Origin of the sequence: Streptomyces sp. NRRL F-5122 (assembly GCF_001507435.1) — a bacterium.
Lineage (GTDB): Bacteria > Actinomycetota > Actinomycetes > Streptomycetales > Streptomycetaceae > Streptomyces > Streptomyces lannensis.
In genome coordinates, this window is record NZ_LMWH01000229.1 from 1 (window position 1) to 55,121 (window position 55,121).

59 protein-coding genes (1 of these 59 running past the window's edge) are annotated in these 55,121 nt (G+C 70.6%); 36 read left to right on the forward strand and 23 right to left on the reverse strand.

Annotated elements, in window-relative coordinates:
* The coding region (locus ADL25_RS22875) for an alpha amylase C-terminal domain-containing protein (RefSeq protein WP_159044977.1) at window positions 1–204 on the forward strand (204 nt) is incomplete at its 5' end.
* Between the two features lie 287 nt (window positions 205–491).
* Entirely contained in the window at window positions 492–1,286 is a 795-nt protein-coding gene (locus ADL25_RS22880; RefSeq protein ID WP_059129671.1) for a SigB/SigF/SigG family RNA polymerase sigma factor, read from the forward strand.
* 239 nt (window positions 1,287–1,525) lie between these two features.
* Here the strand turns inward: ADL25_RS22880 and ADL25_RS22885 are convergent, their stop codons facing one another.
* On the reverse strand, window positions 1,526–1,882 hold the full coding sequence (locus tag ADL25_RS22885) for an ANTAR domain-containing protein (RefSeq protein ID WP_059129672.1): 357 nt from the start codon (window positions 1,880–1,882) through the stop codon (window positions 1,526–1,528).
* Between the two features lie 125 nt (window positions 1,883–2,007).
* Between ADL25_RS22885 and ADL25_RS22890 the strand changes: the two genes are divergently transcribed.
* From ADL25_RS22890 to ADL25_RS22910, 5 genes are all read left to right on the forward strand, one after another.
* Complete coding sequence (locus ADL25_RS22890; RefSeq protein ID WP_059129673.1) at window positions 2,008–2,667, forward strand: UdgX family uracil-DNA binding protein; 660 nt, start codon at window positions 2,008–2,010, stop codon at window positions 2,665–2,667.
* Window positions 2,668–2,750: 83 nt separating this feature from the next.
* The gene (locus tag ADL25_RS22895) at window positions 2,751–3,431 is read left to right on the forward strand and encodes an ABC transporter permease (protein WP_059129674.1); all 681 of its coding nucleotides are present in this window, start codon (window positions 2,751–2,753) and stop codon (window positions 3,429–3,431) included.
* Window positions 3,428–4,099 (forward strand): ABC transporter permease, encoded by a 672-nt coding sequence (locus tag ADL25_RS22900; RefSeq protein ID WP_059129675.1) that lies wholly within the window; start codon window positions 3,428–3,430, stop codon window positions 4,097–4,099. The genes ADL25_RS22895 and ADL25_RS22900 overlap by 4 nt, the downstream gene beginning before the upstream one ends.
* 23 nt (window positions 4,100–4,122) lie before the next feature.
* Window positions 4,123–5,031, forward strand: coding sequence for an ABC transporter substrate-binding protein (locus tag ADL25_RS22905; RefSeq protein ID WP_059129676.1), 909 nt, complete (start codon window positions 4,123–4,125; stop codon window positions 5,029–5,031).
* Window positions 5,032–5,132: 101 nt separating this feature from the next.
* A complete protein-coding gene (locus ADL25_RS22910) occupies window positions 5,133–5,666 on the forward strand; it encodes a MarR family winged helix-turn-helix transcriptional regulator (RefSeq protein ID WP_059129677.1) in 534 nt (177 codons plus the stop codon).
* A gap of 33 nt (window positions 5,667–5,699) precedes the next feature.
* On the opposite strand, the gene ADL25_RS22915 is transcribed toward ADL25_RS22910, so the two are convergent.
* Both ADL25_RS22915 and rox read right to left on the reverse strand, forming a co-directional pair.
* Window positions 5,700–6,446 carry a DUF4142 domain-containing protein gene (locus ADL25_RS22915; protein ID WP_181922960.1) on the reverse strand — a complete coding sequence of 249 codons (747 nt, stop codon included), beginning with the start codon at window positions 6,444–6,446 and terminating at the stop codon, window positions 5,700–5,702.
* Window positions 6,447–6,717: 271 nt separating this feature from the next.
* The gene (gene rox, locus ADL25_RS22920) at window positions 6,718–8,148 is read right to left on the reverse strand and encodes a rifampin monooxygenase (protein WP_059129678.1); all 1,431 of its coding nucleotides are present in this window, start codon (window positions 8,146–8,148) and stop codon (window positions 6,718–6,720) included.
* Window positions 8,149–8,499: 351 nt separating this feature from the next.
* On the opposite strand from rox, the gene ADL25_RS22925 reads away from it, so the two are divergent.
* Window positions 8,500–10,128, forward strand: coding sequence for an ISAzo13 family transposase (locus ADL25_RS22925; protein WP_059129679.1), 1,629 nt, complete (start codon window positions 8,500–8,502; stop codon window positions 10,126–10,128).
* Window positions 10,129–10,554: 426 nt separating this feature from the next.
* On the opposite strand, the gene ADL25_RS49075 is transcribed toward ADL25_RS22925, so the two are convergent.
* The gene (locus ADL25_RS49075; protein ID WP_059129680.1) at window positions 10,555–10,740 is read right to left on the reverse strand and encodes a DDE transposase family protein; all 186 of its coding nucleotides are present in this window, start codon (window positions 10,738–10,740) and stop codon (window positions 10,555–10,557) included.
* Between the two features lie 337 nt (window positions 10,741–11,077).
* Between ADL25_RS49075 and ADL25_RS49830 the strand changes: the two genes are divergently transcribed.
* On the forward strand, window positions 11,078–11,401 hold the full coding sequence (locus tag ADL25_RS49830; RefSeq protein ID WP_063805707.1) for a hypothetical protein: 324 nt from the start codon (window positions 11,078–11,080) through the stop codon (window positions 11,399–11,401).
* 51 nt (window positions 11,402–11,452) lie between these two features.
* On the forward strand, window positions 11,453–13,213 hold the full coding sequence (locus ADL25_RS22935) for a zinc ribbon domain-containing protein (RefSeq protein ID WP_199839199.1): 1,761 nt from the start codon (window positions 11,453–11,455) through the stop codon (window positions 13,211–13,213).
* A gap of 3 nt (window positions 13,214–13,216) precedes the next feature.
* Here the strand turns inward: ADL25_RS22935 and ADL25_RS22940 are convergent, their stop codons facing one another.
* From ADL25_RS22940 to rhaI, 8 genes are all read right to left on the reverse strand, one after another.
* Window positions 13,217–14,371: an ABC transporter ATP-binding protein gene (locus ADL25_RS22940; RefSeq protein ID WP_059129681.1), complete on the reverse strand. Its 1,155-nt coding sequence runs from the start codon at window positions 14,369–14,371 to the stop codon at window positions 13,217–13,219.
* A gap of 22 nt (window positions 14,372–14,393) precedes the next feature.
* Window positions 14,394–15,035: a LutC/YkgG family protein gene (locus ADL25_RS22945; protein ID WP_059129682.1), complete on the reverse strand. Its 642-nt coding sequence runs from the start codon at window positions 15,033–15,035 to the stop codon at window positions 14,394–14,396.
* The gene (locus tag ADL25_RS22950; RefSeq protein ID WP_059129683.1) at window positions 15,032–16,516 is read right to left on the reverse strand and encodes a LutB/LldF family L-lactate oxidation iron-sulfur protein; all 1,485 of its coding nucleotides are present in this window, start codon (window positions 16,514–16,516) and stop codon (window positions 15,032–15,034) included. The genes ADL25_RS22945 and ADL25_RS22950 overlap by 4 nt, the downstream gene beginning before the upstream one ends.
* A 31-nt stretch (window positions 16,517–16,547) precedes the next feature.
* Window positions 16,548–17,303 (reverse strand): (Fe-S)-binding protein, encoded by a 756-nt coding sequence (locus ADL25_RS22955; protein ID WP_059129684.1) that lies wholly within the window; start codon window positions 17,301–17,303, stop codon window positions 16,548–16,550.
* A gap of 72 nt (window positions 17,304–17,375) precedes the next feature.
* The gene (locus tag ADL25_RS22960; protein WP_063805711.1) at window positions 17,376–18,824 is read right to left on the reverse strand and encodes a rhamnulokinase; all 1,449 of its coding nucleotides are present in this window, start codon (window positions 18,822–18,824) and stop codon (window positions 17,376–17,378) included.
* On the reverse strand, window positions 18,821–20,860 hold the full coding sequence (locus tag ADL25_RS22965) for a bifunctional rhamnulose-1-phosphate aldolase/short-chain dehydrogenase (RefSeq protein WP_059129686.1): 2,040 nt from the start codon (window positions 20,858–20,860) through the stop codon (window positions 18,821–18,823). The genes ADL25_RS22960 and ADL25_RS22965 overlap by 4 nt, the downstream gene beginning before the upstream one ends.
* Before the next feature lie 279 nt (window positions 20,861–21,139).
* Window positions 21,140–21,541, reverse strand: a complete 402-nt coding sequence (locus ADL25_RS22970) for an MASE1 domain-containing protein (protein ID WP_059129687.1) — start codon at window positions 21,539–21,541, stop codon at window positions 21,140–21,142.
* Between the two features lie 109 nt (window positions 21,542–21,650).
* Entirely contained in the window at window positions 21,651–22,811 is a 1,161-nt protein-coding gene (gene rhaI, locus ADL25_RS22975) for an L-rhamnose isomerase (protein ID WP_059129688.1), read from the reverse strand.
* A gap of 261 nt (window positions 22,812–23,072) precedes the next feature.
* Between rhaI and ADL25_RS22980 the strand changes: the two genes are divergently transcribed.
* The 10 genes from ADL25_RS22980 to ADL25_RS23020 all read left to right on the forward strand — a co-directional run bounded on the left by ADL25_RS22980 (window position 23,073) and on the right by ADL25_RS23020 (window position 33,343).
* Window positions 23,073–24,590, forward strand: a complete 1,518-nt coding sequence (locus tag ADL25_RS22980) for a sugar ABC transporter ATP-binding protein (protein WP_059129689.1) — start codon at window positions 23,073–23,075, stop codon at window positions 24,588–24,590.
* Window positions 24,591–24,633: 43 nt separating this feature from the next.
* The gene (locus ADL25_RS22985) at window positions 24,634–25,674 is read left to right on the forward strand and encodes an ABC transporter permease (protein ID WP_059129690.1); all 1,041 of its coding nucleotides are present in this window, start codon (window positions 24,634–24,636) and stop codon (window positions 25,672–25,674) included.
* Complete coding sequence (locus ADL25_RS22990) at window positions 25,667–26,674, forward strand: ABC transporter permease (protein ID WP_059129691.1); 1,008 nt, start codon at window positions 25,667–25,669, stop codon at window positions 26,672–26,674. The genes ADL25_RS22985 and ADL25_RS22990 overlap by 8 nt, the downstream gene beginning before the upstream one ends.
* 12 nt (window positions 26,675–26,686) lie before the next feature.
* Complete coding sequence (gene rhaS, locus ADL25_RS22995) at window positions 26,687–27,772, forward strand: rhamnose ABC transporter substrate-binding protein (RefSeq protein ID WP_059129692.1); 1,086 nt, start codon at window positions 26,687–26,689, stop codon at window positions 27,770–27,772.
* A 17-nt stretch (window positions 27,773–27,789) separates the two neighbouring features.
* Complete coding sequence (locus tag ADL25_RS23000) at window positions 27,790–28,110, forward strand: L-rhamnose mutarotase (protein ID WP_059129693.1); 321 nt, start codon at window positions 27,790–27,792, stop codon at window positions 28,108–28,110.
* Window positions 28,111–28,367: 257 nt separating this feature from the next.
* Window positions 28,368–29,393: a LacI family DNA-binding transcriptional regulator gene (locus tag ADL25_RS23005; RefSeq protein WP_059129694.1), complete on the forward strand. Its 1,026-nt coding sequence runs from the start codon at window positions 28,368–28,370 to the stop codon at window positions 29,391–29,393.
* Between the two features lie 178 nt (window positions 29,394–29,571).
* Window positions 29,572–30,873, forward strand: coding sequence for an alpha/beta fold hydrolase (locus ADL25_RS23010; protein ID WP_059129753.1), 1,302 nt, complete (start codon window positions 29,572–29,574; stop codon window positions 30,871–30,873).
* A gap of 105 nt (window positions 30,874–30,978) precedes the next feature.
* Window positions 30,979–31,146, forward strand: coding sequence for a hypothetical protein (locus tag ADL25_RS50685; RefSeq protein WP_234381002.1), 168 nt, complete (start codon window positions 30,979–30,981; stop codon window positions 31,144–31,146).
* Between the two features lie 133 nt (window positions 31,147–31,279).
* Entirely contained in the window at window positions 31,280–32,167 is an 888-nt protein-coding gene (gene sigJ / locus ADL25_RS23015; protein WP_059129695.1) for an RNA polymerase sigma factor SigJ, read from the forward strand.
* A gap of 345 nt (window positions 32,168–32,512) precedes the next feature.
* Entirely contained in the window at window positions 32,513–33,343 is an 831-nt protein-coding gene (locus ADL25_RS23020; RefSeq protein ID WP_059129754.1) for a pentapeptide repeat-containing protein, read from the forward strand.
* Here ADL25_RS23020 and ADL25_RS23025 read toward each other — a convergent pair.
* Window positions 33,305–34,816 (reverse strand): cytochrome P450, encoded by a 1,512-nt coding sequence (locus tag ADL25_RS23025; protein ID WP_059129696.1) that lies wholly within the window; start codon window positions 34,814–34,816, stop codon window positions 33,305–33,307. The genes ADL25_RS23020 and ADL25_RS23025 overlap by 39 nt on opposite strands.
* 115 nt (window positions 34,817–34,931) lie before the next feature.
* Here ADL25_RS23025 and ADL25_RS23030 point away from each other — a divergent pair, with 115 nt between their 5' ends.
* Window positions 34,932–35,540: a TetR/AcrR family transcriptional regulator gene (locus tag ADL25_RS23030; RefSeq protein WP_059129697.1), complete on the forward strand. Its 609-nt coding sequence runs from the start codon at window positions 34,932–34,934 to the stop codon at window positions 35,538–35,540.
* A gap of 84 nt (window positions 35,541–35,624) precedes the next feature.
* The gene (locus ADL25_RS23035; RefSeq protein ID WP_059129698.1) at window positions 35,625–36,347 is read left to right on the forward strand and encodes a DUF2470 domain-containing protein; all 723 of its coding nucleotides are present in this window, start codon (window positions 35,625–35,627) and stop codon (window positions 36,345–36,347) included.
* Here the strand turns inward: ADL25_RS23035 and ADL25_RS23040 are convergent.
* From ADL25_RS23040 to ADL25_RS23055, 4 genes are all read right to left on the reverse strand, one after another.
* Window positions 36,315–37,532 (reverse strand): lactonase family protein, encoded by a 1,218-nt coding sequence (locus ADL25_RS23040; RefSeq protein ID WP_079050530.1) that lies wholly within the window; start codon window positions 37,530–37,532, stop codon window positions 36,315–36,317. The genes ADL25_RS23035 and ADL25_RS23040 overlap by 33 nt on opposite strands.
* A 108-nt stretch (window positions 37,533–37,640) precedes the next feature.
* On the reverse strand, window positions 37,641–38,684 hold the full coding sequence (locus ADL25_RS23045) for a hypothetical protein (RefSeq protein ID WP_059129699.1): 1,044 nt from the start codon (window positions 38,682–38,684) through the stop codon (window positions 37,641–37,643).
* Between the two features lie 33 nt (window positions 38,685–38,717).
* Window positions 38,718–39,995 carry an FUSC family protein gene (locus ADL25_RS23050; RefSeq protein WP_059129700.1) on the reverse strand — a complete coding sequence of 426 codons (1,278 nt, stop codon included), beginning with the start codon at window positions 39,993–39,995 and terminating at the stop codon, window positions 38,718–38,720.
* 127 nt (window positions 39,996–40,122) lie between these two features.
* A complete protein-coding gene (locus ADL25_RS23055) occupies window positions 40,123–40,617 on the reverse strand; it encodes an FBP domain-containing protein (RefSeq protein WP_059129701.1) in 495 nt (164 codons plus the stop codon).
* Between the two features lie 83 nt (window positions 40,618–40,700).
* On the opposite strand from ADL25_RS23055, the gene ADL25_RS23060 reads away from it, so the two are divergent.
* Both ADL25_RS23060 and ADL25_RS23065 read left to right on the forward strand, forming a co-directional pair.
* Window positions 40,701–41,627 (forward strand): DUF3626 domain-containing protein, encoded by a 927-nt coding sequence (locus ADL25_RS23060; protein WP_234381003.1) that lies wholly within the window; start codon window positions 40,701–40,703, stop codon window positions 41,625–41,627.
* 65 nt (window positions 41,628–41,692) lie between these two features.
* Complete coding sequence (locus ADL25_RS23065) at window positions 41,693–42,205, forward strand: GNAT family N-acetyltransferase (RefSeq protein WP_059129702.1); 513 nt, start codon at window positions 41,693–41,695, stop codon at window positions 42,203–42,205.
* Between the two features lie 28 nt (window positions 42,206–42,233).
* On the opposite strand, the gene ADL25_RS23070 is transcribed toward ADL25_RS23065, so the two are convergent.
* Complete coding sequence (locus tag ADL25_RS23070) at window positions 42,234–42,512, reverse strand: hypothetical protein (protein WP_059129703.1); 279 nt, start codon at window positions 42,510–42,512, stop codon at window positions 42,234–42,236.
* A gap of 380 nt (window positions 42,513–42,892) precedes the next feature.
* Here ADL25_RS23070 and ADL25_RS23075 point away from each other — a divergent pair, with 380 nt between their 5' ends.
* The 5 genes from ADL25_RS23075 to ADL25_RS51600 all read left to right on the forward strand — a co-directional run bounded on the left by ADL25_RS23075 (window position 42,893) and on the right by ADL25_RS51600 (window position 47,132).
* Window positions 42,893–44,182 carry an ROK family transcriptional regulator gene (locus ADL25_RS23075; RefSeq protein ID WP_059129704.1) on the forward strand — a complete coding sequence of 430 codons (1,290 nt, stop codon included), beginning with the start codon at window positions 42,893–42,895 and terminating at the stop codon, window positions 44,180–44,182.
* A 141-nt stretch (window positions 44,183–44,323) separates the two neighbouring features.
* Complete coding sequence (locus tag ADL25_RS23080; RefSeq protein WP_059129756.1) at window positions 44,324–44,575, forward strand: hypothetical protein; 252 nt, start codon at window positions 44,324–44,326, stop codon at window positions 44,573–44,575.
* 241 nt (window positions 44,576–44,816) lie between these two features.
* Complete coding sequence (locus tag ADL25_RS23085; protein WP_059129757.1) at window positions 44,817–46,313, forward strand: helix-turn-helix domain-containing protein; 1,497 nt, start codon at window positions 44,817–44,819, stop codon at window positions 46,311–46,313.
* A 17-nt stretch (window positions 46,314–46,330) separates the two neighbouring features.
* Window positions 46,331–46,903, forward strand: a complete 573-nt coding sequence (locus tag ADL25_RS23090) for a hypothetical protein (RefSeq protein ID WP_059129705.1) — start codon at window positions 46,331–46,333, stop codon at window positions 46,901–46,903.
* Between the two features lie 97 nt (window positions 46,904–47,000).
* Window positions 47,001–47,132 (forward strand): hypothetical protein, encoded by a 132-nt coding sequence (locus ADL25_RS51600; RefSeq protein WP_267889273.1) that lies wholly within the window; start codon window positions 47,001–47,003, stop codon window positions 47,130–47,132.
* Window positions 47,133–47,165: 33 nt separating this feature from the next.
* On the opposite strand, the gene ADL25_RS23095 is transcribed toward ADL25_RS51600, so the two are convergent.
* The 3 genes from ADL25_RS23095 to ADL25_RS23105 form a co-directional block, all read right to left on the reverse strand.
* On the reverse strand, window positions 47,166–48,134 hold the full coding sequence (locus ADL25_RS23095; protein WP_059129706.1) for an SDR family NAD(P)-dependent oxidoreductase: 969 nt from the start codon (window positions 48,132–48,134) through the stop codon (window positions 47,166–47,168).
* A gap of 319 nt (window positions 48,135–48,453) precedes the next feature.
* Entirely contained in the window at window positions 48,454–49,116 is a 663-nt protein-coding gene (locus ADL25_RS23100) for an HAD family hydrolase (protein ID WP_059129707.1), read from the reverse strand.
* 37 nt (window positions 49,117–49,153) lie between these two features.
* Window positions 49,154–50,191 (reverse strand): PHP domain-containing protein, encoded by a 1,038-nt coding sequence (locus tag ADL25_RS23105; RefSeq protein WP_059129708.1) that lies wholly within the window; start codon window positions 50,189–50,191, stop codon window positions 49,154–49,156.
* Between the two features lie 186 nt (window positions 50,192–50,377).
* On the opposite strand from ADL25_RS23105, the gene ADL25_RS23110 reads away from it, so the two are divergent.
* Window positions 50,378–50,614: a hypothetical protein gene (locus ADL25_RS23110; RefSeq protein WP_059129709.1), complete on the forward strand. Its 237-nt coding sequence runs from the start codon at window positions 50,378–50,380 to the stop codon at window positions 50,612–50,614.
* A gap of 167 nt (window positions 50,615–50,781) precedes the next feature.
* Here ADL25_RS23110 and ADL25_RS23115 read toward each other — a convergent pair whose 3' ends face one another.
* Together ADL25_RS23115 and ADL25_RS23120 are read right to left on the reverse strand one after the other, a co-directional pair.
* Window positions 50,782–52,023 carry an RICIN domain-containing protein gene (locus ADL25_RS23115; RefSeq protein WP_059129710.1) on the reverse strand — a complete coding sequence of 414 codons (1,242 nt, stop codon included), beginning with the start codon at window positions 52,021–52,023 and terminating at the stop codon, window positions 50,782–50,784.
* A 204-nt stretch (window positions 52,024–52,227) separates the two neighbouring features.
* Window positions 52,228–52,764: a VanZ family protein gene (locus tag ADL25_RS23120; RefSeq protein WP_059129711.1), complete on the reverse strand. Its 537-nt coding sequence runs from the start codon at window positions 52,762–52,764 to the stop codon at window positions 52,228–52,230.
* Between the two features lie 253 nt (window positions 52,765–53,017).
* Here ADL25_RS23120 and ADL25_RS23125 point away from each other — a divergent pair, with 253 nt between their 5' ends.
* The 6 genes in view from ADL25_RS23125 to ADL25_RS23150 are tightly spaced (each overlapping or abutting the next) and all read left to right on the forward strand, a layout consistent with a single transcriptional unit that may run on beyond the window.
* Window positions 53,018–53,200 (forward strand): hypothetical protein, encoded by a 183-nt coding sequence (locus tag ADL25_RS23125; RefSeq protein WP_059129712.1) that lies wholly within the window; start codon window positions 53,018–53,020, stop codon window positions 53,198–53,200.
* Entirely contained in the window at window positions 53,197–53,649 is a 453-nt protein-coding gene (locus ADL25_RS23130) for a monovalent cation/H+ antiporter complex subunit F (RefSeq protein ID WP_059129713.1), read from the forward strand. The genes ADL25_RS23125 and ADL25_RS23130 overlap by 4 nt, the downstream gene beginning before the upstream one ends.
* Window positions 53,642–53,905, forward strand: a complete 264-nt coding sequence (locus ADL25_RS23135; protein WP_059129714.1) for a Na(+)/H(+) antiporter subunit B — start codon at window positions 53,642–53,644, stop codon at window positions 53,903–53,905. Before ADL25_RS23130 ends, ADL25_RS23135 begins: the two co-directional genes overlap by 8 nt.
* On the forward strand, window positions 53,902–54,645 hold the full coding sequence (locus ADL25_RS23140; protein WP_059129715.1) for an MnhB domain-containing protein: 744 nt from the start codon (window positions 53,902–53,904) through the stop codon (window positions 54,643–54,645). The genes ADL25_RS23135 and ADL25_RS23140 overlap by 4 nt, the downstream gene beginning before the upstream one ends.
* The gene (locus ADL25_RS23145) at window positions 54,642–54,989 is read left to right on the forward strand and encodes a sodium:proton antiporter (RefSeq protein ID WP_059129716.1); all 348 of its coding nucleotides are present in this window, start codon (window positions 54,642–54,644) and stop codon (window positions 54,987–54,989) included. The genes ADL25_RS23140 and ADL25_RS23145 overlap by 4 nt, the downstream gene beginning before the upstream one ends.
* Window positions 54,989–55,121: the 5' end (the start) of a complex I subunit 5 family protein gene (locus ADL25_RS23150; RefSeq protein WP_059129717.1), read on the forward strand. It continues 1,628 nt past the right edge of the window; 133 of the gene's 1,761 nt are visible here — the first part of the coding sequence; it begins with the start codon at window positions 54,989–54,991; its stop codon lies beyond the right edge, outside the window. Before ADL25_RS23145 ends, ADL25_RS23150 begins: the two co-directional genes overlap by 1 nt.

Sequence of the window (55,121 nt, forward strand, 5' to 3'; positions counted from 1 at the left end):
TACCGCCTGGGCGTCCCCGACGACATCCCCGCCTGGCACGAACTGCTCAACACCGACCTGGCCAAGTACGGCGGCAGCGACATCCACAACCCCGACCCGATTCCTTCCGAACCCGGTCGCGGACACGGTGTGCGCCTCACCCTGCCTCCCCTCGCCACCGTCTGGTTGCGACCCGTCGTTCCATACATCGAAGGCGGGGCGTAGCCGCTCTCAGAACCGTGAATCCGCCATTCCCAGAGGAATTCCCAGACCGTTTTTCGTGAATCCTCTCCCCGGTGTCACGTGCCGGAATCGAATGAATGCCGAGAGTCATCCGGTGGTGGAATTGTTTGCCGGAATGGAATTCGGGAATGGCCTTATCAAGTGCTTCGGACAGGAGGCACGTTCGTGGGAGCCGGCCCCACCGGATCCCGGGTGTCCGTCCTGTTCGCGTGTGCGCGCCCTCCCACGGTGACTGTCCAGTCAGCCCCTTGAGGGAGTTGAAAAGCACCATGCGCATCACGGTCAAGACAAAGCAGCATCCGCACGACGACGCTCCCGATACGGCCGAGGCCTTCGCCCGCCTGCGGGCTCTGCCCGACGGCCCCGAACGGCACACACTGCGTGACGGGATCGTCCAGTCGTGGCTCCCCATGGCCGAGCGCATCGCACGCCGCTACCGAGGCCGGGGCGAGTCCATCGAGGACCTGTGCCAGGTCGCCGCGCTGGGCCTGGTCAAAGCGGTCGACCGTTACGACCCCGGTCGCGGGTACGCATTCGAGAGCTATGCCATCCCCACGATCACCGGGGAGATCAAGCGGCACTTCCGCGATCACATGTGGGTGCTGCACGTGCCTCGGCGCGTCCAGGACCTGCGCAATCGGGTACGTGTCGCGGTCAAGGAGATCTCGCAGGAGACGCCCGGTCACGGCCCGACCGTCGCCGAGATCGCCGAGCACGCCCACCTCAGTGAGGAGGACGTCCGGGTGGGTCTGGAGGCGATGGACAGCTTCACCGCCCTGTCCCTGGATGCGGAGGTGGCGGGGAGTGACGACGGCTACGCGCTGGGCGACGCCCTGGGCGAGTCCGATTCCGGATACGACCTCATCGTCGACCGCGAGGCCGTGAAACCGTGCCTGCAGTCCCTGCCGGAACGAGAGCGCACGATCCTCTATCTCCGCTACTTCCGTGGCATGACCCAGAGCCGGATAGCGAGCCAGCTCGGCATTTCCCAGATGCATGTCTCGCGTCTGCTCAGCGGGTGCTGCGCGCGGGTGCGTGAAGAAGCGCTTGCCGACAGATTCTGATGCCGAAACCCGCCCGCTCCGCCACCTCACCGGGTCCGGCCTGCATCCGGCCGCCCGGCCGCTCATCGACCGGACGGCCGTTTGCGGTGGGCTCACTGCCGAACCCTCCCGGGAACGGTTGGCCAGTGCGCCGACCCTTTCCGGACTATCCGCGAGGAGGTATTCGAAACACTCCTGCGCCGGACGGTGAGAAATCCCTGAGCTGCCGCCGTCGGGGACCCCCGTCGGGGCGGTCGGCCTCAGTGGCCCGGCGGGTCCTCCGGAAGCTGCGTCGGGCCGTACCGGTCGAGTGTCTCCTCGAGGAGAACGCGCAGATGTTCAGGCAGCTCTCCGTCGCGGCCCCAGACGAGTATCAGCTCCGCGACGTTGCGCAGCTTGATGTTCGCGTGCTGGGAGACCTCCCTGAGCACTTCCCACCCCTGGTCGGGGCTGACATGACCCAGGGCGACGAGCATGCCGATCGCCTGGTCCACGACCGCGTGCGAGGCCACGGCTTCCTTGAGCTGGTCGACCTCCTCCTCCAGCTGGAAGATCCGCTCCGAATCGGAAGCGGTGGTGTCCGGCTCCTCGTTCCCCGGACGGGGTGTCGTGGTCATCGTCCCCTCCGGGTGGCGAGGCTTCGGTGCTGTCTGGCTTACCCCCATCGTCGCCACTCGACCAGGTGTGTGCGAGCCGGGGAAGGGTACTGGGACGGCACGGCGGCCACGGAGGTGATGCTGTCGTGAGCCGTGCCGACGACGGGGCCGGCGCGTACGACGCCACCCCGTTCCTGCCGCGTGGCGGCGGGCTGGAGGCGTACCGGCGCGCCGCTGAAGGCTGTCGGGGATGCCCCCTGTACGAGAACGCCACGAGGACGGTGTTCGGCAAGGGTGACGCCTCGGCGCGGATCGTATTGGTGGGAGAGCAGCCGGGCGATCAGGAGGACCGGAAGGGTGAACCCTTCGTCGGCCCGGCCGGGCGTCTGCTGGACCGGGCGCTGGAGGAGGCGGGCATCGACCGGGGTGCCGCCTATGTCACCAACGCGGTCAAGCACTTCAAGTTCACCGTCACCGAACGCGGCAAGCGGCGTATCCACAAGGCACCCACCCTGCGGGAGGTGTCCGCCTGCCGGCCGTGGATGCACGCCGAGCTGGACCTCGTGCGACCCGAGGTCGTGGTGGCGCTGGGCGCGACCGCGGGCAAGGCGCTGATGGGCAGCTCCTTCCGGGTGACCAGGGACCGGGGGAGCGTGATGCCGATGCCCGGCTCCGACGACCAGCGGTGCGTCGTCGCGACCGTGCACCCCTCGGCGGTCCTGCGGGCCGACGACCGGGAATCCGCATACGCCGGACTGGTCTCCGACCTGAAGGTGGTGGCGAGGGTGCTCGACGGGCGGGCCTAGACCCGTACGGCAGGTGGCTGTGGGGGCCCCGGACGGCTCAGCACAACGAGCGTGACCGCTCGCTCCGCCGGTGCAATGGACGGGTGACCGCGCCTCCGGACGACTGCCTCGCGCGCAACGAGTGGATCTGCGGCGAGTATGTGCGCAGTCGCCGGCACATCCTGTTCGACGCGGTGCTGCAGCATGTGGAGCTGACCGGCGCATCCGTGCTCATCGCCCTGGTCGTCGCCGTGCCCCTGGCCGTGCTGGCGCGCCGCTGGGGGTGGGCCGCCGCCCCCGTCCTCGCCGTCACCACGGTCCTCTACACGATCCCGTCGCTGGCGATGTTCTCGCTGCTCCTTCCGTTCTACGGGCTCTCGGCGGCGCTGGTGGTCGCCGGTCTCGTCCTGTACTCGCTCACCCTGCTGGTGCGGAACATCCTCGCGGGGCTGCGTGCCGTACCCGAGGAGACCCGACAGGCCGCCCGCGGCATGGGATACGGTCCGCTGCGGCTGCTGCTCACCGTCGAACTGCCGCTGGCTCTGCCCGCTGCCATGGCCGGGTTGCGCATCGCCACCGTCTCGGCCGTCTCGCTGGTCACGGTCGGAGCGATCGTCGGATTCGGCGGGCTCGGGAACCTGATCTACGCGGGAATGAACACGTATTTCAAGGCGCAGGTGCTGACCGCGTCCGTGCTGTGCGTGGTGATCGCGGTGGCTGCCGATCTGCTGCTGCTCGCGGTGCAGCGCCTGATCACCCCCTGGACCAGGACGAGACGGGGATGAAGACCCTCGACGACACCTGGAACTGGCTCGCCGACTCCGCGCACTGGGCGGGCGACGACGGCATCTGGCACCGGTTGGCGCAACACCTCGTCCTGACCGTCGTGTGCCTGGTCGTCAGCTGCCTGATCGCGCTTCCGGTCGCGTTCGTCCTGGGGCATCTCGGCAAGGGCGGCGTGCTCGCGGTCAACATCTCCAACGTCGGCCGCGCGGTGCCCACGTTCGCCGTGCTGGTGCTCCTGCTGCTCACCCCGGTCGGGGCCTGGGGCGAGGGGCCGACCGTCGTCGCCCTCGTCCTGTTCGCCGTGCCGCCGCTGCTCACCAACGCGTACGTGGGCATGCGCGAGGTCGACCGGGATGTGGTGCGGGCCGCACGGGGAATGGGGATGACGGGCCGCCAGACGCTGTTCCGCGTCGAACTGCCCCTGTCGCTGCCGTTGGTCCTCAACGGGGTGCGGATCGCCGCCGTGCAGCTCGTCGCGACCGCCACGATCGCCGCCCTGGCGGGCGGCGGCGGGCTCGGACGCATCATCACCGCGGGGTTCAATCTGGCCAGTACGCCGCAGGTGGTCGCCGGTGCCCTGCTCGTGGCCGGCTTCGCGCTGATCGTCGAAGGGATCTTCGAGACCGTCGAGCGGCTGGCACTGCGCCGGACCAGGGGCGCACCGTGAGGTGGTGGGCCGCGGCCGTGGGAATGCTGCTGATCGCGGGTTGCACGACGGGACCCTCATTGGAGACACGGGGCCGGGTCACCGCGCCGCCCGGGGACAGCCGGCATCTGACCGTCGGCTCGGCGGGATTCACCGAGAGCGACCTGCTCGCCCACATGTACGCGACTCTGCTGAACCACGCCGGTTACCGCACGTCCATCCTCACCGTCGCCAACCGCGAACTGTACGAGCCCGCGCTGGAGTCGGGGCAGATCGACGTCGTACCGGAGTACGCGGCCACTTTCGCGGACTGGCTCAACACCAGGACCCATGGGGCGGACGCCCCGCCCGTCGGTTCGCCGGACCTCGCCGCCACCATGCGGTCCCTGCGGGAACTGGCCGCTCCGCGCGGACTCTCCGCGCTCGACCCCGGCCGTGCGGTCGCCCAGAACGCCTTCGCGGTGACACGCGCATTCGCCCGCCGGCACCAGCTGAGAACGCTCGGCGACCTCGGCAGATCCGGACTGAAGGTGCGGCTCGCGGCGGGCGACGAGTGCGTCCGCAGACCATACTGCGCACCGGGCCTGAAGAAGACGTACGGCATCAACATCACGGCCGTGGACCCCAAGGGCGTGGGGACGGTCCAGGCCAAGCGGGCCGTGCAGAGCGGGCGGGACCAGATGGTGCTGACCACCACGACGGCCGCGACCCTCGACGAGTTCGGACTCGTGCTGCTCGCCGACGACCGACATCTGCAGAACGCGGACTACGTCGTCCCGGTCGTCAACCGCGCCCGCGCGGGCACGGCACGTGTCTCCGAGGCGCTCGGCGCCCTGGCCCCCGTACTCACCACGCAGGACCTGGCGTCGATGAACCGGCAGGTGGACAGCTGGCGGCGGCTGCCCGAGGACGTGGCGCGCGATTATCTGCAGGACAAGGGCCTGCTGAAGTGACGCGCCGGTGCCGCCCGGCGGGTCGTGAGCAGGTCATGCGGAAGGAAAATCTGTTCCCATCGGGCGAGGGGGCGGTGCGCGCGGCGCGGTAGAAAGGAGCCATGCCGCAGAGCGAGACCCGAACGGGGGCCGTGGACGATGTCGACGCGGTCACCCGTGCGGTCCTGACCGCGTCCCGCCTCCTGGTCTCGGTCTCGGCCCGCTCCCTGGCCGAGGTCGAGGAGCGGGTCACACTCCCGCAGTTCCGCATGCTGGTCGTGCTGGCCACGCGGGGTGCCACCAAGCTGGTCGCGCTCGCCGACCTGCTCCAGGTGGCACCCTCGACGGCGATGCGTATGGTCGACCGCCTCATCGCCGCCGGTCTGGCCGACCGGCAGACCAACCCCGACAACCGCCGCGAGACGCTGCTGCGGCTCACCGACGAGGGGAGGAAGGCCGTCGAGGACGTCACCGCCAGGCGCCGTGCCGAGATCGCTGCGATCGTCGCGCAGCTCGCGCCGGGGCAACGGGCGGCGCTCATCGAGGCCTTGACCGTCTTCAACGAGGCCGGGGGAGAGCCGCCGGCTCCCGGCGCGGCCGACCCCGAGCCGCATCCGCTCGGCTGGGCGGACCCGTCGCCCGCGCACGACGCCTGACCCCGCTCGGGCGGGCGGCGCAGGGCTCCTCGTTCAGCCGACCGTCGGGCTGGGAGCGGGAGTGGGGGCGGCGGTGTTCACGTTCAGGTCGGGGCGGGGCGTGAGGACGACCATCGGTTCGCCCGCCTGGGGCGGGGGCGGCGTCATCTGGTCCTTGGGGAGCTTGGGCGGGGTGGTCTCCTGGAAGAGGACCTGATCGAAGTTGATCACACCGGTCTTCTCCATCATGGTGATGTGGTCGAGCACGGTGTCGTTGGCCAGGTCGGCGAGCTGACGTACCAGGGTGTTCTTCGTGGTCCCGCGGATCTTGGCGATGACCGGGAAGATCTGACCGTGGGTCACCCGCATGATGTTGGCGGCGGTGATGTCGAACTGCTTGCCGTTCTCCGCCGCCGAGGTCGCCACGAACTGCTGCTGTTGCGGGCTCGCCTGGTTCGGGAGGGTGATGCCCAGCTCGGGGGCGATCTTGCGGCACATCGCGTCGAGTCCGGCGTGCCCGACGATCAGGTGCTTGCCCGCCTCCTTCATCTCCGGAGACGCGCCCTTCTTCAGCGCGATCTCGCCCAGGGGGTACTCCCACAGTCCCGCGGCACGCACCTTGACCACGAAGTCGCGGTCCGCCTCGGTGAGCGGGCCGTAACGGGTGTTGGCGATGACGCGGTCCGGGGAGCTGGACGTCGTCTGGACACCGAGCATGGCGGGGTAGGCGAGGGCAGTGAGGGTCAGGCCCAGCGCACCGGCCACGAAGACGGTTCCGGCCATGTTGCGGGATATGGGCATGCTGTCTCCAGGAGCGAGCGGCTGTAATGCCAGTGAGTACGTAGCGGCCGCTCCGATCCATCATTGCCCAGGGTAAAAATTGCACGCTGCTATGTGTCATGCGTCACATGGCGTGCGGCGGCGCCTCGTTCCGGAGCCCGGCGGCCTCCGAGGGCCGACGGGAGTCCCGGTGCCGGGCCCGGCACGTCCAGGAGGCGGTTGAGCGCGTCGTGGACGCGAACTCCCTCCGACAGTGCGGCGACAGCCCGCGTCCACGGTCGTTCCGATCGGCTCACACGGCGGTGGGCGCACCGAACCACTTCGGCAGTCGGCCGAGCAGCTCCTCGGGATCGTCGCCCGCCCAGACCACATGACCGTCCGGACGCAGGAGCACGGCGGGTACGTGTAGTTCCTCGGCGGCGTCGACGACATGGTCGACCCGGTCCTCCCAGCCCGCCACCGAGAGCCGGCCGGTCTGGTCGAGCAGCAGCGCGCGGCCGGCACGCATCCGCTCGTAGAGGCGACCCTGCTTCAGTCCCATGTCCCGCAGTCGCCGGCCGAGCAGTTCATGGCCCTCGCCGAAGTCGTAGCGGATCCCGATCGCGATGATCTTCTCGGTCAGATACCGGTTCACCTCCTCGAAGGCCATCAGCTCGGTCACCAGTTTGCGCACCGCGCGGGCGCCCGGCTCGAGGGACATCAGCTCCATCTGCGCGCGGGTGTTGTCCAGTACGTCGGCGGCCACGGGGCGCCGTTCGGTCTCGTAGGTGTCCAGCAGTCCCTGCGGCGCCCAGCCGTCGACCTCGGCGGCCAGTTTCCAGCCGAGGTTGAACGCGTCCTGGATACCGAGGTTGAGTCCCTGCCCGCCCGTCGGCGGGTGGACGTGCGCGGCATCGCCGGCGAGCAGCACCCGGCCCTCCCGGTAGCGCTCGGCCAGCCGGGTGCCGTCGCCGAAGCGCGACAGCCAGCGCGGTGAGTGCACGCCGAAGTCGGTGCTGGCGACCACCCGGAGCTGCTCTCTGACCTCCTCGAGGGTCGGGGGTACCGAGCGGTCCTCGGCCACGCCCTTGGCGGGTACGACGAACCGGAACACCCCGTCCCCGAGGGGCATGAACCCGAACCGGAACTGCGTCTTGCGGACTTCGGCCATCACGGCGGCCAGTTCCTCGGGCGGGGCGGTCAGCTCGACCTCGCCCAGCAGCGTCTCGACCCGGCTGGGTTCGCCGGGGAAGCCGACGCCGAGCAGTTTCCGTACCGTGCTGCGGCCGCCGTCGCAGCCGACGACGTAGCGCGAGCGCAGCCGTGTGCCGTCGGCCAGTTCGACGGTCACCCCGTCCTCGTCCTGGCTCAGCCCCACCAGTGCGCAGCCACGGTGGATCTCGGCGCCGAGCTCCACGGCGTGCTCGGCCAGCAGGCGGTCGGTGACGGTTTGCGGGATGCCGAGGACGTAACCGTGCGCGGTGTCCAGCCGCTCCGGTGAGGGCTTGCTGATACCGGCGAAGAAGCCGCCGACCGGATGCTGCTTGCCGAGCGCGAGGAACCGGTCCAGGAGACCGCGCTGGTCCATCACCTCGATACTGCGCGCGTGCAGTCCGAGCGAGCGGACGACCCTCGTCGGCTCGGCATCCTTCTCCAGTACGACCGCGTGCACGCCGTGCAACCGCAACTCGCCGGCCAGCATCAAGCCCGTCGGTCCGCCGCCGGCGATGATCACGTCGATCACAGAAATCCCCCATTCGATCCGGTGCATTCCCGCCGGGCCGCTGTCCGGAGCCCTGCGGTGCGCACAGCCGCAGCCGTGTGCGGCTGGAGATTCTGCAGTACGACCAGGGCCTTGCCGCAAGGCCCCGGGTGCGCTATACGTTGAGAAGGGTAAGGGGCAGCGGTCCCCTTGCCCTTTGTCGTCTCCGGACCGAGGACGCTCCTCGCGGTTCGCTCGCCGCCCTGAGGGCCGACGCCGTTCAGCCGAGCATCTTCGATGACACGGCGCACCTGCATCAGCCGCGCGCTCTAGGAGTAGGAGCTTGCAGGGAATCAAGCTGTTGCTTCCCGTCCTGATGCTCGTTGGTGTGGTATGCGCATCCCGGATGAGACTCGTGACCAACTCGCCGTGAAGTTCGCGGTGTTGCTTCCACACCTGGACGAGCGGCAGCGACGGCTGTTGATGGCTGCGGAGGCCCGGGGCCTTGGGCACGGCGGTGTCCGGGCCGTGGCACAGGCCGCTGCGGTCAGCGAGACCACGGTCCGCAAGGGCGTGTTCGAACTCGAGGCCGGTGAGGGACCTCTGGGGCGTGTGCTGCGCCCAGGCGGGGGCCGCAAGCGGGCCGCGGATCTGAATCCGGGGCTGCGGCCGGCACTGTTGGAGCTGGTTGAGCCGGATGTGCGGGGTGACCCGACGTCTCCGCTGCGGTGGACGGTGAAGTCCACTCGCGCGCTTGCGCAGGAGCTGACCCGGGCCGGGCATCGCGTCAGTGCCGACACCGTCGCCGACCTGCTGCGGGAGGAAGGGTTCAGCCTGCAAGCCAACGCCAAGACAATCGAGGGCAGCCAGCACCCGGACCGGGATGCCCAGTTCCGCTATCTCAACGAGCAGGCCCGCGATCACCGGGACGCCGGCCAGCCGGTCATCAGCGTGGACACCAAGAAGAAGGAGCTCATCGGCGAGTTCAAGAACAACGGCCGCCAGTGGCGGCCGACGGGTGAGCCAGTGCCGGTGAACGTGCATGACTTCGCCGACCCGCAGCTGGGCAAGGCCGTCCCCTACGGGATCTACGATCTGGCGGCAAACACCGGCTGGGTCAACGTCGGCACCGATCACGACACGGCCGCGTTCGCGGTCGAGTCGATCCGGCGCTGGTGGCACGGCCAGGGCCAGGCTGCCTACCGGCAGGCGACACGGCTGCTGATCACCGCCGACGCAGGCGGTTCCAACGGATACCGCACCCGGGCCTGGAAACTCGAACTGGCCCAGCTCGCCGACGAAACGGGACTGACCATCACCGTGTGTCATCTACCGCCCGGCACATCGAAGTGGAACAAGATCGAGCACCGGCTCTTCTCGCACATCACGATGAACTGGCGCGGCCGCCCGCCGACCAGCCACGAAGTCATCGTCCAGTCCATCGCAGCGACCACCACCCGCACCGGGCTGAGCGTGAGCGCCGCACTCGACACCAACACCTATCCCACCGGAGTCCGTATCGGTGACGCGGAGATGGCGGGACTGCCGCTGACCCGGCACGTCTTCCACGGCGACTGGAACTATGCCCTGCACCCGCAGCCCCGCCCGGCCGTCCCGGTGGCCCAGGCTCCACATGCGCCGGCCCTGCAGTGGGACCAGGCCCTGCTCTCCGATCCCGCCCTGACCGGCATGTCCCGGCAACAACTGGACGCCCTCACAGAGACTTTGGCCCCCGACGGCGATACCCGACGCGGCCGTCCGCCCCGGCTTTCCTTCCCCGAACAGGTCCTGGCCACCGTGCTCCATCTGCGGGTCGCCCTGGCCGCGGAACCTCTCGCCGTGCTGTTCGGCAGCAGCCGCACCGCGATGCACCGCATCCTCCTGAAGAACAGGAAACTACTCGAGGCACACGGCATCGTCATCCCATCCGCGACGACGCCACCCCTCGTCCTCGCAGCCCTCCAAGCTCGGGTCCTCACCCAAACCGGCGAGCCCCACAACAAGATCAAGATGACGTGTTAATGATCTGCAAGCCTTAGGAGGTATCCCGTAATGGGATGTAGGGCATGTCGGGGTGTGGATGGCGGCCGTGCGGGTTACCTAATGTCCAGCTTGAGGTTGTGGAGTGCTGCGACGCCGGCATTGGCGGAGGATCCGGTGGTCATTGAGCCGGGCGATGGTGTGCTCGGCGACAGCTCGCCGTTTGCGGAACCTTCGGTAGTTGCGGTCTTTGACGATCCGTCCGTCTGGCCCCGCGGAGTGGTGTGTGGATGCAACCGCTTCCGCCGTAGGCGCCGTCACCGGACGGCCGCGGATGTGCGGGCAGGGTCTTTCCGACCGTTTCATGGAAGACGACGATGTCGTTCCGGTTGCCTGGCCGGCGTCACCGACGGCCACCACGCGACGGTCGGGGGCCCGGCAGACGACCTGCACGTTGACACTTCGCCGCTAGTTTTTCGACTTTGACGTCTTCTGCTGGTCGTGGACGGGGATCAGAGTTGCGTTGACAATCCACAGTTCGCGACGGTCGGCGGGTGGAGGACCCAGGAGTTCGGCGAGCGGACCGGCGAGCCGGTCGACGACTCGATGCACGGCCGAGTCGGAATTGCCGAACAGAGAGCCGAGTTGCTGCATGGTGAAGCTCGTCCGGTAGGGGGCGAACGAGCAACGGGACCCGGTCCGTGAACGGCATTGTCCAGGGCCGGCCGCGGCCGGTGTCGGGTTTCCATTTGCACATCTGCTGGACGAGCCGGTGCAGCTGCGGGCCGGTCAGCCCGGTCCGGGATCGCAGGTCAGCTGAGGTGTAGTTGGCAAGGCGCAGATGCATGGACAGAGGGTCCGTGAACGGCCAACCCGTCCGCTCGCAGGCCCGTTGTCAGTGGCGGTAGTTAGTTTTCGTGTGATTGCCGATCCGCCGCATGGTCGGGCGGGTCTGCATCAGTTGGCGTGTTCAAAGGAGGTGGGACAGCACGTGAGCGCGAGTCTGCTTGATGCGGCACCCGCCCCCGACGCTGTGTCTGCGCGCCGGTTCCGCGGGAAGAACAAAGGCCAACGCTGGAAGCGCGGCGAGGGCACCGAGCTGGCGGTCATTCGGCTGCCGTTGGACGTCCACCGCCTTGAGGACCTGCCGCGTGTGGAGAACCTGTACTCGGCGATGTGGTCCGTCAAGCGAGCTTTGCAGCGTGACGCGGTCGACGCGTACTGGGCCGGGGATGCGCGCCGCGCGAGAGATGCGAAAGCCTGGCGCGCCGGCCTGGGCTTGTCCCGCGAGGGGATGGAACGTCGCGGCTACTGACACATGGAACACTCCCGTCACCTGGGCCATCACGTCACCAAAGCTTTGGTGATGCATCAGGCTGACGAAGTCTGGGAAGGCGTCAGCCGGCATCTTTTCCCGGACGCGTCCAGCCGCAGGTTCGGCCGGCCGAAGCCCGGGATGTGGTGGCACTACACGCGGATACCCGGCCGCGCCCGGTCACACACGACGCCCCGGAAGTGGGAGACCTTCCGCCTCCACGGCACCCTTGCCGGCCATCTCGCCGCCTACCGGCACCGGGATCTCGGCCCTGCGGTGCTGACTCCGGAGCAGGCTGCCGCGCTGCCGCCGGGGACGCGGGTTCTCGAACAGCCCCGGCGCCTACCGGCACCGGCCCAGCCGTCGGGCCGTGTGCCGACCGGTGAAGTCACCGCGAAAGGCACCCCGAAGACCAGGGCCGCAACGTGGTGGGACCACACCGGCCCGCTCGCGCTGGTGTTCACCGGTGGCGCCGACTCCACACGCGGCGACCTCGTACTCCCTGTCCGGCTGCCGTCCGGCGCCGGCCGCTGGCCCCGACTGCTGCACTTCCTCAACAACCCCGACACGTGGCACAAGGTCGACCTCGTCCGCCGCCGCGACACTTGCGCACCAGGCGGCTGGGCATACGAAGCCCACCTGATGGTGCTCACCGCCGGGTACACATCACCGGCAACCCGATCACGCCGTAACGCCGCGGCCAAGCTGGCCCGGGTCGGGGGGATCGACGGCAACGTCTCCAACCTGTCCGTCGTCTCGCTCCCCGACACGTTCGACCCCACCGACGGGCCAGTCGTCGCGACCCGGCTGGAATTCACCGACGACGAGCTCGTCGTACTCGAGAAGGCACGGCGGAAGGAACGGGGCCGCAAACGCGCTCTTGACCGGTCCCGCCGGGCAACTAACCCCGACCAGTACGGGCCGTCGAAGCGGCAGCAGGCCAGGTCCGAACGCCGCCGCACGGCAGGCCTGCCCGCACGCACCGTCCAGGTGCCCGGTGGGGCCCGGGACTCAAACAAAGCTGGCGTGCCCAAGCAGGCCTACCGGCGCGATGACCTATCGGCAGGCTACCGACGCAACCGGGCCCGCCTCGCCGAAGCCGCCGCGACCGCGGCCGCGGCCAAAGACCACCGCGCGCGCCGCATTGCCGGACGCATTGTCGCGGATCACGGTGCCAACCTCACCGTCGAGGACTGCGACATCCGCACCTGGTACCGCCTGTGGGGCAAAGCTCTGCAAGCCACCACCCCCGGCCGGCTGATCACAGCGATCAGCCGCGAGTGCGAGAAGTCCGGCGGCCGCTTGCTGCGTGCGTCGACGTTCACCATCAAGCTGTCGCAGACGTGCCTGTGCGGCGAGTCGGTGACGAAGACACTCGCCGACCGAGTCCACCGCTGCACCTATTGCGGCCTCATCGCCGACCGGGACATGGTCTCCGCAGCCCTCGCCGCGCACGTCCGGCTCACCAATCCTGACGACCCCCGAACCGCGAGCCTGGACATCGTCCAGGCCCGCATGACACAGATCGTGTTCGCAGAAGGGCTGCAAGAAGCCCTGTCGGGTCAACCGCAGCGCGGTGCACGCCCCCGCAGGGGCCGCACCCCCGCGGCAGCCCAACGCCCCGTCCCGGGGCAGCGGGCCTCTGCTCGGCAAAACACCACCGACCGGTACCGGCCCACCCCGAATGAGACCCGACCCGCGCTCATGCGGCACAAGGCCCACGTCGGAACAGCCATCCCAGTAGGGAACGCACCGCCCACAGACGGCGCACCCGAACAGGAACTGATCGGACGGCATCCCACTACCGGATGACTCTTAGGCGTCCGCCACCGACTCGAACGGAACCTCCCCGCGCGGGACGCCCCGTGCATCCGCGTCCACCGAGCGGCGCAGCGCCTCATGGAGCTTGGCCGGGGTCAGCACACCGAGGAAGCGGGCTCCGTCCAGCACCGCCACCCACCCGGCGTCGTGCTGCAGCATCTCCCCGAAGGCCTGCTTGAGCGAGGCCCCGACCGGGACCCAGGCATTCATCCGGCGGGCGTGGTCGCGGACCAGGCCGCCCGCACCGAGTTCGCCGGCCCCGGCCCACCCGTGCAGATCGCCCACGGCGTCGAGCACCACGGCCCAGCGGGAGCCCTCCGCGCGCAGGCGGTCCGCGGCCCGTGCGGCGGGCTCGTCGAGCCGTGCGACCGGTGGCTGTGCCAGGTCGCTCGGTTCGATCCGGGTCACGGAAAGCCGCTTCAGGCTCCGGTCCGCGCCCACGAAGTCGGCGACGTACGACGTGGCGGGCGCGCCCAGTACCGCCCCCGGCGTGTCGAACTGCTCGATGCTCCCCTGCCCGTACACCGCGATCCGGTCGCCGAGCCGGACCGCCTCCTCGATGTCGTGCGTGACCAGCAGCACCGTCTTGCGGACGGCCGCCTGCATCCGCAGGAACTCGTCCTGCAACTGCTCCCGCACCACCGGGTCCACCGCCCCGAACGGCTCGTCCATCAGCAGCACCGGCGGGTCCGCGGCCAGCGCCCTCGCCACGCCGACGCGCTGCCGCTGGCCGCCCGACAACTGGTCGGGATAGCGCGGCCCGTACGTCGACGGATCCAGACCCACCAGGTCGAGCAGCTCGGCGGCCCGCGCCCGGGCCCTGGTCTTCTTCCAGCCGATCAGCGAGGGCACGGTCGCCGTGTTGTCGAGAACCGTCCGGTGCGGAAAGAGGCCCCCCTGCTGGATCACATAGCCGATCCGCCGCCGCAGACGCACCGGGTCGACGGCCGCGATGTCCTCGCCGTCCACGAAGATCCGCCCCGAGGTCGGCTCGATGAGCCTGTTGACCATCATCATCGTGGTCGTCTTGCCGCAACCGGACGGTCCGACGAGGGTGACGAGCTCGCCCTCGGCGATCGCGAAGGACAGGTCCCGCACGGCCGTGGTGCCGTCCGGATACCGCTTGGTGACCTCCTCGAACCGGATCATTCCCTCACGCTAACGGCGCCGGTCACTCCTCGCTCACCAGCACCACTTCCAGGGTGCGCGGACCGTGCACCCCCTCGACCCGGTCCAGCTCGATGTCGCTCGTGGCGGACGGCCCGGAGATCCAGGTGAGCGGGCGCGCCGGGTCGAGACGCTCCAGCGCCTCGGGCACGGACGACACGACCTGCCCGGGCACGCGCACGACGCAGATGTGGTGGTCGGGGACGAGCGTGATGCGGCGCCGGCCCTGGTCGGGCGAGCCGTCCAGCACGATGGTGCCGGTCTCGGCGATGGCGACCGCACAACCGGTGACCACGCTGTCGACACGGTCCAACTCGTACGGGGTGCTCTCGGCGCGGTCGGGGACCTGCTCCACGTCCGAGAGCCAGCCGGCCGGCAGACCCTGCGGCACGGCCACCCTGTGCGCGCCGCGGGCGGTCAGCAGCCGGGCGAGGACCGCCGGGAGGTGCTCCGCGTCGCTGCGGTGTACGACCGCGCGATAGTCCGCCAGGTTCTCCGCGAGGAGGTCCACGGTCTCCTCGACGGTGCGGTCGCCGTGCCGCCGCAGATACGCACGGGACATCGCCTGCTCGTACGGCGTGTCGTCCCTGCCCGTGTCCGCCAGCGCGCGCCGTACCCGGCCCAGGACGAGATCCCTGCTGCTCACCTTGCCTCCTGCCCTCCGTGCGTACGCTGCCACCAGTCGCGGAACGGTTCGGCCGGCACCGCGGGCAGATCCCGGCTCGCGCTCCAGGCCCTGCCGGGCCCCGGAAGGGTCCGCGGCAGGAAGCGGCGCGAGCGCGACGCGAGACGCTGGCCCGAGCGCAGCGCGCCCGGGTGGCCGAAGACCCAGCGTGCGGCCCGCATCGCCGCCCTCTCGGCGGCATGGCCCTTCGCCGGCTTCAGCACGACCTTGTTGCCCGCCCGTGTCACGGTCCCGCCCTCCACGACCCGCTCCCGGAGATGCACCAGCACCTCGGGGATGTCGATGGCGACCGGGCACACCTCGTAGCAGGCCCCGCACAGCGAGGACGCGTACGGCAGCGAGGCGTCGATCTCGCTCTCGGTCCCCCGCAGCTGCGGGCTGAGGATGGCGCCGATGGGGCCCGGGTAGACCGACCCGTAGGCATGGCCGCCCGCCCGCTCGTACACCGGGCAGACATTGAGACACGCCGAGCAGCGGATGCAGCGAAGCGCCTGGCGTCCGACCTGGTCGGCCAGCGTGTCGGTGCGGCCGTTGTCCAGCAGGACGAGATGGAAGGCCCGGGGGCCGTCGGCCGTCCCGGCGTCCGTGGTACCGGTCCACATGCTGGTGTACGGGTTCATCCGCTCCGCGGTCGAGGAGCGGGGGAGTGTCTGCAGGAACACCTCGAGGTCCCGCCAGGTCGGCACGATCTTCTCGATGCCGACGACGGAGATCAGCGTCTCGGGCAGGGTGAGGCACATCCGACCGTTGCCCTCCGACTCGACCACCACGAGCGTGCCGGTCTCGGCGACCATGAAGTTGGCACCGGAGATGCCCACCTTGGCGCGCAGGAACTTCTCACGAAGGTGCAGCCGGGCCGCCTCGGCCAGTTCGGCGGGTGTGTCGGTCAGCCCGTCGGGGGCCGGGCGCCCCCATTCGCCCATCTCGGAGCGGAAGATGTCGCGGATCTCGCCGCGGTTGCGGTGGATCGCGGGGACCAGGATGTGGGAGGGCCGGTCCTTGCCCAACTGCACGATGAGCTCGGCGAGATCGGTCTCGTACGCCCGGATGCCCTCCGCCTCCAGCGCTTCGTTGAGGCCGATCTCCTGCGTGGCCATGGACTTGACCTTGACGACCTCGGACTCGCCGGTCGCCTTGACCAGTCCGGTGACGATCCTGTTGGCCTCGTCCGCGTCGGCCGCCCAGTGGACGGTGCCGCCCGCGGCGGTGACCGCGTCCTCCAACTGGACGAGGTAGCGGTCCAGATGACGCAGTGTGTGGTCTTTGATCTGCCGGCCCGCCTCCCGCAGCTGCGCCCAGTCGGACACCTCCGCGACCGCCTTGGCGCGCTTGGCCCGGATGGTGTGAGTGGCGTGCCGCAGATTCCCGCGCAGCGTCTTGTTGCCGACCGCCGCGTGCGCGGCCTCGGGGAACGACGGCATCCCGACGAATGTCCCGCTCATGCGATGAGCCCCTTCACCCGAACGACGGTCCTCATACCAGCGGGTCCCCCTTCGTGCTCGCCAGGATCTCCGCGATGTGCACAGGGCGCATCCCGACATGCAGCCGGGCCATCGTTCCAGCGATGTGCATCAGGCAGGAGTTGTCGGCCGCGCACAGCGTCTCGGCGCCCGTGGACTCGGCGTTGCGCACCTTGTCGACGCCCATGGCCGCCGAGACATCGGGGTTCTTCAAGGCGAAGGTGCCACCGAAACCGCAGCACTCCTCGGCGCCCGGCAGCTCGACCAGTTCCAGTCCCTCGACGGCCCGCAGCAGCCGTGCGGGACGATCGCCGAGGCCCAGGCTCCGCAGGCCGTGACAGGTCGGGTGGTAGGTGACCCGGCGGGGGTAGTAGGCGCCCACGTCCGTCACGCCCACCACGTCCACGAGGAACTCCGTGAGCTCGTAGGTCTTCGGGACCACGGGTGCCAGAGCGGTCGCGACGGCTTCTCCGCGCCCCTCCGCACGCGCTCGCTCACCCATCCGCGGGTACAGCTCCCGCACCATCGCCCCGCACGACCCCGAGGGCGTCACGATGGCGTCGTACTCCCGGAAGACATCGGAGAACTTCAGCGCGAGAGGCTCTGCCTCATGGCGATACCCCGTGTTGTAGTGCGCCTGCCCGCAGCAGGTCTGCGCCATCGGGAAGTCGACCTCAACGCCCAGCCTGGACAGGAGTTTCACCACGGCGCGCCCGGTGTTCGGATAGAGCGTGTCGTTGACGCAGGTCAGGAACAGGGCGACACGCATCGCGGCTCCTTGTGGTCGATCATCGGATGAGTTCAGCGTAATCGGCATGCGTGGTCTGGGCGAGACCCCGGTTCACGGCGTGGCGATCCGGGCCTGCGCATCACGCCAGGGACCCGTGTCACCCTGTGGCTCGTACCGCGTCAACCGCTGCGTGCGGGCAAGCAGTCGGCGCATCCCGGCACGGTCGCCGACGAGTCCATGGGTCCGTGCCTGGACCAGCACATTGCCGAGAGCCGCCGCCTCCGTCGGGCCGGCCACCACCGGCAGCCCGCACGCGTCGGCGGTCAGCTGGCACAACAGGGCGTTGCGGGCTCCCCCTCCGACGATGTGCACGACGTCGACCGGGTGGTCGGCGAGCCGCTGGGCATCGGCGACGGCCCGGTGGTGGGCGAGCGCGAGGGAGTCGAGGATGCAGCGGGTGATCTGGGCCGGAGAGTCCGGCACCGGCTGACCGGAGGCGCGGCACGCCTCGGCGACACGGGCCGACATCCGCCCGGGGGCGAGGAACGCCGCGTCCCCCGCATCCACGACGGACCGCAGGGCGGGCTCGCCTGCGGCAGCGGACAGCAGCGCGGGCAGGTCCGGCTCGCCCCACTCCCGCAGGCACTCCTGGAGCAGCCACAGTCCCATGATGTTGCGCAGATAGCGGACGGTGCCGTCCAGCCCCAGCTCATTGGTGAAGTTGGCGGCGCGGCCCGCCTCGGTCAGCACCGGAGCCGCGAGCTCAAGTCCGGCCAGGGACCAGGTGCCGGTGCAGATGTAGGCGAACCGCTCACCGGCGGCCGGTACGGCGGCCACCGCGGACGCCGTGTCGTGGGACCCGACCGTCGTCACCGGAACGGGCCCGGCCAGACCGGTCTCCTCCAGTACCTCGGGCCGCAGCACACCTGCCGGATCGCCGGGCCGCCGCAACGGGGCGAACAGGCTCAGATCGATGCCGAGACGGCTCGCCACGTCGTGGGACCAGTCCTGCGTGCGGGGATCGATGAGCTGAGTGGTGGACGCATTGGTCAGCTCGGTGCCCTGCTCGCCGGTGAGCCAGTGGATCAGCAGGTCGGGGATGAGCAACAGCCTTCTCGCCCGGTCCAGTTGCTGCGTGTCACGCGCCGCCGTCAGCTGGTAGAGCGTGTTGAACGGCGCGTACTGCAACCCCGTCGCGGCGTACAGCTCCCCGGGCGGGACCGTCGCCCACACCTTCTCCGCTGCCCCCTCGGTGCGGGTGTCGCGGTAGTGGACCGGATTGCCGAGCAGGGCGCCGTCGGCGTCCAGGAGGCCGTAGTCGACCGCCCAGCTGTCGATGCCGACCGAGTCGACCCGGCCGGCCGAGCGCAACCCGTCGAGAACACCCGCGTACAGCGCGAGGATGTCCCAGCGCAGTCCCTCGGGGACCCGCACGGGCCGGTTCGGGAACCGGTGCGCCTCGCTGAGTTCCAGGGTGCCCGGGCCCACGCGGCCGACCATGACACGCCCGCTGGAGGCGCCCAGGTCGACCGCGGCATACGACTTCACTGCCGCACTCATCGAAGGAACGCGGCCGCCACGCCGGCGTCCACCGGGACGTGCAGTCCCGTGGTGTGGGTGAGGTCCCCGCCGGTCAGCGCGAAGACCGCGGCCGCCACGTGCTCGGGCAGCACCTCCCGCTTGAGGATGGTGCGCTGGGCGTAGAACTCGCCGAGCTCCTCCTCCTCCACCCCGTACACGGCCGCCCGTTGGGCGCCCCAGCCGCCCGCGAAGATGCCCGAGCCGCGCACCACACCGTCGGGGTTGACACCGTTGACGCGGATGCCGTGCTCGCCCAACTCCGCTGCCAGGAGCCGCACCTGATGTGCCTGGTCGGCCTTGGTCGCCGAGTAGGCGATGTTGTTGGGGCCGGCGAAGACGGCGTTCTTGGAAGCGATGTAGACGATGTCCCCGCCCAGTTCCTGGGCGATCATCACCCGGGCCGCCTCGCGCGAGACGAGGAAGGAGCCCCGGGCCATGATGTCGTGCTGGAGGTCCCAGTCCTTCGCCGATGTCTCCAGGAGAGGTTTGGAGATGGAGATCCCGGCGTTGTTGACCACCAGGTCGACCCCGCCGTAGGCGAGCACCGCCGCCTTGAAGGCCTCGCCGATCTGCTCCTCGGACGTGACGTCCACGGTGACCGCGACGGCCCTGTCCGCGCCGCCGAGTTCCTCGGCGACGGCGGCGGCCCTGTCGGCGTCGATGTCCGCTACCACCACGCACGCGCCCTCCGCGGCCAACCGGTGCGCGATCGCCTTCCCGATGCCGCTGCCCGCGCCCGTCACCAGTGCCACGCGGGTGGCGAGCGGCCTGGGCTTCGGCATCCGCCGGAGCTTGGCCTCCTCGAGCGGCCAGTACTCGATGCGGAACTTCTCCGACTCCTCGATCGGCGCGTAGGTCGACACCGACTCCGCGCCGCGCATCACGTTGATCGCGTTGACGTAGAACTCGCCCGCCACCCGGGCGGTCTGCTTGTCCTTGCCGAACGAGAACATGCCGACGCCCGGCACGAGCACGATCGCCGGGTCGGCACCGCGCATTGCGGGCGAATCGGGCAGGGCGTGCCGCGCGTAGTAGGCCGCGTACTCCTCGCGGTAGGCGGCGTGCAGTTCCTTCAGCCGGACCGCCACCTGCTCGAGCGGGGCTGTCGGCGGCAGGTCGAGGACCAGCGGCCGGACCTTGGTCCGCAGGAAGTGGTCAGGGCAGGAGGTGCCGAGCGCGGCCAGACGCGGGTGCCCGGAACGGGCGAGGAAGTCGAGGACGACGTCCGCGTCGGTGAAGTGGCCGACCTGAGCCCGGTCCTGGGAGGCGACGGCACGGATGTGCGGGGCCAGGGCCGCCGCCCGCTCCCGCCGCTCCGCCTCCGGCAGTGCCTCGTACCCCTCGATCACCGGTCCGAACGGCTCGGACCTTCCGTGCTCGGCGAGGAAGGCCTCGGCGGTACGGATGATGTGCAGCGAGTTGCGCTCGCACTCCTCGGAGGTGTCCCCCCAGGCAGTGATGCCGTGCCCGCCGAGGACACACCCGACGGCCTGCGGGTTGGCCTTCTTCACCGCGGCGATGTCCAGGCCGAGTTGGAAGCCGGGGCGCCGCCACGGTACCCACACCACCGTGTCGCCGAAGCATTCGGCGGTCAGCTTCTCCCCGTCGGCGGCGCAGGCGAGCGCGATGCCGGAGTCGGGGTGCAGATGATCGACATGGGCCGCGTCGACCAGCCCGTGCATGGCCGTGTCGATGGAGGGGGCCGCGCAGCCCTTTCCGTGCAGGCAGTAGTCGAACGCGGCGACCATCTCGTCCTCGCGCTCGACGCCCGGATAGACCTCCGTCAGCGCCCGCAGCCGGTCGAGCCGCAAAACGGCCAGGCCCGCCCCGGTGAGGGTGCCGAGGTCGCCACCGGACCCCTTGACCCACATCAGCTCCACGTCACCACCGGTCACGGGATCACGGTCGGTGCCCTTCGCGGAGGCGTTGCCACCGGCGTAGTTGGTGTTGCGCGGATCGGCGCCGAGCCGATGGGAGCGGGCCAGGAGGGCGGCGGCTTCGGGGTGAGGTGCCATGGCTTCTCGGTCCTCCGATGGACGGCTTGAATCGTTTCAGGAACTTAATGGTCGTCCAGCTCCGACGTCAAGACATCGGTCGTCGGCGGACGGCCTCCGCTACTCCGAGGGTGGGGTCCCGGCAACTCCCCGCCGGTGACGTAACGGACATCGCCCTGCACTCTGCATGAAACGATTCATGCACAGAACCGGGAGTCCGGCGGCTGCGGCGTCAGGTCGCGGATCTGTGGGCGTACCGCGAGCGGTTCGCCGGACTCGAACCGTGTCGCCCCGGACCCGTCAGAGGTCGCGGCCCTCGCTGCTTCCGCCCTCGGGACGACCCGGGTGCCCCTCGTCCGGCGCGATCCTGTCGACCATGTCGGAAAGCTGGCTGCAGGCCTGCTGGATGTCGTGTTGGGTCTGATTGCGCTCGCTGACCGCCGCCCCGAGGAGCAGCGCGGTGAATGCGATGGAGCCGTTGAACGCCTGCAACGTGATCATGTTCGTGAGCAGGTTGTGCGCGGCGAACGGGCCCGTTCGCTCCGCGGCAGCGACGATCGCGAAGGTCGACAGCGCCAGTGCGCAGGGTGCGGCCCCGGCCCGCTGGAACCGGAAGGCCGCCCAGATCAGCACCGGGAAGCCCAGGGACAGGAGCGGAACGGGACCGGTCTGGATAAAGCCCACGCAGACGGTCGCCGTCACGAGCAGGGCCCCCCGAGGAGTCCCGGGCGTTGCCGTCGGGTGTGTCCGGTCGGCCCGACGAGCCGCGGCGCCCCGCCCGGTGTGGTGTGTCGGGTCGCGGCCGGGAGCCTCAGGCGCCCCAGCCGGCCTGCTGTCCGCCCACCCGCTCTACCGCGATCTTCTCGGCCCAGCCGGAGCGCCGGTACGCGGCGATCGGGTCGGGATCGAGACCGACCTCCTGGCGGACCTCGGCGAGGAGAGGGCGTACGTCGGTGTTGTACGCGTCCATCAGCACCGCGTTCGCCTCGAGGACGTCACCGGAGCGCTGTGCCGCGACCAGCGCGTCCCGGTCCACGAGCAGGGCCTTGGCCGTCGCCTCCTGCACGTTCATCACCGAACGGATGATGGCCGGGATCTTCGCCTCGATGTTGTGGCACTGGTCGAGCATGAAGGCAACGCCCGGACCGAGTCCGCCACCGCGGACGACCTCGTGCATGATGCGGAACAACTGGAAGGGATCGGCGGCACCGACCATGAGGTCGTCGTCGGCGTAGAAGCGGGAGTTGAAGTCGAACCCGCCGAGCTTCCGCTCGCGCAGCAGCGTGGCGACGATGAACTCGATGTTGGTGCCGGGAGCGTGGTGACCGGTGTCCACGACGACCTGGGCCTTCTCACCGAGCCTGAGGCAGTGGGCGTAGGCGGTGCCCCAGTCCGGGACGTCGGTCGAGTAGAAGGCGGGCTCGAAGAGCTTGTACTCCAGCAGCATGCGCTGTCCGTCGCCGAGCCGTCCGTAGACCTCGGCGAGACCTTCGGCCAGCCGGTCCTGGCGCTCCCGGATGTCGTCCTGGCCGGGGTAGTTGGTGCCGTCGGCGAACCAGAGCTTGAGATCCCGTGAGCCGGTGGCGTCCATGATGTCGATGCACTCGAGCAGGTGGTCGACGGCCTTGCGGCGCACGCCCGGATCCGGGTGGCAGATGCTGCCCAGCCGGTAGTCGTCGTCCTGGAAGGTGTTGGAGTTGATGGCGCCCAGTGTCACACCGCGCTCCTGCGCGTACTGCGCCAGAGCGGTGTAGTCGTCGACCTTGTCCCACGGGATGTGCAAGGCCACCGTCGGCGCCACACCGGTGAACTCGTGCACCTTCGCGGCGTCGTCCAGCTTCTCGCGCGGATTGCGGGGCACCCCCGCTTGCGCGAAGACCTTGAAGCGTGTGCCCGAGTTCGCGTACGCCCATGACGGCGTCTCGACTGCCTGTGTCTTCAGAGCGGCCTTCACCGCGGCGAGCTCGGTCACTTCAGGGCTCCTGGGGCGTCAGTTGAAAGCATGCTGCATGAAACGATTCAGAGAGCGAAACTATGAGTCCTCCCCGGAGGTGTCAAGCCTTCCGGCAGCTACTGCCTCCGAAGACTGTGCGGCGACCTCTGGCTATCGAAAGGTTTTCGATGCGGCCCCATTGACGTGACATGGTCGGCGCGCCTAACGTCCCGGCAACCGAGTTGAAACCTTTCACGACGCAGTGAGGGATGTCCCCGCCGACGTCGTCGAGGAGCTTCCATGACCCACCCGTCCGACGCGGGTCCGTCCCCGGTGCTGGCGCTCAAAGGCATCTCCAAATCCTTCGGCGCCGTGCGCGCCCTCAGGGACGTCTCCCTCGAACTGTTCCCCGGTGAGGTGCACGCCCTCGCCGGCGAGAACGGCGCGGGCAAGTCGACCCTCATCAAGACGCTCGCCGGAGTGCATCGGCCGGACGCCGGCCGGGTGCTGCTGGACGGCGAGCCGGTCGTCTTCCACGGCCCGGGCGACGCACGCGACGCCGGCATCGCCGTGATCTACCAGGAACCGACCCTCTTTCCTGACCTCTCGATCGCCGAGAACATCTTCATGGGCCGCCGGCCCAAGCGGGCGCTCGGCCGTATCGACCACAAGGCGACGAACGCGGCGACCGCAGCCCTGATGCGGCGCCTCGGTGTCGAACTCGACCCGGAGCGCCCGGCTCGCGGCCTGTCCATAGCCGACCAGCAGATCGTCGAGATCGCCAAGGCACTGTCCTTCGACGCCCGAGTGCTGATCATGGACGAGCCGACCGCGGCCCTGACCGGGAGCGAGGTGGCCCGGCTCTTCGGTGTCGTCCGCACGCTGCGCGAGCAGGGCGCGGCGGTGCTGTTCATCTCCCACCGGCTCGAGGAGATCTTCCAGATCTGCCGGCGCGTCACCACCTTGCGTGACGGCGCCTGGATCGCGAGCGAGCCACTGGACGGGATGACCGAGGACGACCTGGTCCGCCGGATGGTGGGACGGGACCTGGACGAGCTGTATCCCAAGCAGGACGTCGAGCCCGGGCGGATCGCCCTGAGCGTCCGCCGGCTGACCCGCGAGGGCGTGTTCACCGACGTGTCCTTCGACGTGCGGCAGGGGGAGATCGTCGGTCTCGCCGGACTGGTCGGGGCCGGCCGCACCGAGGTGGCCCGGGCCGTGTTCGGCGTCGACCGGTGGGACGCAGGCGAGGTCGAGGTCGACGGCCGGGCGCTGACGAACGGCGCGCCCTCCACGGCCATGGCCGCCGGGCTCGCGCTCGTCCCCGAGGACCGGCGGGCCCAGGGCCTGGTGATGGACATGTCCATCGAGCGGAACATCGGCCTGACCGGGCTGCGTACGACGGTCAGGGCCGGACTCGTGGACCGCGGCGCCGAACGCAGCCGGTCCCTGGACTGGGCCGTCAAGCTGCGGGTCAAGTACGCCCGGATCGCCGACGCCGTCTCCACCCTGTCGGGCGGCAACCAGCAGAAGGTCGTCCTGGCCAAGTGGCTGGCCACCGGCCCGAAGGTGCTGATCGTCGACGAGCCGACGCGCGGCATCGACGTCGGTACCAAGGCCGAGGTGCACCGGCTGCTCGGCGAACTGGCCGCCGACGGGGTCGCCGTCCTGATGATCTCCTCCGACCTGCCCGAGGTCCTCGGCATGGCCGACCGCGTGCTCGTCATGCACGAGGGACGGCTCACCGCCGAGATCCCGCGCTCCGAGGCCACCGAGGAAAGGGTGATGGCCGCTGCCACCGGGAGGGCCGCCGCATGACAGCCATCAAGAGGGCCCCGCTGCTCACCGGGAGGCCGTACGCATGACGGTGACCGCACCCAACCCCGCCCCGACCGCCGACGTGCCGAAGTCGAGCGGCACCCGGCTCGTCGACCGCGTGTTCAAGATGCGTGAACTCGCCATCCTCGTCGTCTTCCTGGTGATGATCGTCGTCACCCAGCTGGGCAACAGCGAGTTCCTCTCCGAGCAGGGCATCAAGGACCTGCTGCTGAACGCGACCATCCTCGTGCTGGTAGCCACCGGCCAGTCCCTGGTCGTGATCACCCGGAACGTCGATCTGTCGGTCGGCTCGACCCTCGGTATCAGCGCCTTCGCGGCCGGCACCTGGCTGCACGGCGGCGGAAACCCGGTGATCGGGCTGGTCCTCGCCGTACTTCTCGGCATCGGTTTCGGCCTGCTGAACGGACTGCTCGTCAGCCTCGGTCAGGTGCCGGCCCTCGTCGTCACCCTCGGCACGCTCTACATCGTCCGGGGCATCGACTCCATCTGGGTCGGCTCGCGCCAGATCACCGCGGCCGATCTCCCGAGCGGGTTCGTCGACTTCGGCTCCGGAGGCATCTCGGCGATCCCCTGGCTCGCCCTCATCGCGCTCGTGATCCTCGTCGGCACCGCCTACTACCTCAAGCACTTCAGCAGCGGACGCGAGCTGTACGCGCTCGGCTCCAACCCCGAGGCCGCACGGCTCGCCGGCATTCCCGTACGCAAGCGGATCCTGGCCGCCTACACCTTCTGCGGCGCCCTCGCGGGACTCGCGGGCGCGCTCTACCTGGCCCGGTTCGGCAACGTCGACTCCGGCACCGGCAGCGGCTACGAACTCACCGTCGTCAGCGCGGTCGTGGTCGGCGGCGTCGTCTTCACCGGCGGCTCCGGCAGCGTCTACGGCGCGGCGCTCGGCGCACTGCTGCTGACGTCCGTCAACAGCGTGCTGCCCGCCCTCGGCGTCAGCTCCGTCTGGGTGCTCGCCATCAACGGCATCCTGCTCTTGCTCGCCATCGCGGTCGACCGTGTCGTCGCGCTGCGCGTGGGCCTGGCCCTGAAGAAGAGGAACGCCCGCCATGCCTGACTCCTTGACGCGCGCGATCCGCTGGGACACGGTCGTCGGCGCGCTCCTCCTGGTCCTGCTGCTGCTGTCGTTCTCCTTCGTGGACGGCTTCGGCAACGCCCTCAACCTCTCGTTCCTGATCGGCAACACGCTGCCGATCGCGCTGATCGCGCTGCCGATGACGCTCCTCGTGGTCGCGGGGGAGATCGATCTGTCGGTCGCCTCCACCGCGGGCCTGTCGGGCGCCGTGATGGGCAAGTTGTGGAACGAGGGCATGGCGATCGAGACGATCATCCCGCTGTGCCTGGTGCTCGGTGTGGTGTGCGGACTGGTCAACGGCCTGCTGGTGACCCGGCTCGGCCTGCCGTCCCTTGCCGTCACCATCGGAACCCTCGCCGGCTATCGGGGCATCGCGCAGATCGTGCTCGGCTCGGACGCCGTGACCGACTTCCCCACGCAGTACCTGGACTTCGCAGCCGGGCGCATCGGGGACAGCTTCCTCCCGCAGGCGTTCCTGCCCTTCCTGGTCCTGCTCGCCGTCGCGGTGGTCGTCCTGCACGCCACGCCGTTCGGCCGGTCCCTGTTCGCGGTCGGCGCCAGTCAGGAGGCCGCCCGGTTCGCGGGCATCCGGGTCAGGCGGGCGAAACTGATCCTGTTCACCGCCACGGGGTTCATGGCCTCGCTCACCGGTGTCTTCTGGGCGCTGCACTACGCCAGTGCCCGTTACGACAACGCCACGGGACTCGAACTCTCCGTCGTCGCGGCGGTGTTGCTCGGCGGCATCGACTTCGACGGCGGCAAGGGGACGCTCGGCGGCGCGATCGCCGGGGTCTTCCTGCTGGGCGCGCTGCAGAACGTGATGAGCCTCATGAACGTCTCCGCCCAGTCGCAGATCGTCGTCACCGGCGTACTGCTCGTCGTCTCCGTGCTCGGCCCCCGGGCCGCACGCCGGCTAGCCGTCGCGAGGGCGGGCCGCCAAGCCGCCTCGACACCGACCTCGTCACTCCGCTCACCCTCGTAAAGGACCTCGCTCATGCGCCAGTCATCGATCCGTCGTGCCTGTGTGACCGTCGCTGCCGTCGCCTCCCTCGCGCTCGCCGCCACGGCCTGCGGCGGCACCACGAAGAACGACGTCAAGGACTCGGGCGGCGGCTCCGCCGCCTCGGCCGGCAAGGCCGACCCCAACGCCGCCCTCAAGAAGGGGCTGACCGTCGCCTTCCTGCCCAAGCAGGTCAACAACCCCTACTTCACCTCGGCCGACAGCGGCGGCAAGAAGGCGCTGGAGGAACTGGGCCAGAAGTACAAGGAGGTGGGCCCAAGCAGCGCCACCGACACCAGCGGCCAGGTCAGCTACGTCAACACGCTGACCCAGCAGCAGGTGAACGCGATGGCCGTCTCCGCCCAGGATCCGGGCGCGCTCTGCACCGCGCTCAAGCAGGCCATGAGCAACGGCATCAAGGTCGTCACCTATGACTCCGACACCAAGCCGGAGTGCCGCAACGCCTTCGTCTCGCAGGCCGCCGCCGAGGACCTCGGCCGCACCGAGGTGCAGCTGCTGGCCCAGCAGATCGGCTACAAGGGCGAGATCGCGATCCTGTCCGCCGCGCAGACCGCGACGAACCAGAACACCTGGATCGACTTCATGAAGGACGAGCTCAAGGACCCCAAGTACAAGAACGTCAAGCTCGTCAAGATCGCCTACGGCAACGACGACGCCCAGCAGTCCTTCCAGCAGACCCAGGGTCTGCTCCAGCAGTACCCGAACCTCAAGGGGATCATCTCCCCGACCACCGTCGGTATCAAGGCGGCGGCCCAGTATCTGTCCGGGTCGAAGTACAAGGGCAAGGTCAAGCTGACCGGCCTCGGCACCCCGAACGACATGCGCCAGTACGTCAAGAACGGCACGGTGGAGGGTTTCGAGCTGTGGGACCCGGCCAAGCTCGGCGAGCTGGCCGCCCGCACCGCCGTCGCGATGGCGTCCGGACAGATCACGGGCAAGGAGGGAGAGACCTTCACCGCCGGTGGGATGGGCAGCTACACCATCGGCAAGGACGGTGTGATCACCCTCGGCAAGCCCACCGTGTTCGACGCCAAGAACATCGACCAGTTCAACTTCTGATCCGGGAGCGGTACTTCATGCAGCGCGTCTGTTTCCTCCTCAAGGTCCGTGGGGACCGGATCGCCGAGTACCGCGAACGACACGCCGCCGTGTGGCCGGAGATGCTGGCAGCGCTCTCGGCCACCGGCTGGCGCAACTACTCGCTCTTCCTGCGCGACGACGGTCTGCTTGTGGGATATCTCGAGACGGAGGACTTCGCGGCGGCCGTCGCCGGTATGGAGGCCACCGAGGTCAACGCCCGCTGGCAGGCGGACATGGCCCCGTACTTCGAGTCGCTCGACGGCGCCCGCCCCGACGAGGCGATGAAACCCCTCAGCGAGGTGTTCCACCTCGCCTGACGCATCGATCGACGGAGCACCGAGCCGAGACGACGCCCCTGACGTCCGGCGTCCTCCCGATGCCGGGTGGACACCGGACCTCGGTTCCGACGGGGCCGACGAGGGCGGGCGGCAGGCGGACCCCCGGGAGAGGTCCGGTGGCCCGCTCCCGGTCATGGCCGCCGCGTGCCCCGTGTGACCGGCTCTTTCCTGCGGGGCGGTGACGGTAATGTGAAGGCCCGCCTGCCGCCCCTCGTCTTCATGGAGGTCCCCGCCTGATGGCCCAGTCGGTGGGTATCAAGGACGTCGCCCGCGCCGCCGGAGTCTCGGTGGGTACGGTCTCGAACGTCATCAACCGGCCCGAGACGGTCGCGTCCGAGACCCGTGCCCGCGTGCAGTCCGCGATCGACCGGCTCGGCTATGTGCGCAGCGAGTCGGCCCGGCAGTTGCGGGCGGGACGCAGCCGCATCATGGGGCTGCTCGTGCTCGACATGGGCAACCCCTTCTTCGTGGACGTGGCCCGCGGCGCCGAACGGGCAGCACGCGAGGCGGGGCTCGGCGTGATGGTCTGCAACAGCGCCCAGAGTCCCGCGGAGGAGGCCGACTACCTGTCGCTCTTCGCCGAGCAGCGGGTGCGGGGAGTGCTGCTCACCCCCGCCGACGCGTCCGGGCGCAACATCGAGACGTTCCGGCGTCACGGCATCCCGTTCGTCCTGGTCGACCGGGTGGCCGAGGGCGCCACCGAGTGCTCGGTCTCGGTCGACGACGTGGCGGGCGGGGCGCTGGCCGTCCGGCATCTCGTCGACGCGGGGCACCGCTCCATCGCGTACGTCAGCGGTCCGCCCGGACTCAACCAGGTCAGGGACCGTCGCACGGGGGCCCTGAACGCACTGGCGGAGGCGGGACTCGGGCCCGAAGCACTGCGGGAGCTGCCGACCGAACGGCTCGACGTCGCCGCGGGTCGGGACGCGGGTGCCCGCCTCCTCGGGCTGGCCGACCGCCCGACCGCCGTGTTCTGTGCCAACGACCTGCTCGCCCTCGGTGTTCTCCAGGCCCTCTACGCCGCCGGTGTGAGCGTGCCCGAGGAGCTGGCCATCGTCGGCTACGACGACATCGAGTTCGCCGCCGCGGCGGCGGTGCCGCTCACCTCCGTGCGGCAGCCCGCGGTCACCATGGGCGCGCTCGCCGCGGAACTCCTGCTGGAGGAGACCGAGGCGGAGGCCGGCGTCCGGGCGCACGAGCACCGGCGGGTCGTGCTCCAGCCGGAGCTGGTGGTGCGCCGCTCCAGCCTCGGGGCGCGCTGAACCCGGTTCCGCCCCGTCCCCTGCGGCTGCCCCCGGGTCGTTCCGGTCCCCGTGCGGCGTCACGATTCCGGCTGAGCGGCCGGTCAGTAGTGATTTTTCTTGATCCCGGCCGTCGACCCCGCAGGACCATGTGCTGAACTGGGACGCGGCCTTGAAATCGTTCGTCCCGGGAGCACCCTTGAGCCTCAGCTATCGCCAGCCCGGCGTCGTCCTCACCGACCGTCGCTTCACCGTGCCCCTCGACCACGACAACCCGGGCGGAGAGACGATCGAGCTCTACGCCCGGGAGGTCGTCGCCGGTGCCAAGGCGGACGCCGACCTGCCCTGGCTGCTCTACCTCCAGGGCGGCCCCGGCTTCGGGGCGAATCGTTTCGTCGGTCAGCAGGCCTGGCTCGGACGGGCCCTCGAGGAGTACCGCGTCCTCCTCCTCGACCAGCGCGGTACCGGCGCCTCCACGCCGGCCAACCGGCAGACGCTCCCGCTGCGCGGCGGTCCCCGCGAGCAGGCCGACTACCTCACGCACTTCCGCGCGGACGCCATCGTCCGCGACTGCGAGGCCATCCGCCCGCAGATCACCGGCGGTGCCCCGTGGACGGTCCTCGGGCAGAGCTTCGGCGGCTTCTGCACCGTGAACTACCTCGCCGCGGCCCCCGAGGGCCTGCGAGCCGCCCTGATCACCGGCGGCCTGCCCTCGCTCGACGCACACGCGGACGACGTCTACCGTGCCGCCTACCCGCGCATCGAGCGCAAGGTCGCCGCCCACTACGCCCGCTATCCGCAGGATGTCGAACGGGTCCGCCGTATCGTCGAGTACCTGCTCCGGCACGAGCCCGTCCTGAACAGCGGCTACCGCCTCACTGCGGAGGCGTTCCAGTCCCTCGGCATCCTCCTCGGCGGCAGCGAGGGCAGCCACCGCCTCCACTTCCTGCTGGAGAACGCCTTTGTACGCACCGCGCAGGGCTTCACGCTCTCCGACGCGTTCCAGGAGGAGGTGCACGGGCTGCTCTCCTATGCCGCCCACCCCCTCTACGCGCTGATCCACGAGGCGATCTACGGTCAGGACGCCCGGCCCACCGCTTGGGCGGCGGAGCGGGTGCGGGGGGAGTTCCCGCAGTTCGACGCGGCGAAGGCACTGTCGGGCGACGGACCGGTGCTGTTCACCGGAGAGTCCGTGCACCCCTGGACGTTCGACAACGATCCGGCGCTGCGCCCGCTGCGCGAGACCGCGGACCTGCTCGCGGCGCGCACCGACTGGGCACCGCTGTACGACGCGTCCCGCCTCGCCGCCAACGAGGTGCCCGTCGCCGCGGCGGTCTACCACGACGACATGTACGTCGACACCGCCCACGCCCTTCGGACGGCCCGTTCGATCCGCGGTCTGCGCACCTGGGTCACCGACGAGTTCGAGCACGACGGCGTCCGGGCAGGCGGACCCCGCGTCCTGGACCGGCTGGTTGCACTGAGCCGGGACGAGGTCTGACGCGGCCAGGGCACATCGCTCGGTGAACGGCCGCACCCCGCGTCCTGGCGGCCGTTTTCCACACACCCCCTCCGGCCTTCGGCGGGGCGGCGTCAGGATGCGGACATGATCGAGCCCGAGGACGCCCGGCTCGAGCCCCTGGCCGACGACCGGCGGCTGGCCCTCGCCGTCGTCGCCGGCCCCGACGACCTCCGGTACGGCTGCGCGGCCGTCGCCGCCGCGACGTTGCGGCGCGGCACGGTCCCCGTATTCGATGACGCCACCCGGACGTGAGCGCTGCGATGGCGAACCGGCCTCGGTGGCTCGAGCTTTTCGGCAGCCGCCAGGGGGCGGCCTCGACTGAGTGCCGGTGCCGTGTTCTGATCGTGACGGCGCCCACGAGGACGGCTTTTCGAAACGGGGATCGATGGACGACGAAGAACTGCTGGCGGACCGCTTCCAGGCTCACCGCGGGCATCTCAGGGCGGTGGCCTACCGGATGCTGGGATCACTCAGCGAGGCCGACGACGCCCTTCAGGAGACCTGGCTGCGGCTGAGCCGCTCCGACGTGAGCGAGGTGAAGAACCTCGCCGGTTGGCTCACCACCGTCGTCGGCCGGATCTGCCTCGACATGCTGCGCTCCCGCACCGCGCGGCGTGAGGATCCCATGGTGGAGAGCTTCGTCCCGGACCCCGTGATCGCCCCTGTGGAGCGTGTCGATCCCGAACAGGAGGTCCTGCTCGCCGACTCGGTCGGCCTCGCCCTCCTCGTCGTACTGGAGACACTCGAGCCCGCCGAGCGGCTGGCGTTCGTCCTGCACGACATGTTCGCCGTTCCCTTCGACGACATCGCCCCGATCGCGGGGCGCACGTCCGCCGCGACCCGGCAACTGGCCAGCCGCGCCCGCCGCCGGGTCCAGAGCGCCGAGCCCGCAGCCGATCCGGACCTCGGGCGCCAGCGCGAGGCGGTCGAGGCGTTCCTCGCGGCTTCGCGCGCCGGTGACTTCGACGCCCTGGTCGCCGTGCTCGACCCGGACGTCGTACTCCGCGCCGACTCCGGTCCGCTGGTCACCGGTCTGGCCGCTTCCAAGGTGGCGCGCGGCGCGGCGACCGTGGCGAGGGGGGCGCTCATGTTCCGCCAGTACGCTCAGCACGCCCGGCTCGCGCTGGTCAACGGTTCGATCGGGCTCGTCATGGCGATCGAGGGCCGGCCCATGTCGGTCATGGGCGTCACCGTCGTCGACGGCAGGATCACCGGCATCTATATCCTGGCGGACCCGGAACGGCTGGAGCGGCTGGACTTCGCGGCTGTCTGATCGGGCGGGTCGGACACCGCCGCCCAGTGATGTGTGCGGCGGCCAGCCCGCGCCGTCGCCCACCGGGGCGCAGCGCGACGGCGCACCCGCCGGGCGAGCGGTGTCCCGTCCCGGTAGTACGGCGGTGGGCCAGTACGCGGGTGACGGCGCCGGCCACCCCTCGACGTCCCGGGCGTGTCGGACAGCGATCCGAGGAGGCCGCGGACGACTTTGGTCTGCGTGTACGCCGACTCCAGGGTCACTCGCGCCAATGGCCGAGGCCGCGGTCCCGGGCCTCGTGAGCGACCCGCCGGAGCGACGAAAACGGTTTCCGCAGCGATGTACCAGGTCGTTAGGGTGGACGGCATGCACGCCACCTCCGTCGGCCCGTCCGGACTCCGTGCCGACTGCGGCAACTGCTTCGCGCTGTGCTGTGTGGCGCTGCCCTTCGCGCGCTCGGCCGACTTCCCCGTCGACAAGGACGCCGGTACGCCCTGCCGGAACCTCCAGGACGACTTCCGCTGCGGTGTCCACTCCGAGTTGCGGCCGCGCGGCTTCTCCGGCTGTACCGTCTACGACTGCTTCGGCGCCGGACAGAAGGTCTCGCAGGTCGTCTTCCGCGGCCAGGACTGGCGGTCGGGAGGGCGGGAGCACGCCCGGCGGATGTTCGACGTCTTCGCCGTGGTGCGCCAACTGCACGAAATGCTCTGGTACTTGACCGAGGCGCGGAGCATGCCCGCCGCGCGTCCGGTGCACGGCGACCTGCGCCGGATGCTGGAGAGGACGGAACAGATCACCGCGCTGTCCCCCGAAGAACTGGAGGAGTTGGACGTGGGCGCGCATCGGCAGGAGGTCAACGCGCTGCTGTTGCGCGTCAGTGAGCTGGCCCGTTCGGGGGGCGGGCGGCGTGCCAAGGACCGGCGGGGCGCCGATCTCGCCGGTGCCCGTCTGAAGGGCGCCGACCTCAGGCGCGCGAATCTGCGGGGCGCCTGTCTGATAGCGGCCGACCTCACGGGTGCCGACCTGCGCGGGGCGGATCTGATAGGAGCCGACCTGCGCGACGCGGACCTCACCGACGCCGACCTGACCGGTGCCTTCTTCCTGACGCAGCCTCAGGTCAACGCCGCCCGGGGCGGCGTGGGCACCAGGATCCCGCCGTCAGTCTCGCGCCCCGGTCACTGGACAGCGCACCTGTGACGAGGAGGCGGCGACGGGGGCCGGGGTCCGCGCCACGGGGGCCCTGCGGTCGAGGTGCAGCCGCAGTCCCTCGGGCATGAGCGTCAGTCGCTCGGCCACGCGCAGCCGGTAGCCGGGGTCGGGCCGCAGTTCGTAGCGGCGCAGCAGCAGGCCGAGCACCAGGGTCGCCTCGTGCAGTGCGAACTGCCGCCCGATGCAGGCCCGGGCCCCGGTGCCGAAGGGCTTGAAGGTGTGCGCGGGCCGGGCCCGTACGGCCTTCGCGTCGAACCGGTCGGGATCGAACCGCTCCGCGTCGGCACCCCACACCTGCGGATCCCGGTGCAGCATCGTCGTCAGGACCAGTGCCCAGGCGCCCCGTCGCATCGGATGCGTGTCGTACAGGACCGTGTCCTCACGTGCCTCGCGTGCGAAGGCGGGAGCCGTCGGCCACAGCCGCAGCGACTCGTCGAGGACCCGGCGGACGTACCGCAGCCTGGCGACCCGGTCGTAACCGGGGCGGTCCACGTCGCCCCAGACCCGGTCCACCTCTTCCCGGGCCCGTGCGGCGACGTCCGGGTGCCGGGAGAGGTAGTGCAGGGCGAAGGAGAGCGCCCCCGAGGTCGTCTCGTGGCCGGCGACCAGGAACGTGATGACCTGGCGCCGGACGTTCTCCGCGGTGAGCCGTTCCCCGGTCACCGGGTGGGCGGTCTCCAGCATCCGGTCGAGCAGGTCGCCCTCGCCGCGGGTGGTCCGCCGGGCCCGTACCACCTCGTCCACCGTGTGGTTGAGGTAGGCCATGTCCGCCTCGTTGCGCCGGGCGGCGCCGCGCAGCAGCAGGGGGGTCAGCGGTCCGGGGACGACATTGCGGCGCTGGGCGAACGTGAGCGTGCCGACCATGGCGTTAACGAACGGGTGCGGCCTGGCGCGTTCGAAGGAGCCGAAGTCGTGACCGAAGCCGGTCCGCGCGATGGTCTCCAGCGTCAGTTTGGTCATGTCGCCGGGCACGTCCACGGCTCGGCCCGCGGACTGCTCCGCGTCCCAGCGGCCCGTCAGACGCTCGGCCACGTCCAGCATCATCGGGTGGTAGCCCGCCATGGCCTCACGGCTGAATCCGGGAGCCAGGACGTCGTGCGCCAGCTGCCAGTTGGGCTCGTGGTTGTACGCGGTGAACAACCCGTCCCCGGCGACGGGCCGCAGATTGGCGACACCGAGGCCGACATGCTTGGCGAACCTGGACTCGTCGGCGAGGTCGGCCGCCAGGCTCCCGCCCCAGACGAACACGATCTCCCGGCTGAAGAACTTCCGCCGGAAGACGGGCCCGAGCAGACGGCCGTAGCGCATCGAGTCCTGTACCGGCCTACGGACGTCGGCGCCGAACACATCGCCGACGAGCGGGATCCGGCGCGGCGGGTGAGGGATGCGCTCCAGCTCCGGCCAGCCGAGTTCCGCCCCGCGAAACCCCTTGGGCAGCGCGGTCACCGTCGTCTGCGCCATGGTGCCACTCCCTCGATGCGGAGGACGTGGCACCCGTCCCGCGCGTGTTGTACGTGGGTTCAATAGCGGTTCAGTGTGGTCCGTTTGCTGAACCGGCGTCAAGTACAGTGCGGGCATGGCCGCGAACCAGGGGGAGCGCACGCGTCGCCGGCTCAGCACCGGGGAGCGCAGGGAGCAGCTCCTCGCGGTCGGAGCACGGCTGTTCTCGGAGAACCCGTACGACGACGTGTGGATCGAGCAGGTCGCCGAGATCGCAGGTGTCTCGCGCGGACTGCTTTACCACTACTTCCCGACCAAACGGGACTTCTTCGCGGCGGTCGTGGAGCGGGAGAGCGCCCGCATGCTGCGGATGACCGCGGCCGCGCCCGGGGTCCCGCTGCGCGAGCAGCTCACTACCGGTCTCGACACGTTTCTTTCGTACGTCGCGGAGCACGCGCACGGCTTTCGGGCGTTCCATCGTGCGGACGCGGCGGGGGACCAGGCCGTGCGGAAGGTCTATCGGCAGTCGCTGGCGGCGCAGGAGCGGCAGATCCTGGCCGCTCTCGCGGCCGATCCCGAGTTCGGCCCGGTGCCACAGGAGCGGCCGGATCTCGAAGTCGCCGTTCGCGGCTGGCTGGCGTTCACGACGGCTGTGTGCCTCGAGTGGCTGCGCGGCGCGGAACTGTCCCGCGAGCAGGTGCGCGATCTGTGCGCCCGCGCGCTGCTGGGCGTCCTCGAGCGCTGACGAGCACCCTTCGGATGTCCAGGCCGGTTGGCGTGCGCCCCGATCTCCGATAACTTAGGCAAGGCTTACCTAAGGAGGTTGGGGATGGGTGACCGTCACGACTGGACGGCCGCGCCCGCTGCGGCGCAACATGCCCGCTCGGTTCTGGCCGCAGCGGGCTCCTGCGCGGTGACCATGGAGACCGGCAGGGAGGAGGCGGTCGGCGCGCACACCGTCACCGCCGACGGCCGGGTCCTGCTTCACCTGCCCGAGGACAGCGCGCTGCTGACCGCCGCGATCTGCGCGCCGCGCGGAGAGCCGTCCACACTACTGGAGTTCGCCGATGTGGCACCCGTGCCGGTGCGGTCACGGATCCGTGCCCGGCTCTGGCTGGCGGGCTCGTGCGTGCCGGCCGAAGGTCATCTGGAGTTCCGGCCGACGCGCATCGCGCTGCGCAGGGTGAACGGTGTGGTCGTCGTGGATCCGGACGAGTACGCGGCCGCCGAGCCCGACCCGCTCGCCACCGCCGAGGCGGGGCTGCTCACTCATCTGGCCGATGCCCACCTGGACGCCGTCGAGCGCCTCACCCGCCTGGTCGAGCCGGACAGCCTGCACGGTGCCGTGCGTGTCCGTCCGCTGGCCGTCGACCGCCATGGGCTGACCCTGCGCATCGAGCGCGCCCGTGACCACGGAGACGTACGGCTGACCTTCCACCGGCCCGCGGACGATCTCGCGCAGCTGACCGAACGGATGCACGCCCTGCTCACCCAGGCGTCCCGGGCCTGTCCCCGTGCACTACAGAGGCAGCGCACACACGGCGACCGGTGACGCGAACGGCTCTCCCGCGAGTCGCAGTTCCCCGCTTGCGCGGTCCACATGGAACACGGTGACCGTGCCCGACCGCTGGTTCGCGGCGAACAGCAGTCCGCCGTCAGGGGACAGCGCGATGTGACGCGGGAAGTCCCCGCCCACCGGAACCGAGTCCAGCAGCCGCAACCGGGCGCCGCCCGCCTCGATCGCGTACCGCGTCAAGGTGTTGTGGCCGCGGTTGGCGAGGTAGGCGTACGCCCCGTCCGCGCTCACCACGAACTGCGCCGGATAGTTGGTGCCCTTGCCGGTACCCGTGGACTGCGGGTCGCCCGGGACGAGGCGCCCGCTCGCCGGGTCGTAGGCGCACACGACGGCCGTGTCGTCGACCTCGTTGGCCAGATAGGCGAAGCGGCCGTTCGGGTGGAAGGTCAGATGCCGGGGGCCGGCACCCGGCCGGGTGTGCGCCTGGGAGACCTCGGTGAGCGTTCCCCCGGACGGGTCGAGACGGTGGGTGTAGACGGTGTCGGTTCCCAGGTCGACGGCGAGCACATGGCCGCCGTCGGGGCTGGTGACGACCTGATGGGCGTGCGGTCCTTGCTGGCCGGGCCCGGGCGGTGGGCTGGAGTGCGTGACGACGTCGGTGAGTTCGCCGAGTGCGCCCGAGGTCTCGACACGATGCACGGCCACGCTGCCCGAGCCGTAGTTGGCGCTCAGCAGCCAGCGCCCGCTCGGGTGCACCGACAGATGGCAGGGGCCCGCTCCGCCGGTGCCGCGGGAGCCCAGGATCCGGTGATCGGGCAGGCCCACGGCCGTCACGACGCCGGCCTCCTGCTCGTCGACGGCATAGAGCGTGTGCCCGTCCGGGTGCACCGCCAGATACGACGGATCGGCGACCCCGCTCAGTGTGCCCGTGCCGGTGATCCCGCCGGTCCCCGGGTCGTACGTGGCGAGGCCGATGCCCTTGCCGCCGCCCTCGACGGAGGTGTACGTGCCGACGTAGAGCGGCCGGGGACCGGAGGGGTGGCGCGGCGGTGAGTGCTGCTCGGCCGGGGCCGCGCCTGGTTCGGGCGGCGACGACTGCCGGGGCGCGACCGGCGCCGGGATCGTCGTGACCGCGGTGGTGGCCGCCGCGGCACCGAGGAAGCGGCGCCTGCTCCAGCCTCCGCCGAGCGAGCTCCGCGCCGGTTCCGCGCGCCTGTCCATGCCGCCCCTCGGGAGTCGATGGCCTCAGCCGACACAGCCACCATGGCGCGTAACGACCGTCAGGTGCAAGGCGGGCAACCGGCATTGCGTGCGGTGCAACACACCCGACTACCAGTCGCCGTCCCCGACGGGCTTGCCCGGTGCGTCGCCCAGCGGCTTCACCTGCTGCGGTGACGGCTCCTGCCACGGCTCGTGGTCGTCGCCGAGCCAGTCGCCGACCGGCTTGACCTCACCGAGCGCGTCCGTGGGCGCGAGGTCCTCGGCGTCCTGGTCGTAGTAATCGAACCACGGCAGTCCCGCACGTGTGTACGCCGCGCGGTCCACCGGAGACGGCGGGGGCGCCTCGCCCGTGATCCGCCGCCACTCCGGCGGTGTCACCAGATGGACGAACACCCGCCCTGCCGGCTCCTCCGCCCAGCTTCCGGCCGGCCAGTCGTCCTTGTAGACCTCCTGCCGCATGGACCCGCCGACCCCGAGGCCCATGGCGGGGGCGCGGCGCGGGGCTGCGCCGGGGGCGGCCATGGCTGCGGGCGCCGGTACGGCACCCGGGGCGGGCGGAGGCCCCCCGTACGGTCCGGAGGGCGCAGAACGGGTCCTGAGCGCCCGTTCCTGCCTGCGCCGCTCCTCGTCCCGCCACTTGGCGAGGGGCGCCTCCTGGAGCGGGAAGGTCTGCAGCTGGATGCCGCCCCACACCTCCTCGCCGGTGACCTGGCCCTCGACCGTGGCGCCCAGACCGAGCGGCACCGCCACGAACTGGCGGACCGTCCCCTTGCCGGAATTGATCCCGTCGAGCCACGGCTGGCGCGGCAGCACGACGTAGTTCTGCGGACGGCGGCTCAGCCGGGAGCTCCACGGCCTGCCCGAGACCGCGCACACCTTGCCCGCGCCCACCTGCAGCGCGGCGGGCTCGGCGGCGCCGAAGCCCAACCACATGGCCTCGCGCAGATAGACCGGCAGCATCACACCGCCGCGCGCACGCCACTCGGCCGGCACCGTCTGCGGGTAGTCCTCGACCCGGCGGACGGGGAACTGGCCGAGGCCCGGAGGCAGCGCGTGCGTGCCCGTCTCCGGCAGGCGCAGCGTCCGCATGAAGCGGACCCGTACACCGTCCGGCAGCACCAGGGAGTCCCCGTCGATCCGCACCGATTCCATGCGCACTCCCCTTCCTCGCCGGATCGTTCGTCCTCACCTAGAACGCCGGGGCGCGCCCGGACGGTTCCGATCCGTGAAAAGACCGCGCAACCGGGCCGAGCGAGGGCCGCGGGCACGGTCCCGCAGTCTGGCCAGGCGCGGATTGCGCTCACGCTGCTCCCGGGCGCCGCGGTCCAGCTCCTCCAGCAGCCGACGGGTGCGGTGCTCGGTGTCCATCTCGTCCAGGATCCGGTTCACCTCGGTCAGGATCGCGCCGTGGAACTGCCACTGACGGGTGTCCCGTTGGACCTCCTCCAGCAGCAGCTGGGCCAGCTTGTCGCGGGTCGCACCCGCCGTGATCAGCTCCTCCGCCAGCCGGGTCTCCGCCGACTCGGCACTGCGGCTGACGTCGGTGGTGACCAGCACCGCGAAACTGACCACGGCGTCGGCGATCTCGGACAGCAGCCGCTCCAGCGTCGCCCCGATCTCGGGCTCGAACAGCGGCTCGGCCTCCCGCTCCTTCGCGAGATCCGCGAGGGTGCGCGCGATCACCCGCAGTACCACCGTGACGATCTCGAGCGTGTCGAGGCCGGTGCGCAGCACGATGCGGTGGAGCAGTCCCTCGCGGACCCGGGGGTTGAGCTTCAGGCTGTCCTCGGCCTGCCGCAGCGCGGCGTCCACGCCGACGATCTCGTGGTCGAGCCGGCGCGCCTCGTACAACCGTGCGGTCGCCAGCGAGGCTGACACACGTCCCGCGGCCTCCTCCCCGACCCGCAGCATCAGCTGCCGTACGCGCCGCGCCATCGCCTCGATCTCCTCCCCGGCGGCCGAGACCCATACGGGAGGAGCGATGAGCAGATTGATCCCCAGGCCGACCACCGCGCCGATCAAGGTCTCCAGGACCCGCGCCCACGCCGTGCTGCCCACCTGGGTCACTCCGAGGATCAGCATGGCGCTGATGGCCACTTCGGGCACGTACTCCTCGACCCTCACCAGATGGCCCACGGCCAGCGAGGCCAGGATGATCAGGGCCAGACTCCACCAGGTGAGGCCCACCAGGATGCTGAAGCCGATGGCGATGACAACGCCTGCGACCACCGAGTTCACCCGGCGCACACCGTTGGTGATCGTCGCGTAGAGGGTCACCTGCACGACCAGCAGGGCTGTCAGCGGCGCCGTCAGGGGCGCCGCCTCGGGGCTGAGGTACAGCGCGATCACATACGCGAGGGTCGCGGCGGCAGTCGAGCGCACCGCCTGGACGACCTCGGGCTGCCGGCGCCACCTTTCGATCCGGGCGCAGACCATCGCCCACGCATCACGCACATCACGCATCCCTAGGGGCCTTCCCGTTCCACCCGGGCGACGAACGTAACCATGAACACAAAGAACACGTTCGAACGTCGACCGGGGGAGCACCCGCCCTGCTCGGCGGCGTCCGTACCGGGCCGGGAAAGCACTCTCAGGTGTACAGCCCGTCGAGGAAGGAGGACAGATTGGCCACCATCCGGTCGATCTGCTCGCGCATGCCGAGGGTCTCCTCGAACCGCAGCCCGGCCTCGGGCACCTTCCTGCCGCGTACATAGAGGGAGCACGCCAGGTCGGTGCACATGTAGACGCCCACCGAGTTGCCCTCGCGCCCCGCCGCCCCCGCCTTGCGCGCCGTCATCAAGGAGACGCCGCTTCCCGGGTGGGTCGTCAGGCAGAGCGAGCACATGCTCCGGTGCAGGAAGCCGCGTTGCGACGACGGAGAGCGCAGTGCGACGCCGACGAGCCGGTCGGCGTGCTCGGTGACCAGATAGCTGCGACCAGGTGCACCGAGGTCGCGCCAGCCCAGGAAGTCCAGGTCGTCCCAGGGACGTTCGCCGAGGTCGCGGGGTATCGGCAGACGACTTGCATCGCCCTTCGAGCAGTTGATGAAGGAGTTGCGGATGTCCTGCTCGGAGAGTGGTCTCATGGGGATTCCTCCTGGGGCCGTTACAGGAACCTAGGGGTATTAGGTTTACGGCTAAGCTACCTAGCTCCATGGGGGGAAAGCGAGTGGATATCTCGTACGACGGGGCACTCGATGCGGCCGCATGGCGCGCCCTGCGCCATGTCGCGGCCAGATCCTCGGGGCCCCGGGTGAACAGAAGTCTGCGGCTGACGCTCAACTTCCACCCCGACCGGATCGTGCGCGGGCGGCCGATTCTCCAGGCCATGGCAGAGGACGGTGTGTACCGCTCGCAGTTCGTCACCGGCATCAGCAACGGCGGCCTCACCGCCCATCCCGGCGGGGACCGCTGGCGCTGGGAGAGCCGGATCTTCGGGCAGGCCTACGACGACGCGCCCACTCACGAGCGCCCCGTGTACGGTGCACTGAACTTCCGTCGTCAAGTGGTCGGCGCGGCGCCCCGCTTCGGCTCCTCCCACTTCCGGCTGACCGCCGCGGTGCTCGACAGGGCCACGTTCTGCTACCCGGACAGCGCGGCCGAGCCGGCCCACTTCGGGGTGGCCGCCGGAATGTGCCTGCTCGAGCTGGCCGAGGCCGACGACCAGGACGCCCTCAACGACTACATCGAGGCCCAGGTGCACGGACCCGTCGTGCTCGAGCGGGACGTGGAGGCGCTGGTTCTGGACGCCGGCTACCGAGGCACCCCGGTCGAGGTCGCGGCCCGGCGGCTGCCGTGCCCGGTTCAGTGGCACCCCGGATACCGGCTGTCCGTCGCGGAACTGCGCCGCCACCCGGACTACCGCGGCGCGGAGTACGTCGAGCTGGGGGAGTGCATCGCCGAGTACGGGCATCTCGATCCCAGGATCATCGGAGACGCCGCACGCACGGGCCGGTACGAGGTGCAGGACCTGAAGATGGTGTGGCACTGCCTGGCCCGCTTCGGGGCGCCCGCGGGCGCCGGGACGGCGGAGACGGACCGGCCTCCCGCCGCCACCGTCGTCCCCGCCCCGGAAGGCGACCCGGCCGGTGCCTAGGCGGGATCCGTCGGTACCGGCGCGACGCGGGCCGCCTGTCACACCCCCACCCTAGGGTGGCAGTCATGGACACCACTGACACGCTGCGGGTCAGGCTCGAGCCCTGGGCGGAGGGCGACTTCTGGCTGCTGCGCAGGACCAACTCCGCGGAGATGACGGAGCACCTCGGCGGCCCCGAGACCGAGGAGCAACTCGAGGTACGCCATCGGCGCTATCTCACGCCGGGAGCCGGACGGATGTACCGGGTGGTGCTCGCGCAGACCGGTGAGACGGTGGGGTCCACGGGATTCTGGGAGCGCACCTGGCGGGACACGACCGTGTGGGAGACCGGGTGGGGGGTACTGCCCGAGTTCCAGGGGCGGGGCCTCGCCGCACGGGCGGCCCGTGAGATCGTCGAAGCGGCGAGGGACAGCGGGACGCACCGGTATCTGCACGCGTTCCCCGACGTCGGGAACGACGCGTCGAACGCCGTGTGCCGAAGGGTCGGTTTCGATCTGCTCGGACCGGTCGCGGTCGAGTACCCGAAGGGGCACTGGATCACGTCCAACGACTGGCGGATCGATCTCGGCCGCCCCTGACGCCGCCGCACGTCGAGCACAGGGCCGGTCAGAAGCCCTCGGTGGGCTGCCCCGCCCCGGCGTTCACCTCCGCCTCGATCTCACCGAGCGGCCTGCCCTGCTCCTTCGCGTACTCGGTGATCGCGATCTGAAGGTCGCGGTCGAGGTCCCGCCAGGCCCGCAGTGCGGTCTCGTACAGATCGGTCTGCTGCTTGGTCCAGGGGGTGGCGGTGGGTGGACCGTACTTCTCGCGCAGCTCGTCGGCCTTCGACTGCGCATCGTTCGCCGCACGCCGCATCTCCACGAGTTCTTCAAAGGTCGTCGCCACGGCCCCGGATACTAGGCCCGGGTCGACGGGCGCGGCCCCTCGACCCGCACGCCCGGCACCGAGATCGACCGGTCGGCCCTAGGGCCGAACCACCCGGCCGCGTGAACCTGTGAGCGCGGACAAGGGAGTATGTCGGCGAAGGCTCACCTGGCAGAGTGACTCCCGACGGTGAGCGGGGCCCGCGTGGACGGCGACGAGTGGGCCCGGAGCCCCGGCGGGGCGGGAGCGGCGCAGCGACATGGTGACCGGTGACACGTGCACCGTCCGCAACCCATCGTCCTCATGTCTTAAATTAGGGTCTGATTTAAGACGGCGAGGAACACGTGTTCAAGCCCGGCGCAGGGGTATCGTGCAGGTCGGGACGGGTCGGAGGGAGCCACATGGGCGGGCGGAACGGGCGCACCGTGCGCGATCTGCGCCGGGGCAATCGCGCCGAGGTGCTACAGCGGCTGTATTTCGACGGCCCGATGAGCCGCTTCGAACTCGGCCCGGCGACGGGTCTGAGTTCCGGTTCGATCAGCAATGTGGTCGCCGAGCTCGTCGCGGACGGACTGGTCGAGGAGGCCGGCAGCGTCGACTCCGACGGCGGCCGTCCGCGCACCCTGCTGAGGGTCGCGCCCACCAGCGGCCACATGATAGGCGTCGACGTCGGCGAGACCCGTGTCCGTGTCGAACTGTTCGACCTGGCCCTGACGGAACTGGCCCGTACCGAACGACCCCTGGAGCATCAGCGGTACGACGTCGAAGTCGTCGTCGGTCACATCCGCGACGGGATCGACGAGGTCCTGGCCGCGGCCGACATCGCCCCCGAGCGGCTCCTCGGCGTGGGCATCGGTGTGCCCGGCATCGTGGCCGGCACCCAGGACCTCGGGGCCGTCGTGCACGGCCAGACCATCGGCTGGGACGCCGTCCCGGTCGAGTCCCTGCTCCGCTCCACCTGCCGGCTCCCGGACTCCGTCCCCTTCTTCATCGACAACGGTGCCAAGACCCTGGGCCAGGCCGAGATGTGGTTCGGGGCCGGACGCGGCGCCCACAACGCGGTCGTGGTCCTCTTCGGCTCCGGTGTCGGCGCCTGCCTCGTCACCGAGGAGGTGGGCAGCGGCCGGGCCGTGGAGTGGGGCCATCTGACGGTACGGGTCCGGGGGCGTCGATGCCGCTGCGGTGCCCTCGGCTGTCTGGAGGCCTACGCGGGTGCGGAGGCGCTCCTGGACCGCTGGCGCGAGCAGGGCGGGCGGCCGCCGCAGAACACGGACGAGGAGACCGCGCTGACCGCCATGCTGGCCGCGGCCTACCCGCCCGAAGGCACCGAGGCCGACCCGGTCGCGCTCGCCGTTCTGGAGGAGACCGCCGAGTACCTGGGCGCGGGACTGTCGGATCTGATCAACCTCTTCCAGCCCGAGCGGATCCTGATCGGCGGCTGGGCCGGCCTTCAGTTGGGGGCCCGGTTCCTTGCCGCGGTGCGCCGCTACGCGACGTCGTACGCCCTGCGGTATCCGGCGGAGCGGGTCTCCATCGACCTCGGCAGGCTCGGCCCGGACGCCGTGACAGTCGGCGCGGCGATCCTGCCGCTCGCCGACTTCTTCGCGCGCGGCGGCCGTCGCGCGGAGCCCGCGACCGAAGGGCGGCCCCCCGCGTGGCGGACGGCACTGGAGGAGCGGTCGCCGCGCTGACCGGCCGGGACCGTGCCGATGGGCTGATCACGGTTGCTCCCAGGGGTTTCGCTGATGCCCCTCGCGGTACTCGCGGCCTCGCCCGGCAAGGGGGCCGCGTGGGATCGCGACCCCCTCTCGGGCGAGGAAGAGGAGGACGCCGTGACCGATCGTCGGCAGGAAGGTCCCGGGGAGCGCTCCGGGCCCATCCCGCGGGACATGCCGGACCAGCAGGCCGGCGAGGAGGAGGACCCCTGGGACGCCCGTCCAGGACGGGGCTCCGGGAAGAACGCCGAGGACGAACGCGCCGACGACGTGCCCGACACGGACGAGGCGGGTACCGGCCGGCGGGGTGGTCCCCGTTCCGGCACTGTCCACCCCGACCACCCGGAACCGGACGAGCCCTCCGGCTGACCCCGTGCGGGGAGCGGCGGCGTACGCGCCGCTCCCGACCGAGCGGCGCGGGCGGCTCGACCATGCGAGCGACCGACATGCCGCGCGCGGGATCACCCGGTCGCCCTGGATAGGCTGACCGGGTGGGATGGTCCAAGGGAGAACGGCCGGGCGCGGCGGCCACCGCGCCGATGCCTGCCCGTGCGCACGGATGCGGGCCCGGCCGGGACCGGTGCGGCACCGGTCCGAAGGCGGTGGCACGATGACGGACTTCGAGGCGATCGACGCCCTGCTGGCCGGTGCCCGGGAAGAGGTGCCGCTGCCGCCCCCCGGCGAACGGCGCTCGCTGCGCGAGGAGTTGAATCTGTCCCAGGCGCAGGTGGCCCAGGCACTCGGCGTGGGCCCGTCCACGGTCGGGGGCTGGGAAGCCGGCCGCGACCCGAGCGGCGAGGTACGGGACAAGTACGCGTACTTCCTCGAGGGCGCCCGTACGAAGCTGGCGGAGCGGGCCACGGCCCGGCCGGCCGGGCACGAGCCGCCGACGGCCGAGGACGAGGAGGGCGGTCCGCAGGCGTCCCCGCACGACGGCGACGACGTCGAGGCGCTGCACAGAGAGCAGCCGTGCGTACTGTGCGGTCGGCCCGCGCGTCATCAGGTCGCGGGGTTCCCCCAGCATCTGGACCCGCGAGAGTGCGGCACCGCGCGGACCGGGGAGAGCGACGCGCGGACGGGCAGCGAGTCCGTCGGGACCGTGAGGGTGGTGCCCGCCGGCCGCCGTGTCCGGACGGCCGACGAGTCTCCCGACCCGATCCGTGAGGCCGTCGCGGCCGCGCTGGCCGCGCACTTCGGCGATGTGGAGGCGGCGACGGCGGCCCTGGTCGCACGAGCCATCCCCGACGCGATGGCGTTGCTGGACGGGACACGCAGGGGCGGCCGCTACGACATCGTGGCGCACCCCTGGATCCCGGACGTCCTGCGCAAGCAGACCGCACGCGGCTCGGACCGGATCTGGGAGGCCCGACCCAAGTGGGCACGGCCCGAACTGCCCACCGGCCGGCACCAGGTGACGGCCCTCGACATCAACGGCGCCTACCTGTCCGCCCTCAAGACCCACCTCCCCATCGGCCAGTTGGAGCACTCCAGCGGCTTCGACCACGACCGCAGGCGTGCAGGCGTCCACCTGATCACGCCGCCGGCGTGGGAGCACGACGCGGTGCTGCCCAATCCTCTCGGCAACCGCGACGAGCCGGGTCCGTTGTGGGTCACCGAGCCAACCCTGCGTCTGCTGTTGCGACTGTCCGGTCCGAAGTACGCACTGTGCGATCCGCCCGAGATCCATGAGTCGTTCACCTCCGGCGCGACCGAGAACCTGCTGGAGAAGTTCCGCGTCGCGCTCAAGGAGGCCCGGGAGCGGGCCATCGCCGAGGGGGACGAGGTGACGGTGGAGTATGTGAAGGCCATGTACTCCAAGTTCGTGTCCACGATGGGCGAGTCGAACTACAACCGGGAGCTGTACCGCCCCGACTGGATGCATCTGATCCGCTCCCAGGCCTTCGCAAACCTCTGGATGAAGGCGTACAAGGCGCATGAGGAGGGGCTGGTCGTCGTCCGCGCGATGGGCACCGACGAACTCCATGTGCTCGGGGAGTGGCGGCGTGTCTTCCCGGAAGGGCGCGGCGTTTCCGAGGTGAAGGTCAAGGACACGTACACCGTGGGCTGCGACACTGATCCCGTCGCCGCGGACGAACACGGCGGCTGAAGGGGAGAGGAGCGCGAGTGCCGCAGCACACCGGCGAGTTCGGCGCGTACGGCGCCCGGGGCGTCAAGGGCAGCGAGGCGGTGGCCCGTCAACTGGACACGCTCGCGGGCGGGATCGCGACCCCGGTGACGACGCGACGTGGCCTGCTGGCCCGGCTGCACTACCTCACACGCACGGAGCACGCGCGTGCCGCGGCCCGCGAGGCAGGACTGACGGTCACCGATCGCACGCTCAGGGCATGGCTGGCGGGCGGGCGCAGTCCGTCGCGGCCCAATCTCGAGCGGATCGAGACGGCGTACCGTGCGGTCCGCCGCCACAACGTCGCCCGCTATCTCCTCGGCCGGCTCAACCGTGAGGGCCGCGGCACCCGGGTCGAACTGCACCCGCTGAACCAGTCCCAGGTCCCCCGCCCCCGCCAGCGGTTCGTGGAGTTTCGCACCCTCAACGTCCGCCACTGGGACGCCATCGTCCGCGCCTGGACCGAGGGCGACCTCCAGGCCCTCGACGACGCCTGGACCGACCAGATCGTCGATCTGGGTTCGCAGTGGGGCCAGTACGAGTACGTGACCAACGTGGGCTTCGCCGCCTGAAGCCCCCGCAGTCATGACGTGTGAGGTAATCGACCGCCGACGCGGTGCACACGAGCATGGAGGACGTCCGCACGATCCGACTGCGTAAGGATGTCCCATGCCGTACTTCGAAAGCCCGGCCGACGGCACGCGGCTCCATCATGTCGACTACGGTCCGGCCGACGGACCCTTCGTCACCCATGCCGACCAACTCGGCGCGGACCTCCGGGAGTTCATGGCGGGGGAGTGAGGGGCCGACCGGAGCGCGGCCGGCCCCGGTCCCTCAGGAACGGGACGCGAACGCGTCGACGCCGGTGAGTTCGGCGGACAGGGCCCACAGGCGCGCCGCCTGGTCCGGGTCGGTCGCCCAGCTCTTGACGCCGGTGCGCGAGCCGTCAGGAGCAGCGGGCTCCGCGATCTCGCAGTCCTCGCAATACACCCCGCCGAGGCCCGCGAGCTGGGGGGAGGTGGCGGCCCACACCTGGGTGGCCGCACCCTGCTGCGGTGTCTTGAAGGCGTCAGGGTTCACCAGGGCGCCGGTCTCGTCGATCCAGCCGCGCTCGATCATCTCCTCCTTGGCGAGGTGACGCTGCAACGGCGTGAGGATCCCGCCGGGATGCAGGGAGAAGGCGCGGACACCGTGCTCCCGGCCGAGCTTGTCGAGGTGCACGGCGAACAGGACGTTCGCCGTCTTCGCCTGACCGTAGGCCCCCCACTTGTCGTATCCCTGCCGCCAGTGCGGGTCCTCCCAGCGGATCCCGGAGTTCTGGTGGCCGGTGGACGACACCGACACGATCCGCGCCCCGCCCCGCCGGATAGCCGGCCACAGGTGGTTGACCAGCGCGTAGTGCCCCAGGTGGTTGGTGGCGAACTGGGCCTCCCAGCCCGGTCCCACCCGGGTCTCCGGGCACGCCATGATGCCGGCGTTGTTGATCACGATGTCGATCGCGCGGTCGGAGGTCAGGAACCGCTCGGCGAAGGCCCGCACGCTCTGCAGGTCACCGAGGTCGAGTTCGTCCACCTCGACCCGCTCGAGGCCCGCGAGTGCCTCCTCGGCGGCGGCGCGGCGCCGAGCGGGGACGACGACCCGGGCGCCTGCCTTGCTGAGTGCCCGCGTCGTCTCCAGACCCAGTCCGGAGTAGCCGCCCGTCACCACCGCGAGGCTGCCGGAGAGATCGATCCCCTGAAGTACCTCGTCCGCGGTGCTCCGGGCACCGAAACCGGATCCGATCTTGTGCTGTGCAGTACTCATACGGCGCACGCTACGAATTCGAGGGCGCTCGAAGTCAAGCCCGGGTCACCCCTGTGGAGCCTGGGCAGGAGAAAGCCCCGACCGCGACGGGGGAATCACGGTCGGGGCAGCCGATGGTGGGTGCGGACGGCGGTCGCCTCTCGGCGAAAGGCTCCACAGGGCTTCAGCCGAACGATCTTCCCTGTGGGCGAGAGATGAGGCCCGGGGACACTGTTCCGTCCGCTCCCACGCCTCGTTCAACGGGAAACTATCGATCGGTGTTCCGGGAAACGCGTAACGTCCCTGTGATCTGCCTCACCGCCCTCGGTGGACAGAACACCTAGGTGTCCGGCGCCAGGGGGCTGTCCGCCAGCATGGCGAGCAGGTGCGACGGGTCCCGGTAGATGGCCCGGGCTCCTGCCTCCCGCAGGTCCGCCTTCGGTATGCCGCCCGACAGCAGGCCGATGCAGGTGACCCCGGCCCGTGTCCCGGCTTGCATGTCCCACACGGTGTCGCCCACGAACACCGCTGCCTCGGGTGGGACACCGGCCAGTTCCAGTGCGTGTTCGACGGGCTCGGGCGAGGGCTTGCCGGCCTCCACGTCGTCCGCGCTCGCCGTCGCCGCGATGGCGTCGTCCGCGGCGATGGCCTGGCGCAGCGCCGACAGTTCCCGGCCGCCGGCCGAGGTGGCGAGCACGACGTTCCAGCCGTCCTGGTCGAGTCTGCGCAGCAGCCGCCCGGCGTCCTTGAGGGGCGGCAGACGGTCGAAGAACGTGCCGTACAGCGCGGTGTGCGCGGAGACGAGCAGGTCTACCTCGTCGCGGTTCCGGCGGCCCAGCAGGTGTGCGATCAGGTCCTCCGAGCCGAGGCCCACCGACCGGTGGATGGCGTGCATCGACACCCGGTGACCGGCCTGACGGAACGCCTCCCACCACGTCGTGACGTGCAGATGATTGGTGTCGACGAGGGTGCCGTCGACGTCGAACACGGCCGCCCGTCCCATGCCCAGTCCTCCCTCGTGTGGGGGGTCGGGTACCACGTCAGGGCCCCGCCACACGTGTGGGCGCCGTCCGCTCGCGCGTCCAGGCCAGCAACTCCTCGGCCGTCCAGGTCGTGATCACACGCTCGGGGGGCACCCCGCACTCCTCGGCCCGGGCGCAGCCGTGGATCTGCCAGTCCAGCTGGCCCGGAGCGTGTGCGTCGGTGTCGATCGAGAACAGCGTCCCCGCCTCGACCGCCTGCCGCAGCAGCCGCCGCGGCGGATCCAGCCGCTCGGGCCGGCTGTTGATCTCCACCGCCGTACCGGACTCGGCACACGCGGCGAACACCGCCTCGGCATCGAACTCGGACTCGGGTCGCCCCCGCCCGGTCAACAGCCGACCCGTGCAGTGACCGAGCACGTCGGCGTGCGGGTTGCGCACGGCCGCGATCATCCGGCGGGTCATCGACCGCGCGTCCATGCGGAGCTTGGAGTGGACCGAGACCACCACGACGTCGAGCCGTTCCAGGAGAGCCGGCTCCTGGTCCAGCGAGCCGTCGTCGAGGATGTCGCACTCGATGCCCGTGAGCAGGCGGAACGGTGCCCATCGCCTGTTGAGCGCGGCCACCGCCTCCAACTGCTCCCGCAACCGCCCGGCGGACAGCCCGCGGGCCACGGTGAGCCGGGGGGAGTGGTCCGTGAGCACGGCCCACTCGTGACCGAGCCGTGCGGCGGTCCGGCCCATCAGCTCGATCCGGCTGCCGCCGTCGGACCAGTCGGAGTGGAGATGGCAGTCGCCGCGCAGCAGAGCCCGCAGGCGTTCGCCGCCGTGCGCGAGCGGCGCCGCGGCCTCGTGCTCCAGCTTCTCCAGGTAGCCGGGGGTCTGCCCGGCCAGCGCCTCCCGCACCACCTGGGCGGTCTTCGGGCCGATGCCCTTGAGGGCCTCCAGCGTCCCGGCGGCGGCGCGCTCCGAGACCTCGTGCCGGGGCAGGGTGGAGAGTACCTCTGCGGCCGTGCGGAAGGCCCGTACGCGATAGGTCGGGGCCCCGGCCCGCTCCAGCAGGAATGCGATCCGGTCCAGGGCTTCGACGGGCTCCATCGGCACCTCCTCACCCCAGCGTTGCCCACCGGCGTGCGGCGCGCACGACGAGGGGGTCCGGGGGCGGCTTCACCCGGGTGGGCCAAGGCCTCGGACGGCCTGCCGGGCGTGGGCGGGGCCGCCCCGACGTGCGGTAACCCACCCCCTGAGCCGCTGAGGTGCCGCGATGCGTTCTACCCTTTTTGCATGACAGAAATAGCAAGCCCGCACATCTCCCATCCACGCATCACCGTGCTCGGGGTCCAGCCCGGCACACCTCCGTTCCGGATCGTGGAGGTCGACGGCGAGATGGTTGGTCGGGCGAGGTCGCTCGTCGACGTGCTGGACGTGGCCTCGGAGGCCGGAGTCCCGGTCCACGATCTCGACGACCCCGAGGTGATCCGCTGGGTGGGCGGCGACAAGCTGACCTGGTACGTGCACTAGGCGTTTGTCCCGTGCCGGGCGCACGGAGCGGCGCTGTGCGCCGTGGAGCCGGTCGTACGCCGGCCGCGCCCTTGTCCGGCCGGCCCTTGTCGGGCGGTCGAGACGACTCCGTCCGCCCGCGGCGATCACGGGCGGACGGGATTTTCATCGTGGTCGTGCCAGGACGATCAGCCGACCGTCCACTTCTGGTTGGCGCCACCCGAACAGGACCAGATCTGCAGCCGGGTGCCGTTGGTGGAGTCGTTGTCCGTCACGTCCAGGCATTTGTTCGCCTGGGGGTTGACGATGTCGCGGGCCCCGGTGACCGTCCATTTCTGGTTGGGTCCGCCGGTGCAGTCCCACAACTGGACCTTGGAGCCGTCCGCGGTGCCGTTGCCGACGACGTCCAGACACTTGCCGAGGGCGCGCACGGTGCCGTCCGAACCGACCGTCCAATTCTGGGCGGCGGTTCCGTTGCAGTCGTAGAGCTGGACCGCTGTGCCGTTCGCGGGGTTCGCCCCCGCCACGTCCACGCACTTGCCCGCGAGCCCGGTGATCGGCGAACCGGTGCCGCCGGAGGCGTTGCCCGTCGTCACGGTCACCGAGTCCACGACGAGTTGCTGGGGGAACGCGGTGGAACCGTCGGGGTCGCCCGGCCAGTAGCCGCCGACGGCGAGGTTGAGGATCAGGAAGAACGGCTTGTTGAACGCCCAGGCCTTCCCGCCCAGATCCGCAGGGGTGCGCCGCTGGTAGACATTGCCGTCGACGGACCAGGTGATCGAGTCGGGCGCCCAGTCCACGGCGAAGGTGTGGAAGGCGTCGGCGAAGGCCTGGCCGTTCGGCAGTGAGTACCCGGCGCCTATGCCGCCCGAGCCCGAGTATCCGGGACCGTGGATGGTGCCGTGGACGGTGGAGGGCTCGAAGCCGACGTTCTCCATCACGTCGATCTCACCGCTGTTGGGCCAGCCGACCTGCCCGATGTCGTTGCCCAGCATCCAGAACGCGGGCCACATGCCCTGCCCGCGCGGGATCTTCATCCGGGCCTCGACATGGCCGTACTGCGCCGTGAACTTGCCGGAGGTGTTGAGCCGGGCCGAGGTGTACTGGCAGGTGCCGTACCAGCACTGGTAGTTCGCGGGGTTCTCGCGGCGGGCCGTGATGACCAGATGGCCCTGCCCGTCCAGAGCGGCGTTCTTGTTGCCCGATGTGTAGTACTGCCGCTCGTGGTTGTTGACGTTGTCGCCGGTCTCGATCTGCCACTTGGAGGAGTCGACGGCCGATCCGGCGGCGCCGTCGAAGGTGTCGGAGAAGACGGTCGCATCCGCCGCCTCCGGTGCCGCATGGGCCGGGGCGGCGGTGAAGGCCGATGCGGCGAGTACCGCGGAGAGCGCGGCGAGCAGACATCTGCGGAGCAGACGCGGGGAGTTCATGACGCTCCCTTCCACGGCCACCCGGGGCACGGGTGGGCCGACTGAGGTGGGGGGTGCCGGCGCGGCCGCGGTCGCCGACCGCGCCGGATGGGTTCCGTGGGGCGCTGTTTCGCCTCTTGATTCAAGTGGTGAAGTAAGGGAACGTCAAGAACCTGGTACGGACCAATAGTCGGACTTGCCGAACGGGCCTGGGCCGGGGCCGGCTCAGGCCCGGCTGCGCTCGCGGGCGTGCACGGCCCGGCCGAGCCGCTTCCCGAGGAGCAGGTAACCGAGCAGTGCGCCCGCGGTGTTGAGGATGACGTCGTCGATGTCGAAGGCGCGGCCCGTGATGACCGCACCCTGGACGAGTTCCACCATCAGCATGACGACCGCGGTGACGAGGCCCACCCGCAGAATGCCCCGGGTCCCCGGGGCGAGGACCGGCAGGAGAATGCCGAACGGCACCCCCAGCAGGATGTTCCCCCCGATCTGCTTGACGGCGTCCCGCGTGGCCGGCTGGTCCAGGTAGGCACGCAGGGAGCTGCCCGGACGCAGATTGCTGTGGATGAGCTCCTGGGACGCGGGTGACGGCTCGAGCGTCATCCGGGCCAGTGCCGCGGCGAACGCCACCATCGCCGCGAAGGCGAGCGCCATGGCCAGCAACCGGAGGGGGAGCGGGAGCGGTCGGCGCTTGCGTGGGGTCGCAGAAGTCCGGCGGCGTGCCGACTTCGCGCTTCGGGCGCCTATCGCTGTACGTGCCATCCAGCCCTCCCGTTTTCGGCTTCCCTCTGGGTAAAAGGGCCTACCCCCGAAAAGGCCTCTGATGCCGGATCAGCGGGCGGTCGGCCCAAGTCGATCGCCGGTGGTGAGGGCGGGATGCGCCGCCGTCGGTTTCCCTTCCCGCGGGCTGGGCACTCCGGGCGGCAGCCGCTCGCGCGCCGCTGCTCCACGGGCTTCGCGCAGTGCTTGGATGACATACCGGACATATCGCGACTGCGGTGGACGGAGGCGGTGCATGAACGCGCGTACGACGGGCCGGGTCGTACTCGAGGTCCTCGGCTGGTGGGCCGGCCTCACCCTGCTCTGGCAGGTGCTCATCAGTACCGCGGACACCCTGGAGTGGGTCGTCGGAGCGTCCGCCGCGCTCGTCGGCGCCCTCGCGGCGCGGGCCACACGACGGGCGGTGGGTGACCGGTGAACGGCTGGATCCTGACGGCCACCGTGGCGCTCGGCGCGGGCGTCGGAGCCACGGTGTGGGGTGTCGCCACCGGACCGCTGCGCCGCCGGGTCGTCGCCCAGAACATGTCCAGTGCGGTCGCCTGCCCCGGACTGCTGCTGCTCTCCCAGGGGTTCGGGCGCCCGGCGTACCTCGACCTGGCCCTGCTCCTCGCGCTGCTCGGCCCCGCCGGCACCCTCGTCTTCGCCCGGCTGCTCTCCGACGACCTGGCCGCGGACCCGCCCCACGCCCGCGGGGTCACCCTGGCCGTCGCGGGCTACGGGGCCGTGGTCGTCCTGGTCCTGTGCGCCGTGACCGGGCCGGGCCGGACGATGGCCAAACTGCTCCTCATCGGGGCGCTGTTGATCGGCGGCAACCTCGTGGCCTCCCGGGCCCTGTCCGGCGGATTCGCCGCGAGCCGCCGTGGATGAGCCGTTGATCGTCGTCGTGCTGCTGCTGGTCGCCGTCTCGGCGACGGCTGCCGTCGCCGTCCGCGACCCAGTCCACCAGGCCCTCGTCCTCGCGGTGCTGGGCGTGGCCCTCGCCCTGTTGTTCACCGTGCTGCAGGCACCCGACGTCGGTCTCTCGCAGCTTGCCGTGGGCTCCGTCCTGACCCCCCTCCTGCTGATGCTCTCGGTGCACAGGGTCAGACGGAGAGAGAAGGGCCGGAAGGGGAAGGCACGATGACACGCGGCGCCCGGCTGATCGTTCTGGCCCTCGGCGGTGCGGGTCTGGCGGCCCTGCTCGTCGCCGCGTGCCTCGACCTGCCCGGCTTCGGCGGCACCTGGCACCCGTACGGCGACCGGGCCGTCGAGGCCTCGCTGTCCCGCCGGACCGCCAACACCATCGCTTCCGTCAACTTCGACCAGCGCGCCTTCGACACCCTCGGAGAGATGAGCATCCTCTTCGCCTCCGTCGTCGGGACGGTCGTCCTGCTCCGCCAGACCCGCGACGAGAAGCGCGGGAAGCCGGAACCGGAGGAGGTGGCGCTCCCCGTCCGCCGCTACGCCCTGATCGTCCTGCCCGTCGCCGTCCTGAGCGGCCTGTACGTGATCGCTCACGGCCAGCTGAGCCCCGGCGGCGGATTCCAGGGAGGAGTCGTCGCCGCGACCGCCCTGCATCTGCTCTACCTCGGCGCCGACTACCGGGCCCTCGAACGCGTCCGGCCGGTGGGCCTGTTCGAGGTCGGCGACGCGCTCGCGGCCTCCGCCTACGTGGTCACGGGACTTGCGGCCGTCCTCGGGGGCACGGCGTTCCTCGCCAACACCCTTCTTCCCTACGGCACCTTCAACACCCTGGCGTCCGGGGGCACCGTGCCGCTGCTGAACGCCGCCATCGGCATGGAGGTCGCCTGCGCGGTCGTGGTTCTGCTCGCGCGCTTCCTCGACCAGGCCGTCGAGATCGAGGAGGAGAACGGGAAACGATGACCGTACTGCCGTACCTGGTGGCCGTCTGGATCTTTCTGATCGGCTGCTACGGCCTCGCGACCAGCCGCAACCTGATCCACGCGGTCGGCTGCCTCGCCGTCTGCCAGTCCGCGACCTATGTCCTGCTGCTCGCCGTGGGCTACCGCGACGGCGGCACCGCACCCGTGTACTCCGACATCAAGCCCGGCTCCCGTCCCGTCGTCGACCCGGTCGTGCAGGCACTCACCCTCACCGACGTCGTGGTCGGCGCCACGGTCACCGCGCTGCTGCTCGCCCTCGTCATGCAGGTGTCCAAACGCCATGGCACGGTCGACCCCGACGAGCTGCGGGAGTTGCGCGGCTGATGAATCATCTGCTGCCGCTCCTTGTCGCGGCTCCGGTCCTCGGCGCCGCCCTGCTGATCGCCTGCGGACGCCGACTGCCGCGGATGGCCGCCGAGAGCATCGGGTGCGCCGTCTCGGCGGGCACCGCGGGCC

Coding starts and splice junctions, on each gene's coding strand:
- ADL25_RS23055 (WP_059129701.1), bottom strand. CDS start 40,617: ATGAGACCACTCTCCGAGCAGGACATCCGCAACTCCTTCATCAACTGC.
- ADL25_RS51600 (WP_267889273.1), top strand. CDS start 47,001: ATGCCGTACTTCGAAAGCCCGGCCGACGGCACGCGGCTCCATCATGTC.
- ADL25_RS22880 (WP_059129671.1), top strand. CDS start 492: ATGCGCATCACGGTCAAGACAAAGCAGCATCCGCACGACGACGCTCCC.
- ADL25_RS22955 (WP_059129684.1), bottom strand. CDS start 17,303: ATGCGTGTCGCCCTGTTCCTGACCTGCGTCAACGACACGCTCTATCCG.
- ADL25_RS23045 (WP_059129699.1), bottom strand. CDS start 38,684: ATGGAATCGGTGCGGATCGACGGGGACTCCCTGGTGCTGCCGGACGGT.
- ADL25_RS23110 (WP_059129709.1), top strand. CDS start 50,378: ATGACAGAAATAGCAAGCCCGCACATCTCCCATCCACGCATCACCGTG.
- ADL25_RS23025 (WP_059129696.1), bottom strand. CDS start 34,816: ATGGCGCAGACGACGGTGACCGCGCTGCCCAAGGGGTTTCGCGGGGCG.
- ADL25_RS23030 (WP_059129697.1), top strand. CDS start 34,932: ATGGCCGCGAACCAGGGGGAGCGCACGCGTCGCCGGCTCAGCACCGGG.
- ADL25_RS23115 (WP_059129710.1), bottom strand. CDS start 52,023: ATGAACTCCCCGCGTCTGCTCCGCAGATGTCTGCTCGCCGCGCTCTCC.
- ADL25_RS23085 (WP_059129757.1), top strand. CDS start 44,817: ATGACGGACTTCGAGGCGATCGACGCCCTGCTGGCCGGTGCCCGGGAA.
- ADL25_RS23075 (WP_059129704.1), top strand. CDS start 42,893: ATGGGCGGGCGGAACGGGCGCACCGTGCGCGATCTGCGCCGGGGCAAT.
- ADL25_RS22900 (WP_059129675.1), top strand. CDS start 3,428: ATGAAGACCCTCGACGACACCTGGAACTGGCTCGCCGACTCCGCGCAC.
- ADL25_RS22915 (WP_181922960.1), bottom strand. CDS start 6,446: ATGCCCATATCCCGCAACATGGCCGGAACCGTCTTCGTGGCCGGTGCG.
- ADL25_RS22925 (WP_059129679.1), top strand. CDS start 8,500: ATGCGCATCCCGGATGAGACTCGTGACCAACTCGCCGTGAAGTTCGCG.
- ADL25_RS22965 (WP_059129686.1), bottom strand. CDS start 20,860: ATGGCACCTCACCCCGAAGCCGCCGCCCTCCTGGCCCGCTCCCATCGG.
- ADL25_RS22905 (WP_059129676.1), top strand. CDS start 4,123: ATGCTGCTGATCGCGGGTTGCACGACGGGACCCTCATTGGAGACACGG.
- ADL25_RS22980 (WP_059129689.1), top strand. CDS start 23,073: ATGACCCACCCGTCCGACGCGGGTCCGTCCCCGGTGCTGGCGCTCAAA.
- ADL25_RS23020 (WP_059129754.1), top strand. CDS start 32,513: ATGCACGCCACCTCCGTCGGCCCGTCCGGACTCCGTGCCGACTGCGGC.
- ADL25_RS23100 (WP_059129707.1), bottom strand. CDS start 49,116: ATGGGACGGGCGGCCGTGTTCGACGTCGACGGCACCCTCGTCGACACC.
- ADL25_RS22950 (WP_059129683.1), bottom strand. CDS start 16,516: ATGAGCGGGACATTCGTCGGGATGCCGTCGTTCCCCGAGGCCGCGCAC.
- ADL25_RS23120 (WP_059129711.1), bottom strand. CDS start 52,764: ATGGCACGTACAGCGATAGGCGCCCGAAGCGCGAAGTCGGCACGCCGC.
- ADL25_RS50685 (WP_234381002.1), top strand. CDS start 30,979: ATGATCGAGCCCGAGGACGCCCGGCTCGAGCCCCTGGCCGACGACCGG.
- ADL25_RS23040 (WP_079050530.1), bottom strand. CDS start 37,532: ATGGACAGGCGCGCGGAACCGGCGCGGAGCTCGCTCGGCGGAGGCTGG.
- ADL25_RS22935 (WP_199839199.1), top strand. CDS start 11,453: ATGCATCAGGCTGACGAAGTCTGGGAAGGCGTCAGCCGGCATCTTTTC.
- ADL25_RS22990 (WP_059129691.1), top strand. CDS start 25,667: ATGCCTGACTCCTTGACGCGCGCGATCCGCTGGGACACGGTCGTCGGC.
- ADL25_RS23035 (WP_059129698.1), top strand. CDS start 35,625: ATGGGTGACCGTCACGACTGGACGGCCGCGCCCGCTGCGGCGCAACAT.
- ADL25_RS22960 (WP_063805711.1), bottom strand. CDS start 18,824: ATGAGTGCGGCAGTGAAGTCGTATGCCGCGGTCGACCTGGGCGCCTCC.
- ADL25_RS23140 (WP_059129715.1), top strand. CDS start 53,902: ATGACACGCGGCGCCCGGCTGATCGTTCTGGCCCTCGGCGGTGCGGGT.
- sigJ (WP_059129695.1), top strand. CDS start 31,280: ATGGACGACGAAGAACTGCTGGCGGACCGCTTCCAGGCTCACCGCGGG.
- ADL25_RS23065 (WP_059129702.1), top strand. CDS start 41,693: ATGGACACCACTGACACGCTGCGGGTCAGGCTCGAGCCCTGGGCGGAG.
- rhaS (WP_059129692.1), top strand. CDS start 26,687: ATGCGCCAGTCATCGATCCGTCGTGCCTGTGTGACCGTCGCTGCCGTC.
- ADL25_RS22985 (WP_059129690.1), top strand. CDS start 24,634: ATGACGGTGACCGCACCCAACCCCGCCCCGACCGCCGACGTGCCGAAG.
- ADL25_RS23050 (WP_059129700.1), bottom strand. CDS start 39,995: ATGCGTGATGTGCGTGATGCGTGGGCGATGGTCTGCGCCCGGATCGAA.
- ADL25_RS23125 (WP_059129712.1), top strand. CDS start 53,018: ATGAACGCGCGTACGACGGGCCGGGTCGTACTCGAGGTCCTCGGCTGG.
- ADL25_RS22940 (WP_059129681.1), bottom strand. CDS start 14,371: ATGATCCGGTTCGAGGAGGTCACCAAGCGGTATCCGGACGGCACCACG.
- ADL25_RS23000 (WP_059129693.1), top strand. CDS start 27,790: ATGCAGCGCGTCTGTTTCCTCCTCAAGGTCCGTGGGGACCGGATCGCC.
- ADL25_RS23095 (WP_059129706.1), bottom strand. CDS start 48,134: ATGAGTACTGCACAGCACAAGATCGGATCCGGTTTCGGTGCCCGGAGC.
- ADL25_RS23105 (WP_059129708.1), bottom strand. CDS start 50,191: ATGGAGCCCGTCGAAGCCCTGGACCGGATCGCATTCCTGCTGGAGCGG.
- ADL25_RS49075 (WP_059129680.1), bottom strand. CDS start 10,740: ATGCAGCAACTCGGCTCTCTGTTCGGCAATTCCGACTCGGCCGTGCAT.
- ADL25_RS23005 (WP_059129694.1), top strand. CDS start 28,368: ATGGCCCAGTCGGTGGGTATCAAGGACGTCGCCCGCGCCGCCGGAGTC.
- ADL25_RS22885 (WP_059129672.1), bottom strand. CDS start 1,882: ATGACCACGACACCCCGTCCGGGGAACGAGGAGCCGGACACCACCGCT.
- ADL25_RS22910 (WP_059129677.1), top strand. CDS start 5,133: ATGCCGCAGAGCGAGACCCGAACGGGGGCCGTGGACGATGTCGACGCG.
- ADL25_RS23145 (WP_059129716.1), top strand. CDS start 54,642: ATGACCGTACTGCCGTACCTGGTGGCCGTCTGGATCTTTCTGATCGGC.